Genomic DNA, 56,861 nt, shown 5'->3' with positions numbered 1-56,861 from the left:
GCTATCGCTCCAAACCCCGCCGCCGCTCCCTTAAAAATGTGTGTTAATCTGTCGTCCATGACTTCCCCCGTCCTCTCAAATAAATATGCCCCCAACCACTCTGAGGGCATAAAAATAGCGCATCCCATTGGATACGCTGCTTAGACATTTTGCGATGTTGCTAATATCGCTTTTTGCTCATCTTCACTAATAAATTTTGGAGTGTATGAAATTAGCCGTTGTTCATCGACCTTTTTCATAGTCCACATGTTCAATAAGAACCCATACATAAGGCTTCACCCCCTCCCGTTAGGATTTATTTGTAACATCCATAAGAGCAAGCATAGCGGCTTCTGTGCTGTCCTGGCGCGTCCTTAACTCGCTTACTTGATCTGACAGTGGCGCTTGATGTTCGGGCTTTGTCTCTCCAGTATCCACATAAACAAACTCCATCTTGCCAGTGTCCGGGTTAACGATATAGGACTTTGCACGTTGGAAGTCTTCGAGGTATTGCTGGTATGTGAGTTGCAGCACTTCAACCTGTGCAGGGTCGAATCCCTTGAGTTGCGGATAAAAACCCATATCATCCTCTTTGGTTGTTTCACGCGCAAAGTCGCTTTCGATTTCAGGTGTGATGAAAACCACCTCGCCGCTTGTTTTTCTCCAATAAACCTTAGAACCGATTTTCATGATGATCTTCCTTTCGTTTTTTATTCGTATGCAAACCACTCGAAAGCTTCGATCACAGCTATAGAGCCGCCGCCTGCATAGTCACGTATCTCAGTGCTGTTAATCGTAGCGGAAAACCCGCCGGGAGATTGAGAGATGCTATATATACTAATACGATTTTGAAACCTACCGTAAAGAGTCACATCATTATCGTATGGTATTCCAGCCATCGCAATACCTTCAATGTACAAATTCCCGTACGTATCTTTTAACCTTAACCGAATGAACACCCTTGTCGGCAAGAAGTTCATGGTATTAACGCCTACATTCATACTCGCGCCTGTAGTTGTGCTTGGAGATGTTGCCGACTGACCGTTGAATGTCCCTTTAGCCCATCTTTTGACAGGGAGGTTCGTTATCGCCGCCGCTAACTGTGCCCCGGTCATACCTGAGTTGGCGGTACCGCCTTTACCAGTGATCGCGTTAGCGACATTTGTTTTTACGTCACTGGCAGATTGCTTTAAACTGTTTAGGTCTCCACCTTGCCACCCAACATTGCCCTCTTCAATCCACAAACCATTACCGAAGTTCCAGTCAGTTGCATCCGGTGTATTAGATGGGGATATATACACTCGTCCATTGTCTGACATATGCATAACCCACGACTTTATTCCCGGTCTTTTCAGAATCAATGGAACCGGGGTTGTAAATACTATAGAGTCGTCTGTAAAAGCGTTTTGTCCCGTTCGTACAATCTGCGTCCACGCTCTCCAATCAGTGTCATTAAACCCTACGCGCCAGAACGTTCGACTTGGATTGTCGTGTGTGTAGTACACTTGTACCCTCGCTCCTGCTCCTGCGAAAACCGAAAGTTTGCCATAGGAGTATGAATTAGCTGGGTAATTACTGTACCCAGTCCATGAAGCGAGGCTGACGGTGTAACTGCCTGACGATGTGGCAGTATTCCAGTCGGCTGGCACATTACCCCTTTCTTTGTATATGCCTGTAGTTGCGGCATTGAAAGCAGTGGTTAAGGCGCGTGAAGTTGGCGCTGTGGTGACGGAATTACTTGTGTAGGTGTTGTCTAGCTGTACAATACCTTTTTGGGTCGTACTGGCATCCGGCACTTTCACCCCCAAGATTGCTGCGTCCGTGTACTCCTTTGATTCTTTCAAGGCGTCCGCTACATCTTGCGGAGTAGCATAGATAATTGAATCGTCCACAACCACCGTCACCTGAGCTGTATTGCTTACAGTCAGTTCAAAGTTAAAGAGCTTTTTTAGAACGGCGGAAGTGTTCTGAGCATCTATATATTCCGCCCCTTCGCCTGAGTTGGCATAGGCGTACAGGATCTCTCCCAAGTCTGGATCTGTTGCCCACAATCCTACCTCGCGAAAGAAAAAGCCGGAGGCAACGCCCTGGTTGCTAAACTCGAATCCAGGCACCACAACGTTTTCAGATTGGATTTTTAAGCGACTTACCGGGAAGGAAATTTTTTCGGAGATAAGCGCCTTTAATGCAACAGGCATTTGCCCAGCTAACTTCCCGTCTCCCGCTGAAAATTTCGTATACGTAATCTTGGTCAACCCAGCTTCTGCCTTTGCCAGCAGATTCCGACCGCGATTAGTTATTTGGATACCATCAAACGCCAATTTAATTCACCTGCCTTAAATTGATGAGGTCCACTTGTTGTGTACCTACACCGTAGTAATGAGTCCCCCTTGCCGAATCCAAGACAACAACGCGGCGCAGGTGGGCGCTTTTCCTTTTAACAGACTCGACCACCTCAATAAACTGCTGCGCCTGTTCTTCGGTAGCCTTTGGATTGGACACAACCACCTGAAAATATCCAGGATCGTCACCGTACTCCCACCACTCCTCTACCTTTCCATAGCCGAATATAGTGGTCACCAAGTCTTCCACAGCGCTCGGCGTCCCTTTTCGTCGATGGAGGGGGATAGACTGACGTACAAGCTCCCTGCGCTGCTCAAGAGGTAATGTAGGGTCATAGTAGTCTACATGGAACTGCCAAGCCAATTCGTCGGTTTCTTCGTCTGTCCAGTCAGTACGACCGAACAAATCAACACGCTGAATCTTCGCTGTTAGCTCGTCCATCTTTACATCAAGAGCCATCGCCGCATCCTGTACTTGCTTATCAGTCCGTAAGTTATCAGGCAGCAGGTCCAACAAGCTTAATTCCGACAGTTTAATCATCAACCAGCCCCCCGAAAGTCATTGTAACCGTGCCTTCCTTGGCAACCTGATTCGACCCAAGATTCAGGAATATAGGCGATTTAATATCTACCCGTGAAGCTCCAGCCGCAACAAGCATATGTGTTAGCTGAGATGGGTTTATGTCTCGGCCTAATCGCGACTTTTGCCATAGCTTGTACTCGGATAAAGCGGCCTCTACTGCCTTTTGAATACTTGTTACGTCTGTTGCCCTTGATTTACGAATATAGTAGGTCAAATCAATATCGTAACTGACTTCTGTAGGAGCTTGAACGGTAACCTTATCTGTTAGAGGTCGCCGCTTTCTGTCATCTAGCACTGCAAATACCTCGTCCAATACGGTTTGTGACGGAATAACTCCGCCAGCAAGCAATACGGTAACAACTACCTGCATAGGACCTGGAGAATCCACATGTACATCTGCTATTGATGCACTTGCGGTTTTGGCCCAATATTCATACGCACCATCTGGACCAGCTACACTAAAAGACTCTGGAGCAATGTGAATTCGCTCGCGGTATGGGTCATTGTCCTCCACGGCAGCTCCACCCGATGTTTCGGTTAAGTTCGTAACGGACGCTACATATGGCAGTGGGTCAATTAACGTTGTGAGTTGACCTGCAATATAACCATTCCCTTCCGGACCGGACACATTGCATTCTGCTGGCACTGTTACCACAACATCACCAATCGGGACAGATACCGCTTCTTTCGTCGAAAAGTAAATAGTACCGTCACCCTCAGTCGGACCTATTCGGATCCCCGCAGGGATAATCTGAACGTTTGTAAGGGGAGTCGATAACGTAAACTGGATCATAGTCACCGCAAAATCAGCGTCCAGACGTGAAGTTTCATAAAAGGCCCCTAAATGATCTAGTACGGCACCACGTGCGTACCTCAGTAATTGCCCCTTAGAGACCTGATTCAGCTTAACTTCTTGCTGAACCATTTTGTATGCTATTGCATTTATGAAAGTGCGAAGCGGATCGGCTGGAGCAAGCTGTCGTTTTGCAATTGATTCGTACAGCATAATAAGCGAATCCTGCATTGCCTTAACATCCGCTTGGACAAAATCAATATCCGGTAGTTCAGCCAGCGTAGTCATCTGCATTCACCTCCTGTTCATCGAAGTAAATGACTGGGATTAAGCGCCCATTGTCAGGGTCGTCCTGAGGATTAACAAACTGTACTTCCTGTATTAATATTCTCGGCTCATATTCCCCTACGAGCTCATAAATTTGCGATGTAATAAGAGCTTTTGCGACCTCTGTGGGTTCGTCCAATGCTCCCGGATCAAATCCAAACTGTCGATTTAAAACAACTGATCCTCTCCATGTTGTGAGCAGCATGAATAGATTCTGTCGCAATTCTTCCTCTTTGGTAGCTGGTGCAAAATCAATTGGGCGAGTCCCGGATAACGTAAGGTTGTACTGGCTCATTTAACATACTCCTTTAGCGTAATGTTAATGGTCCCAGCTAATAGGTTCCCCCGGTTGTCCACGTAACTCCAAGCCTGCTCAAGCCCTGTTATAACCCACAGACCGACACCCAACTTTTTACCGCCAATTGTCAGCGCTCCGGCCTTACCCTTCCGGTCCCATTCCACAAGTTTTTCCATTTCTTTGCGGGGATTGGTGCCGTGCCAAGCGGCAAAGTACATCGTAAATGTCACGGTGTCCAGTCCAGGACCAAGAAACTGCGATTTAGGTTTCCTGAGCATTATTTCATGGTCCGCCCATCGGCTGGCACTAGATCGGGTAAGCTCGCGGAACGTGCGTATAACCTTTGGTGTGACTACAAAAGGGATATCTCCATAACTGCCTATCTTAGCTGCCACAATCAGCCCCCTCCAATCTCCTGATTAAGTACGTCAAGCTTGCCTACAATCGTGACATTGCTGTTCATGCGGACCTTTGGTGAATCGACAGTGAATGATTTACCGCTTATTTGCACGGTATCGGCATTGACATTCACGCTCTTGGCCTGAATAGTTACGGATTCCCCATTTATCTGTACAGATTCGGCTTTGATACTCACAGTCTTGGCCTGTACGTTCACAGCTCCTACCGCATTGATCTCAATAGAGCCAGTGTTCTTATCAAAGTACGCATAGCTGCCATCCTCAAAATAGATGCCACGCTGGGACTGATCGGCAGGCATATCATAACTACCGTCATAAATAGCCCCAAGACAAAATCCATCCGTCCGCCCGTTTCCACGGAAAACGCACAGAACATTATCGCCCGGTTCAGGCATCGCGTTTGATAGCCCCCAGCCTGTCCCGGTTGTTAAAAGAGGAAGCTCTGGTGAAACCATATTATCCATGTCGGGGAAGACTACCCGGACCATTCCAGTGTCAGTGTCAACGCTGGAGACAACCCCGATCCTTACTAATTCATCTGCCGCCATGTCACCACCCCAGCACTTTCCTGATTTCTAAATTTGTTGTGTATCCAGAACTACCGACTGCGTGAGTGGCAGAAACGATAATGTACTTACCGTCAAACCTGCCAAACCCTTTTATAGTAATCGTCATCCCAGCTGCAAGGCCGACATTACCCATAAGAGACAAAGTAGCTTTACCAGCCTCTTTATTCTTTTCACGCAGGTTCTTACGGGCCGCGTTTAGAGCTTCCGCCTGTGAACCAACGCTCTGAGACACCTTTAAGATTGGCCCATCTTTAGGAGCGCCAGGAGGACGATAAAACACCTTAATCGGCTTGGGCTGCTCCGGTTTCTCTTTCTTCTTTTTCGAATCCTTAGAAGTAGATCCATCTGTAGTTGCGGCAGCCTTGGTTTTGTCCGTATCGTCCTTTGTTTCATCCTTCTTATCGTCTTTTTTCTTAGACGACTTCTTTTTGGCTACTGCTGGCTGATAGCAGACCTCGCATCCTGCATATGCTACGTCTTGAGTGGAGAATGAAAAGCCGTAACTGATAATGTCCGACACGTCGCGTTCTATGATCAGCGCTGGCGGTTTTTGCTCATAAACGTATTCATCAAACAGGACAAGCCTTTTGCCTGTTACCTTTAGCGCTATGCCTTCCTGTTTACACAGATCATTTAAAAAAGCCAAGTCAGACACATCGGTCTGGTCTTGGCGGTCATATTTCGGATTGTTATGAGCCTCGTACATTAGTGTAAAGCCCGCACGCTTGGCGATTTCAGCAGCAATAGACTTGAGTGTCACCGACTCCCAAGCCTTCGTTTTCTTTTCCTGCCGTACATTCGTTGTGACAGGAAGCGATACCGCCTTAATACTGACGGTATCGAGTGGCCCAGCAAAGTCAATCGAATCTACCTCGAACGTGCCACAATTAAGCCGCTTAATCTCCCCGGGTTTATCCCACCCGATCGTCTTTATATAGGCAGTTATCCTGTCTCCAGCGCTCGGTGACCAAGGGCCTGACCATTTACGGTCCTTATCCTCCAGGTTAATCTGCAAATCATCCAACGTACCCGGCTCCGCATCGGTATAAGTAAAATCCAACAAATAACCGGACAACTCTTTTGTTATGTCCTTACCGTTGTAATTAACAACTACCTGGGCACGCCTTGCATTAATGATATTGTTCATTGTCACACCTTCCAGGGCGGCAAATCAGATGCAGTTTCCTCAACCACAGAAACGTCTGGCAATTGAAGGATTGTCCCTGCTGAAAAAACAGAAACGTCGATGTAGTCCAAATTAAGGTTCATAATCTGGATCATCAACGTTTCATCACCGAACACTTTATAGGCAATCATGTCCCAGGTATCGCCCTGGATTGTTGTATAAGTCATCATAAGCTCGTCCTCGCATCCTGCCGTTTCATGGCCTGATACTGCTGCCGGAAGGTCGGCTGTGTCGCCTGAATGGCCTGCTGTACCACTTCTTTATCCGCGTTTCCTTGAATCGTAATGTCAAACTGCAATACGATGGAATCCCCGCCGTTATTATTAGTGGTATACCCCATCATCCGGTTTGTTTTCTCCAACAGGTTCATGCTCCGCTGCTTGTTATTCAACGGAATTACGGCTTCGGTCCCTGCCTCACCTGCGATGGACGGTCCTGTAGTAAATCCACCTTTAGCGAGCATAGGCAGGTGTGGTATGTCCATGCCCCCAATAGTTTTGCCACCTAGAGCATCCGGCATTGTGAAACTAAAACCATTGATTTTATCGATAGCCGAATTTATTACACCGATAATACTGTTGAATGCGGCCTTTATTGCTCCTGTTATCCCTTCCCATATACCTACTACGATTTGCTTGATGCCATCCCAAGCCAATGACCAATTACCTGTAAATACTCCTGTCAAAAAGTCAATTACACCGCCCAATACATCAATAATCCCTCCGATAATCGGTTTGAGAATATTAATCGCACTTGTGACAACTGTAGTGATAACGGGCCACGCCCATTTGAATATAGTCACCAAACTGTTTATGACTGGAGCAATGCCAGTATTGTATATCGCCATTAACAAGCCACCTATTTTCCCGAACAAAGCCCCGATTTTAGGCAACCATGCAGCTAATACCGAGCTGACTTGCGGTAACAAAGTCTTTGTTAAATACCCAAAGACTGACGAAAATACGGGTCCTAGTTTTGAAGAAATGGAGGAGGCCAATTTAACAACTAAAGGAATTATTGCACTAAATGCCTGCTTTCCCATCTTCATTAGTGGGGCAAGCAAAGCGGTTACGGAACGTATTGCTGGCCCAATTCCAGAAACAATAGAATCTATTACAGGTGCAATATTTTTTTGTAACTCACTCACATTATCAACCATAGCTCCAAAATCAAAAGACTCCTCGAAGGTAAAAGCTTCTTTAAAATAGTTTGTAATGTCACTCAAAGCTGGTCGTACACTCTTAACAAAATCATCAATCTTCCCTTTAATTTTATCGAATGCATCCACGAAACCGTTTGATATCTTGATGGCCTGATCGGGACTGAATCCAATGGACTGCAACCCTTTATTAATATCCTGCACACCGCTGATATCCCCGTTAGCCATTAGGGCATTTGTCAGTAGGCTTCCAGCGCCTTTGACGATATTTTTAACAGCAGCTAATTTATCAAATACGTCAGACAAGGCTCCCGAAAACTTATATGCCTTGTCTTCCCCGACTCCCAAGCTGATTAAGAATTTACTTATGCCAGTTGCAGCAGACATATCCCCTGTGCCAGCCATCGAATTAGCAAACAAACCTCCTACATTCTGCAAGGCTTTAATAAAAGGCTGCATAGCTTGCATCCCTTGCTTGAAATAACCCTTTATTTTAGGAATAGCCATTTCCAACCCTTTACCAAACTTAGTAACCGCGGGTAATGCAAGATCACTGAGCGGATATACAAATTCGGTTAGCAATTGCCGCCCTATGGATCGGAAAGCATAGCTTAGGGAGGAATATTTTATTTTCTGAATTTCTTGCATTGTATCTTTTGTTTTATCAAAAGCATTTTTCGTTCGCAAAATAGCCTGTATCGTTGATTTTTCTAAATCCTCACCCTGCGTACCAAACAAATTCAGCAAGGCTGTATTCTGCTTTATGGGGTCCTTAACTTTGTTTAGTGCATCTCGGACCTGAAAATAAGCTTGCCGTGCCACATCTCCGCCAGAAGCAAACTTCTTCTGCATTTTATCTGCATTTAATCCAAGTATCTTATAAGCTTCGATAGTTGTTTTGGAACCATCTTTTGACCTAATGCCAAACTCCTTAATCGCGTCCAAAAAAATGTTCGCGTAGGTTCGCTACTACCCACACCGCCGTTATCGACTGCTGCATGTTTCCATGCAGTTCAGACTATATCTTCATTCAGGCAACAAAAAAAGGAGCCTGAATGCTCCCCGTTTCGAGCGCCAAACGCTTGCGCCCTACGCCTTTCGGCTAGTCGTTGAAGGTCCTGAATCATTATAAAATCTGTTGAGGATAGCCGTAAAAGTCACATTGTCGGTTATATCCTCCCTATAGAGTCTAAAACCAGCTGTGCTTTTGTATCTACCATCGGTTGCCTTGATCATATTGGAATATGTTATCTTCTTTTTCCTCATATGCTCTATATGATCTTTTAGGTCTAACCAAGAATTAAACTTGGAGATTTCCCCCGTTATTAAATCCTCGGCGAAACAATCAACATTTTTAGCCATCGGATGGTTTTTCCCAACTCTATGATCTTCTATAATGACAGGTTCACGTACGCCTGACTCATATTTACGTTGTATGTCGTCAAATACATCTTTTGGGGTTACATCATGTCTGAAAAATTTGAACCCTTTGTAGGTAACATGGCCATAGTCTTGGCGCATGACGCCAAGAGTCACACTTCTGTTTAATTCCAAACCAAGTCCAGAAAAATACTTCCGCATCTCATAAAAAGATTTAAATGCATTAATTTCGCCAGTTTCGCATTCTAAAGAGAAACATCGCTCAATGACAGCTGATTTATTTTTCAGCCCTTGAAACCTTCCTTTATTAGAAGTTCCTATTTTGCACTTGGTTTCGGCGGTATGCATTTTACCGAACATTGGATGATTTTCTCCAGAAATGAGATGTCCCTTATGATATTTAGGATTAGCCTTGCCTACCCAATGTCCGGCTTTTTTCTTAGACTTACTTATCTTTAAACGCGTTGACTCAGGGAAAACAACTCCGTTCATGCCGTCACCGCCCAGTGTAGCATTGTACCCATGATTTCCTTTAGCGTGAGCAAAAGTTTTAAGTTCGAGGATGTATTTTTTCTCTTTTTCCTTCGCCTCTTCATGACTGTCTGCAACATCTAGCAGTTTGACTGAAAAATTAGATTCCCCATACTTTCGAATTGCCCTGCAAAGATATCTATTACTCCCTGAATTAGCTTCCTTTACATGGATAGCAAAACGCTTTTCATATCCCTTTGATGTATATCCAACATACTGTTTACCGTTTAACGAATTCTCGATAACGTAAATGTCAAACAACACGATCGCCTCTTTTCAGTTTCCCTGCTGATTGCCTTTTTCCTATTATATCATGTCAACTTTATTAAAATCTTTAATAGGAAAGTCAGGTTTTCCAGCAAAAAGAGGAGTTTATAGTGAGCAACTCGCAGGAAACCCACTTTATCCAGGTTGAATGCCCCTGCGTCCAAGCCATTTTTAAAGCTGTTGAACATATCCTCCGCGCCCAAACCTATCGTTTTGTAATAAACCGAATATTCATTTGCCGAGTCCAGCAATTCTCCCGATTTATCCAGCCCCTTTTGCTTACCTTGGGCGAGTAGATTGAAGGCTTCGGTATTGCTCAAACTTTTAAATTGCTTCGTCATGGTCTGCACAGCTTTATTCGTTTCCGGGATATCATCCTTAAACACATCCCGAAAAACAATTGCATTCTTCGTTGCTTTTTCAAGCGCAGGTCCTGTAAGTTGCAAAACCTGTCGCGTGTTCTCCATGGCACTTCCTAGGTCGTTCCAATCTTCCCCGAGATTCTGATTATATAAATTTCGGGCCTCTTTTTTGATAGCTTGCATATCCTTAACACTTGTTCCTGTAGCGGCTTGGTACTGGTTAAATGATTCTTGTTGGTCTGCAATTGCACTACCAATGTTGTTGATAGTTCCAGTGACCGAATCCAAAATAGCCATAGCACCGGAAACCTCTGCTACTTTGCGAAAAGTGCGCCCAAAAGAAGAAGCGGCGCTGCTCAGTTTCCCGAACGCGCCGCCTGCCTTTTTGGTTTGATCTGCAAGATCTTCAACTTCACGCCGTGCCCGATCTGGGCCACGTGAGTTTTGTAGTTCTCGTAATTGACGTTGTAAATCTTCGACCTGAGAATTGGCCTGATCAAAAGCACGCCTATACCTTTGATCGACCTGAGCAATGAGGTTCATTGCTACATCATATTCACGGGACATTAAATCACCGCCCTACGCGCCCTCTACGTCCGTTAGGAGCTTTGTTTTTGCGTTTCTTCTCTGCTTCTTCCATCTGCTTTTGCATTGCCTCGTTTTTAAGATTTACATAGGCTTCAAAAGCTTCATGCCATCGATACAGTTCATAAAGACTTTGATCTAACCAAAATTCCAGGGAATTCCTTGTTTCAATGGATAGGGTCATAATGATTTGTCTTATCTCTGCTCCGGCATTACCGTTTATTCCAAACCGAGCAAAAAATTTTGAGCCATTGAAGTTGCACGCCCAAATACTCCGCCTGGTAATTCCTCAATCAGTTGAAACGGGACGCCTGCGGCTTCAGCGCATACGGCGGCCTGAAACTTCATGTTTACAGCTTTAACGGGTGAATCCATATCCCTCAATGCCAAACGTTCACTTAGAGCAATGAGTTTACGGCCATTAATTTTGTCCCAATCAAAAACCAGTTCCGTGATTGGTTCTTGGTCCTCAAATTTAAAAGGCTTTGAAAATTTAAGAACATTTTTTCCCTCGTTATTTTCTTCTGCTGGGGTTGTAGTTTTCTTTTCAGTCATGGTCTCATCCTCCATTATTTTCCGAGCGCAGCCCGGATTTTAGCGCCGAAATCTACTTCATTGACGACAAATACATCGTTGAATTTATCAATTTCAATCTTCACGACACCGTTAATTGTGATCTTGATATAAGTGACTTCATGTTCCACCGAGTTATCTGACCCGGCAGCTGTTTCCAAACTGCCCATCGACAGAGTTTTCGGGGCACCTTTGATGGTTATTTTTATCGGGATAACGTCAATTGTGCCTGTGACCCGGTTTTGGCTTTGAATACCTGCACGCAGGTCAACTGTATGTGTCTCCTGAGCAAATAGGTCAAAATAACCTTCTTCCCAAGTTGCAAAGTTGTATGTCACCTGCATGGAGTCAGTTTGTCCAAGCGTAGCAACGTTCACGGTACCGTTAATTCCAGCACCGGTGACATCATCAGCAAGCATAGCAATGTCCGGTAAATCAACCGTAGTTGTCCCAAGGTATTGGCTACCGTTACGTATAGCTTCGTATTTAATTGTCCGTAAATTAATTTTTTCTTGGCTCAATGTTCAGCCCTCCCTTTACGCCGCTGTAGTGAATAGCGCAGCAAAGTAAGATGCATCGTATTCCAGCACAAAATCAATATCCTGTGCCGGAGACGGCGGTGTAACATGGACGTGAAACTTCATTTTCCCATCCATCAGTGCGGAGACAGGGTTTTCAGACGTATTAAATTCTACGCGTCCGCCCAAAATGTACCCGGCAGCAGCCAGGCCATTAAGCCAGAAATTCACTGCATCCGTAATCGACTCAATCAGACGCTTGTCGGTGGAACCGTCAAGGTATTTCCAATATGTCAGTGTGAGTGTATTACTGATCCAATCGAACATCCTTCGAACCGGTATGAATGATGACTGTGGGTCTTTTTGATCCGGGTAGACACCTGTGCGATTACCCCAAAGCACAAATCCGCCGACAAAATTTAATGCCGTGACAATACCATTTGCATTCAGATACTGTGCTTGCTGAGGTCCAAGAGCAATTGTCCTGGTATCCGTTTTTGTTCCATCAATCTTGGCCGTTTTATTTGATGGCGAAACCGATGGAACCCCGCCGTTATTAACGTCTGTTTGTACAATTACCGCAGCAGCCACAGTGGAAGAATGATATGTGCGGTCAGCGTAAGTAAAAAGCGGATAGGTGTTTATCTGGCGCGGATTAGTATACGCATTCGTTTTTTTCCATGCAGGCGTATCTGTGTATACAAGCTCGCTCGATAGATCAGTAATTGCCTGTGCTTTGAAGTGTCCACCGTTGAGGCTAGCTGCCTTTTCAGTCATTACTGCTGCAACGGTTGGATTTTGCGAAAATCCCGGTGCAGCGATCAAAGCGGGAACGATTCGAAACAGCGGGAATACCTGGTCAAGAAGTTCAAGCCCGGTAGCCTCACCAGTAGCCTCCACAACGCCGCCGATAAGGTCCGCTGCTGTCACTTTGCTGCGATCCAGCTTAGAGTATGCTATTTTAACGGCGCTATTGGCTGTCAGAGCGCCAGAAGCAATGCGGGATACCACGAGGTTGCCGGAAGTATTAAAGCTCACGCTGTAGTCCTTCCCTGCTGTGTAGGTGGTCGCTCCATCATCTGAGGTGAGCACCACCGTTGACTTAATAATTCCTTGGCCCGGTACAGTAACAACACCGTCAGATAATGTGTAACTGGTTGTGGCCACTACAGCTGCGTGCTTCGCTGGGTCCAATACATTAATGAACACGACTGGAGAAAGCTTCGCCACTTTGAAAAAGTAGTACGCGAATTCAGACAACGTGAAATTGCTCCAGTCCTCCGAGTATCCAAAAGCAGAAACAACATCGTCCCAGCTTTCGCATAGGATCGGCTTATTTACTGGCACGCTCTCCAGAGTCGTCATATTGACAGGAGCCGTGCCGAACACGACTGGCAAAGTAATGTTGAGTGGCACAGGCGTAATGACTTCTGCTGGCTGCTCAGTGGTAAAAATACCGTGACGTTCTGCCAATTTAAATTCCTCCTTTTACTGCCGCAATGACAGCAGCATAGGCAATTTGTAGTGCGCTTCCCGGAACGGATAAAGCTGCTTTTGACGTAGCCAGCTCGGCTACAGGAACAAAAAGCTGTCGTATTTCTGGTGCTTTTTCCGCCACATCTTCCAAATATGCTGGGAAGCCATCGCGAACAATAAGAGACTTCGCCAGCCTCCCTCCGGGCAAGTTTGGTCCGATATATATAAGTTGCTCCGGTTCAGTAGCGTCCTTAGCTGCTTGAGCGACTTTTTCAGTCGAAGCAATAGCACGCCGCGTTTTCTGCTCCACAGCTTCCTGTTTTTCTTGCTCTTTATCCAAAATAAACATCCTCTCTGCTTACGCCTGGGATTTTCCACTTCATGTTGACGTAGCCAAAAAAATATGGGGATAGGTCTTCATCGTCAAAAAGAGAACAGGTCAAGGGAAAATCTAATTCAAACATCCGGTCTAAAATCGGATGCGTCATGAATGCATGCCGGATACGCTGTGTGATGTTTTGAATTGTTCTTTCACCTTGCATATCCAACGATTCATCAAAAATGCCCACACTAAGCAAAACAGAACAAGATGACTGGACTTCATGCCCTTGGTCCACTGTCTCGCCAAAGCGCACAGTGATAAAAGGAAAATGAGCGCGGTCATCTTGTTCTTCTTTTGCAGGAAGGTTTTGGGCATAGATATTAAGAGGCACCATTTCATATTGAGCATTCATGTATACCGAATCATGAAAAAGACGCTTTAGTTTAGCTACCAAAGCGTCTTGCAGTACAAACGGTGTCATTATCCGTCCAACTCCCTATTTAATTCATGTTCCAGTCGTTGAGCATACATAATACGCGCCTTCCGCTCTACAGACTCTTTAATTTGGACATTGTTAAACATTTCCGGCGCAGGCGGTCCATATAATCGTTTGATTGGAAGCCTGCTCCTGCCTTCACGAATGAAGATTTTAACACCATTCTTTTCAGCAACAAAAGCGCCTGGAACCTTCTTCATTCCACCCTTTTTCACAGCGACCTTTAGCACTTTTGGACGCTTACCTGTCGTCCGCCGGGGTGAAAATTTGTATTTATCCAGACCTGTTCCTCGGCTACGGGAACGTATAGTAGCAGACAAGCTGCCTTTGTCAGCTTTTTTTATTGAAAAGGTGCTACCTAAGTCCCCGGCCTTGATAACATATTGCTCTCGAATCTCTTTGCTAGCGTTTGTCTTTGCGTTCTGAGCGACCCGATTAAGTGCCCGATACATAGCCACTTTCGTTTTCTTTTTGACTTCTTGGAGGTGCCGTTGCGCTTCTCTCAAAGCAGTGGTGTCAATCTGGATCATGAGCCTTTACGTCCTAGCGTAACAGTTATCATATCTCCATCGTCTTGAAGATCCACAACGGTATAGATACGACCATCAAACTTGATCTTGCTCTGCAGAACCGGAAGCCTACCAAAGTATAGGAAGAAGTCTGCACGCTGTGCATAAAACAAAAGATCGGCATCGTATACGCCATCTGTTGGATTCGAGGCGCTACTTTTCCGATCTCTCAGTTCGTCATCATCTATAATAACCAACATTTTGACAGGCTGTTCAGGTGTGGCAGGCAGTCCGTTTTTCGGCGGACTCATAAAGGCGATTTCATGCCAGTCGGCAAACTCACGTTCATTCAAGAAAACGGACTTCACATCCCGCTCGATCTGATCCTTAAAACTGAACGGTTTTATCAATTCAGTTTGAATATCGCTCATGACGCGCCTCTAACCCCTTATTCCGTAGGCTTGGCGGTATTCTTCTTGTCATCTTCCACCATGCCAAGATCTACGAGTCGTTGAATTGCTTCTTTGCCAATACTCGCAGGGACCTCTTCACCAATTTTGTAATTCTTATCGTTGTGACGGATATTCCACTTTGCAATGTATGCCATCTCTGTTTTCCTCCTTTTTAGTTAAGAACCTTAGCAACATACCATCCGTCCACATTTTGTGGGACAACGATAGGACGGGCCAACATTTGCAAGTAGCGTGCTGCAGGTTCTTTAGTTGTCCATGATTGCGGCGTTACCTTTGCCTTGACATACTGGAACTGACCGTCATCCCCCATGATTAAGTTAGCTCCATAGTTAAACTCAAACGGTTTTCCGTCTGGCAGTAACGCAAGTGTTCCAGCAGGAATGTAATCCTGCTCTTTACCTTCTTCGTCGGTGTACGAATTGGTGTAGGACCAGATATGAATAGCAGCCTGACGCAAATAACCATGATATACAACGCCCTCTGGCAGAATGTCTTGGTTCAAATTACCGACATCAAGGGTTTCTTTTTCTGCTTTGATCATTGCAAGCAAAGTAGGATGAGTCGTAATTGCAGATCCAACTTCAAAAGTGGTTAACACCCTGCGCATGGTCAAGCCACTTTTGCGCATGACCTCCATTTTCTTCTCTGTAAAATAAGCAACAACGTCAAAAGTTGGGTCCGAGAAATCTTTACCAGAAAGAACTTCCTTGTTGGTAAAATCCCAATCCAATTCCTGATTCACACCTTCACCGATTTGCGTAGTCTTGCCCGTAAACATGGTTTCGGACAACTGTTGAATCTTTCGGCGGTCGATTGTGCTTAACAATTCAGCTGTGTCTTCAATCAGGAGCTTCTGCGCCCGAACATCTGGAGAATCTGGATTATACAAAGTCTCTCCAGCACGTCTTACCTTAAGATCGTTCCGAGTGATGACACGCATAGGTTTAACTAGCGCAGGCTTGTACTGTTTGGCTGTAAATCCAGTGCGCAGTACAACCTTACCTGGCATCAATTCATTGACATAAGGAGCCAGCGGACGGTGACCTTTTTTAGTCTGAATCTCAATTTCATCGGAGTCGAACGTTTCCCCTTCGGATGCATATGTGTCCAGTAGGTAATAAGAATCCTGTGGAAATGATTCGACTACACGGAATAACTGCGGAAATGCGTAAATATCTTTTGCCATAATGTATTAATCCTCCCTATTTAACTACTCGTTTTGTGATAAGACCGATGTTGCGCATTGCTACTTCGTGCTTTTCAACCTTGTCATTGCCTCCGAACTTGAGCGCATCACGGTTAAACTCACCGGATGTGTAAGCCACGGCCCGAGCATCCTTGGTTGTAGCGTCGACCTCTTCGTCTGCCAAGATGCAGTATGGATTCTCAATACCGCCCGTCTTACTCGAATCTACTGGTGCAGTGATGGGTGTTCCTGCGTACGGATCTGTTTCAGCGAGTTGGCTTTCTCTGCCCAAGACAGTGCCACGTTTAACCACTCCAGACCCTGATTTGACGATAATGGCAATGACCGTTTTCGGCTCGACTCCACCTGCGTACAGATTGTCATACGGCTGGCTTTCATAAGATGGCATTATTTACGACCTCCCTTTTTGTTTTGGAGCTGCTTTGCATACTCAATCATGTTATTTACGGCTTGTTCGTTTTCAGCGTCATCATTTGATACACCAACAGTGATTACAGGCGCTTCCGGGGATACATTTTTCACACCGCTGTCGTCTGAATCTTGTTGACGTTGGGTCCCCTCTTGGTTCACACGAGTAATTGATGCTTGAACAATTTTCATAGCTACATCACCAGCGGTTTCGCCATTTGCGATGGCATCTTTAATAAACGGCTTGGCTCCTGGGGCTCCTTCCATATTTGTCAGTGAGGTAATACGGCTGCGTTCGGCTGTAGTAGCTAGATTGACCACCTCGTTGTACAAGTCTGGGTGTTCGTTTTTCAGTTGGTTTAAATCCATTGGTTTGTTTTCCCCCTTCATAGAGTTAATCTCATTTTTTAATTCTTCAAATGTGACTCCAGCCTGCGGAGTTCCTCCTTTATTTGCGTTAACGACAGCGACTGCTTGCTTTCCATGCGAAAGAACCTCAAAATACGAACTGTTCTGCAGGGGAATTATAGCTTCTGATCCGCCGTCGCCAAGCGCTGGAGACTGCGCTGTAAAGCCGCCACTTTTAAGAAGTTCGTTTCGCACCTTGTTTATTACAGCCTCTGGTAGCAAGCCACCGTTAAACATGTCATAGGCGCTGTTGGTGACTTCTACGGAATTTTCACTGAACATTATTTCGTCCGCAAATCCAAGTTCGACAGCCTTCTGAGCATTCATCCAAGTTGTATTATCCATGAGGGTCAGAAGCTCGTCTCTTGTCTTACCTGTTCGGAGTGAATAAGCATTGGTGATTGCCTCGTCCGTACTTTTCAGCAGGGCAGAAGAGCGGTCATGGGCATTCTTGTCGCCATCCGTACCCGTTGCAGCGTTGTGAATCATAATCTGTCCCGGCGGTGATATCTTGATAACGTCAGCACCCATGAGCATTACCGAGGCAGCAGAGGCCGCTACACCCGTTACTTTCGCTGTGATCTTCCCGGGGTAATCTTTGAGTAAAGTGTAAATCTCAGCACCATCAAAGGCGGAACCGCCGAGAGAATTTACGTACAATTCAATCTCGTCTCCGTTTGCTGCATCAAGCTCCTTGGAGATCATCCCCGGACACACAGCCGGAATACCAAACCATTGATAAACCCATGCGTTTGCATCCCCGATTATCGGCCCGTTAGCCTTGATCTTCTTCGGCATTTGTGTTTTCACCCCCTTCCTCATCGTCGTTGTCTTCGTCGCCCTCATCAGACGGTTCAGATGGCATGACCGGAACTGGTGCAGCTCCTTCGGTCAGGCCCAGTTCCTTGAGTCGTGCTTTCTCATACGCACGCTGTTGAATGTTTTGTTCCCATGATCCGCCGTTTAGCTCGACCGTTTCCTTTGTGGCTGTACTTAAATTGTTCTCAATTCGGGTAACAGCAGCACCTACTTCCTTGGTTGGATCGAGCAAACCTTGGCTTGGACCATGCCATTCAGCCCGTGTGTAGGCAGCAAAAATAGCCGGGTCATCAAAGATGCCAGGCGCGTTTATTCTACCTTTGGTTACAGCCTCAACGAACCACTCTTCATAAATAGGCTGGCAAAACGTTTTAGCCAACCAAGATCGGCGCATGCGATACATTTTCCAAGCTTCCAGCAGTGCTCCGCGGCTCGCTGAGTATGAAGATGTGAATTGCTTGGTCAGTATTTCATAGGGCAGTTCAAGAGCTGCTGCAATCTGTTTCAGCAGTGCCCGAACGAAAGCCTCGTAGTTCGGATTCGGCCTTGATGGGTCAGCAAATTGAACATCCTCTCCAGGGTCCAGATAAACAATAGCCCCCCGCCCCATCTTTATGTTGTCGCCACCCGTCCCCGGTATAGGTTCTTGATACTGATTGTCAGTTTCCGGTTCATCCATACCATACGGATCTTGCCCGTCATCTCCTGGTGTCTTTACAAACACGGTGTACATTGATGTGATGACTGCAGCCATCAATTCCGCTTCTGTATACTGATTGAGCAGCTTTAAAGATTCGATAATAGGCGCAATAATCGGGATGCCCCGGCGTTGTCCTGGTCGCTCCGCTTCAAAAAGATGGATAACGTTCAATCGCCCCGTCTTCTTGCCGTACTTCTCAACCCTAGCCCACTCCCTTTCCCCGGTCAGGTCAAATCTACTACTGCCCGGATGGCGGTTGCTGAAATGGTAGGCAACCACCATACCGTCTGCATCAACCTCAACACCAGATTGGACCCGATCCATATTGTCCAGCTGTACATTAAAAGGCGTATCGCAACGATCAGCTTCAACAAGATTGATGCGTAAGTTATAAACCGCATGGTCTCTCGGAAGCATTGGCAACAAAGCGAATACGTCCCCGCTCATGAGGGTTGATAAGAAAGCCAGGGCTTGCAACTCGTAAAAATCATTGAGCCCAGCCGCATCACACTTACTTGTTTCAGCCCATAATGCCCATTCCCTGTGTATGGTCGCCCTTAAGTCTTCACTTTCCTGATCGCTGAGGTTCAGGAACTTGGAATCAAAGGCTGGGTTGAGGCGTAAGCCAGTACCCACTATGTTCGTTCGCAAACCCTTGTGAGCTGCTGCAACGACGTCAGATCCCATGTGTAAGTCTCTGGCCCGAGCTCTAAGCTCATTAATGTTCTCGTGAATATCTGCATCAGCGTCACCAACTGGCGTTTGCCACATGACCATAGACGACTTTGTACGGCTGGCTCCATGCCTGCCGTATCCTTTACCGCCAAATGACTCTTTGTAGCTATTAATAACTGCCTGAGCTGCTTCATGCCTCGCAATATCCAGACGGGACGCTTCTCTTTTGGCTGCAATTCCTGGAGCCACAAAGTTTAGAGTCTTATCCAGCCAGTTCATCGGTCAAACGGGGTAATTCCTCTCACTTTGCTTCTCCGTTTCATTCCCGGATTCTCCAAATCGTCAACGATGCGACCATAGTATCTCTTGCGTTCCAGTACCACATTCATGTCTGTCCGTGTCATAGACCGACCAGCAATGGTGTATGATTTCCCTGTAGCGAGTGCCGCCTCAGCGTCACACCAAAGCTTGTACATCATTTGAGCCTCAGCTAAAGTCATTTTTGGCATATCCCCTGTTCACCTCCTTCACATAATTTACAAACTACTAGAAACATTCCTTTTCTTCTTCCGCTGTTGCGGCCTTGCTGGACCCGTAACCACGTTTCCCGGCTCGGGTAGTGGCAGGTCAAAGTTCGGATTCATCATTTCGATCGCGGCGCGGTTATAAACTGCAAGGTCAAGGGCTTCATTCCGCGCCCTGGTCTGAACCCAAACAGTATAAGGAATCCCGTTCTTATAACGGGTTACCAATTGTTCCGCCGTCAGTTGCTTAAAATATTCCTCGTCGTATACGAATGGGTCAGGGTTATCTGGATTCGGTAGTGGAAACCGACATGACCCAGGCTTTCCAGGTTCGATTGTAAGCGACGAAAACACCTTAGCCTTACCTTCGGCTACCCCAAGCCGAATAACCGTAGCACGATGGACATTGTTGTCTGTGGTGCCATTCAGAAGTGGCGTATGTGTACCGTCACCGCTGTCTTCACCTTTAATCGCATATATTCCGCGTGAGGCACGAGGCTTGCACCACTTATAAACCTCGCGTGTGAAGTGTCCGCCTGAGTCCATCAATGTTCGACGTATGCGAAACTTCCTACCCGCTGCATCCTGCCATGTTCGGGACAGAAATTCGTCCAGATCATCCCAAACATCCTGCAATTTCAGATCACCATATACCCGGTGATACTGTATTCTCCAGCTAGAATAATCTTTTCCCCAGCCAATGACGTCAATTTCGAAACGGTTGTCCTGCGTATCCACCGCCGCAGTGAGGAATTTCACGCCCTCTGGAACTCGATGCATGTACATTTCACGGCGATTCAAGAGCACCTCATGTTCTACCTTCTCGCCTTCTTCCTCCCAAGACTCAGCCATAACAGTGTTAAAGAAGGTTTTGAGCAGTGCCGGGCCGCCCCGTTTAGCAGCCTTAAAGTCATTGACTGCATCTTTCCAAGTGTAATTAATCGTCGCTGCAAGACTACTCAACTTGAACCCACGAGTTTTTGAGTGTTCCTTGCCCGCAATCCAAACTGCACGCTTGCTATAATCCTTTTTCCACTCATGCTCGGCGTGCATCGCACCACAATGCTTACACACATGATCGACCCGTGTACAAGCCCGCGTTTCTTCGTCATAATCAAAGTCTATTTGCCGCCAGGCCAAGGGTTGCAACTCGTCACAGGACGGACAAGGGAAGTGTAATTCTTCCTGTGTGCTGTCCTCGTAAAGAGCCTCAATACGTGACGCTCCCTTAATGGTCGGAGTGGATACCCATACCATCTTTTTGTTGTAAAACGTCTTTGTACGGGCCGTGACAAGCGATACAGGGTCACCCTCTTTACCGGCTGACACTGGGAAACGGTCGATTTCATCCCCAATAACCACCCTGATCGGCTTGGAAGCCAAAGAAGCAGGCGAATTCGCGCCTGCAATGTTGATCCGTCCACCTGGAAATGTCTTATACAAAATGGTATTCCGGCTATCACGGCTCTTATCCTTGACCACTAGCGGTGATAATTGTGGTGAATCTCGGTACATCGGAGTCAAACGGTCATTAGAAAAGTCACGTGCCACCATCAAATCAGGCTGAATAACCATGATTGGAGCCGGGTCATGCCCAGTAAAATACCCAATGGTGTTAAGCTGCAGGTCCGTTTTGCCAAGCTGAGAAGCCCACATGAGTACAACTGACTCGATATTCCTGTCGGATATGGCTTCCATAGGAACCTTTTGATAAGGTGCCCGCTCTGTTTTCCATGGACCAGGTTCAGCCGATGCTTCTGGAGACAATACCCTGTGTCTGTCGGCCCATTCAGATACACTAATCGGCTCAGGAGGCGCGACAAGGCTTACGGTGTCAGCAAGCAGGCGTAGCGTCCTTTTTCGTTGAGCATTCATGACTCATCATCTGCCAATGGGTCATATTTAGACAGTAGGTTTAGAGCCTCGTTAATGCGATCTTCCAGCAAAACCCTAATTTCCTTTTCGTCGCTCAGATACGCTAGTTGATTCGCTAGTTTTGGAGGCAAACCGGTTAATCTTTCCCGGAAGTTCACTAGCAGTGAGCCCCATGCATCCTGTACATCAGCAGTGGTATGAAGATTCTTTCGCTTTTCCTCCAGCTCCAGCATCGCAATTTCTTTTTTAATTTGTTCATGTGCCGCCTTTTCTTCCGCGAAACTTACCTTACCTTCCTCAGAAGTCCCCGTCACATGCCGGATGTATGCCTGCACGGAAGCAGCAAGGTCGTATTTCCCCCGACTTACCTGTGTAAGCACACCGTCACGAGTTAATTGCCCAATCCATTGCTTTGTTTTGCCCACAATAGCTGCAAATTCACTGGTTCCGACGATGACCTCCGTCCTGTTCTCTCCTTTCCCCATATCTGACCACCTACTTTCCATTTATTCATCAAAATCATGACACGCTATCAGACGCATTTTAAGCCACTTTTTAGCAATGCATTAATAGAAGGGATAAATTATACATACTCAATATAAAAAGCCCTCAGCAGAGCTTGTATGAAGCCTGCGGGGCTAAAAAAGGAAAGTGTTTTTCGAATTCAAAATCTACGCGTTTTTCGGGCTCATGCGCACCCGTGTCTATTTTTAAGCTCCAGAAGGACCCAAATTTATTTTTTCTGGAGAAAAAGAAAGCTTTTAAGATTATTTTTCATAATCATTTCACGCGCGCCTCCTTCTTTTATTCTTTAATCTTTAAATCATTTGGTATAAAGGGTGAGCTGCTATCCATGCTCTGTACCCTTAGTGACAATCCTGCTATATGGAACTATGCTGGCATACACTCCTGCTTCACGTAAACGTCTGCTTCTTTCCTCTGCTCTATCTAACTCTGCATTCTGTTCCTGACAGATCTGTTCCCATTCATCCAATGTTCGTAGTGTCTTTTGCTCGATATCAATACCACGTAATCTATCAATCAGGTTTAAACGAATGTCCACTCTATCCTGTTGATTCACTCCTGGTATATAGATATCAATAACTGCTGTGGTGTCTCCTGTTATTCTTACTCCTTTGATATGCCATCTGAATATGTTGGGTTGTTTGGTCATGATCTTCCTCCTACCTGTTTTATGTATGAACAACAAATACACCGTCCTTTTATGCATAATGCATACGAACGATGTATGTATCTATTAACTCTAAATGAGCTATATATTATATATATTATTATTTATATTTCTTTCTTTCTTTCTTGGGGGGACAATTACACCCCTCTAGCGGGGGACAATCATACCCCCCTAGAACATTTAGAGGGGTGCAATCGTCCACCAGTAGAATTATGTTAGGGGGGTACAATCGTCCACCGCTAATATGCATGATTTATTGTATATCGTGTATAAACATTCAATATTATTATGGCGCCAAGACACCTGCAGTTCGTAGCTTACCAAGCAAGGAATTAAAGTCTGCAACCAGTCCAGCCACATCCGTAGCTGCGCTATTGGCCTGTGCTGCTGCCTGCTTAACCGTACCATTTGCTGTTGTCGTTGCTGCGCTGACTGGCGTTCCTGCACCGATGGCTGTACGTGCAGCAGTGGCATTAGCCGCAACAATTAGAGCTTTACCAACATCGGTTGCATCTTGTAAATCATAAGACCTCGGGGCCCAGTTACCCGCTTTTGCATCATTTCCGGTTTCGCCAACCTTGAGGTTTGACGTACCTGCTCCTAATGCTGTTCTTGCTGCTGCTGCGTCTGTTGCTTTAAGCACGCTCTTACCTACTGTTGTTGCGTCTGTGATGTTATCTACTGTGACAGCGCCACCGCCACCACCTGAAAGTCCAGCCACAGGTAACGGGTTATTCTTACCCACAAGCGACAGCTCTCCGTTCTCTCCTTCAATGTAAATGCCCTTGCCTAAAAAGCTTTTATAATCCAATTTGCTCAACTCCGCTTCTATATTGTTTGGATTCGAGAGATACTGAAATGCTTTGTTCTTCTCAGTACCGATAATGCTCATTTCCTTCTTGGCTTCGACCAAGTTATTCACATCAACAACCAACTCCCGGATCTCTTCCACCTGCATGAGTGGTTCAAGAAACTCCGGTATGTCTCCTACAAAACTGCCAAACTGAAATAACCCGCGCGATGGGATCGGCGGGCCAATGTAAATTAAAATGCTCTCTTCTATTGTTAACACCTCCTTCCTGGTGGAATAAGGGCAAAGAAAAAGCCGCTCGTATGAGCGACTAAAGTTAACATTATCATCTTTAAAAATCATACTCTTGAGGGGGCCGTCTTTTAGAATAAGTAATATTTTTATTCTGTACGGCGCTATCATAACGTGACATGTACTTAGCGGTTTCGCTTATTGGTACTCCCCCATCACAATCATACTGTTTATAATCGTCCTTGTTTTCAGTAGCGATGTTTTCAAACAGTTTTTCTTTAAAACCATGGTTTTCATAATCCTTGATGATATTCAGCAAGTCCTCAATTCGTTTAGCCGCTGGATATCCTACATGGTAAATGATTTGCGAACCTTCTCCAGGATACTCGCTCTTGGCAGTGTCAATGATCTTCCAACCACCATCAAGGTATCTCTGAACAGATTGCTCACTGCAGGCCTCGATTCTTACATATTCCAATATTCATACGTCCTCTCTCATTACCCTATGTCGGTAAAAGTCAGCGGTTAGGGGCTTAGGATTGTCCATTCTCTTCATAAATAATTAGGGCGGAATAAATTATGGTACAGCCTGTGATAGACAAATCACTATTATCCGGGATCATTGATGTACTGAATTTTATATCAATTAGCCTAGATTTATGGAAGCCGTTAAGAAATTCGTTGATCCCTTGCTGCAATCTACCTTCTGAATACTCAGACAAAACTAAAACCTGTGTCATAGTTCCCCTCCTTTCAACACAACAATTCGACACACAGGAAGGATATTCCTTTTTATGCGCCGAAAGTATTAGTTCGAAAGGAGGTGCATGTAATGACTGATAGAGTAAAGTATATAACCTTGGTTCCATTTTTAGCAGTAGCAGTAGTTAGCTCTCTTAGTGTTTTTGGTTATAAAGCTTTGAAAGAGACACCAGCACGAGTAAAACATTTTGCCCAGTGGTACAACCAGGCATATGGTCACTAATTAATAGCGTCCTGCGGACTCGAACCGCACATTTACCTTTAGGCGCTGTAAAGTCCCCGGAGCTGATCCGGGGATAAACACTATTGCAGTTCTTTGACTACCTTGGCAATATGAGCCGGGATGGTGAAGCCTTCGCTTTCAGTCAATGATCCGTCCGTATGCAGCTTGATAGCCAGTTGGTCGTATTCACCCGTGCCTGTAGGGACCACAGGGTTGCCATATGCGTGTGGACCAGCAAAGCTTACTACTTTACCAGTAGGGCTATACTTACGAGCCTCAGCCTCGGTATTTACCACCTTAAAGATATTATCCGAACCAAGATACCCAAATCCGCCGTTACGTACTGCGCTTGCCTCTGTACTCATTACAAAACACTTCCTTTTCTATTGTTGTGAAAACAAAAAGAGCAGCGTATCTACGCCACTCTCAATAAGTCTTTTAATTAGGTGCACGGTGTGGGAATTGAACCCACGCCTTTAGGTCTGTTTTACTCGGGCCCGCCTGTGCTCTACCATTGAGCTAACCGTGCATAATAGTGATATTGAAGATACTAAAAAGGCCGGCACGTTGGCCGACCTCCTTACTGCATTTAAATAACAATAATTTGATTATTACAGTTCCCCTCGTGAAGTGCCTATACGAACTGACATCTCGCCCTCCATATATGCTTTACCCGAGGAAAGAGATACATAATACTTATTAGCACCAGGCCAAGCGCTTGAACTAATTTCACTGTAAGTGCGACCAGGTTCTACAGTTCCAGACATCATTTGTGAACCTGTTTCTGAGCCTCTGTTCACCGAAAATTTAATTGGCTGCTTACCGTCATTACGTATCCATACTTTAACATAGCCATAACCTGCGGGTATATCGAAATTTTCTGTAAGTTCTGTGTTGCGGAGAGTTCTATCAACCACCGATTTGGTAGCATAAGGAGTAATAACATGATCTCCCGCTTTTGGTGTATTCACATCGGTCGATGTGTTTGCAGATTGGGAAACTGATGTTGAATCAGTTGTAGCTGGTGCAACATCAGTTGCTGCTGCAGAAGCAGATAAAGGAATTGCAAGAGCTAGTGATAAAACAGATACTGCAGTAGCTTTTTTAAGGTTTTTCATACTCATAAGCCCACTTTCTTTGATTTTTTTATCCTGCCAACTCTATCAACCAGCACAGTATGTAAGAAACTATTAGAGCATTTATGATCGATAAAGTTTTTACAGGTATTTATGAACATTTACATTATAAGTCTTTTATTGTAATTATTCAACAAAAAAATGGGTTTTGATTCCATGTTAGCAGAAGCCTGGGTTTGAACCAGGACTGTGGGGAACAGACCCCCGCAGCGCACCTCGCATTCTGCATGAAACCCCGCCAGACCGCACGAACGCGTTTCGTACAGCCTGGGCTTACAGGTAATGATATAAGCTTTGTTGGAATCCGGTACTTGCTTACGCGTCCGGCCTGCGCTCCTGATCCACTCTTTAGCGGCTAGGATCACCGTGGGGAATGCGCTTGTCAGACGCACATTTAGCAAGAGTGGAGTAGTGAAAACAGAAAGAGCAACACGCCCGCTTGTCCTACCCTTGCGGCTGTCTGTAGGTCTTATAGCAAGGGGCTAACTGGTGCCGCTCGTCTTACGCCTACCACCGTCAAACAGGCATGTGTTTGTGTCGGGTGCTGCTCTCTCTTTGTTTTCCATGTTATAAGAATATCACGTATAAAACCTAATGATTTATAGACATTTTAAGTTTTTGTCTATATTTTTTAAATTTATTTTAAAGACAAATAAAAAAGCAAAGCGGCCCCTATATAAAAAGGAAATAAAAAAAGACCGAGTTTAATCGGTCTCTGCCATTTCCTAGGAAGGGTTGTACACATATACTCCAGGTGATTCTGGCTGCTGTCCTTTTTCGATTGCAAGGTATCTGTTTACTTCGTCTTCACCTAAACTACTATAGTTATATTTTTCGCTTTCTGTAGAGAACCAAAATGTCCAAAGCGTGCCTGTGACCTTCACATCAACAACAATTACAGGTGGGTCTGGATCTTCGTTCGGATCACATCCAAAATCCTCAATAGTTATAAGGAACCGTTCTAATCTCTTCCATTCTAGTGACTCCTCCAATTTGTCTTTAACAAAATGTGTAAATTCAGCATTTGTTAATTGGTGTATCCTGCCGTAATCAATCCCATCTTTCTCCTCAAACACATCATTGAAGTACACGCTGTTGAACCCATGACCTGGGACCTCAGCTAAATAGACGGTTGTGGAAGACTGGTGTATTTCAACTCGATCAATTGTGTAGACTTGTCCTTTAACTAAATGCTTATTAGCCCATTCGCGCTCCTTATCGTAACCCCCACGATCCATATAACGGACCCTACTACCTTTCTTAGCTTTAAAAATGTTCATTGACATACCAACCATCATCCTCCTTATTCTCATATGTTTATTTATGTAGTAACAAGCAAAAGAAGAAGCACACATTTCATTGTGTGCTTGAAAATATAACATATTGGAAATATGGTTACGCACCGTCTTCTCACTAATAAATAGTTGTCCGGCGATGTCACGCGTTGTTTTGTCCTGCACGAGCAGTTCAAATACTTCACGTTCACGGTGAGTTAACAAAAACTTGTTTTTCTGGTCGTTACCCTTCGTCAATTTCACCCCTCCTTGCTCGGGTTTTGTGTGGTGTAACAAGGTTAAGGGATACAGTCAACACATTTTATGTCATGTGCTCAGGTAAGGTTCAATGTGCGGATAAAAATGGGCATAGGCACCTTACTTACAACTTTAATGACGAGTTAAACTTTGTGTCTAAAATATGTATTGACAGGTATATAGGCCAGCCTTATGATAAGAAAAAATGCGACTGATAATCATTATCAAAAAATGATAATTCGTTATAGAGATCGCGCTACAGACTATGGTTCAGGGCCAGTTTGGCCAGAAAGGGTGTTCATTGATTATGAAACTACGTTATGCCGTGCCGGCCGGAGTGCTGGTCTCTTCTATTCTGTTTGCAGGTTGCGGACAAGCCGGAACTGCGGATCAGCAGCCCGCTGCAACATCCAAAGATACAGGGGCAACACAGACTACGACTCCTGCAGCGACTACTCCCAATTTTGATCAAGCGGTTGCGGCTTACCGTACCTATGCGACTGAGCAATGCGATATGTTTGTGAAAAAGACAGAAGAATTCACGAACGCAGTCAAAGCTGGCGAGCTGGATAAAGCCAAGGCTTTGTATGCTCCAGCACGTATGTACTATGAACGAATTGAACCGATTGCGGAAGCACTAGGCGATCTAGACCCGAATATTGACGCTCGTGACGGTGATGTGGATGCAGCAGATTGGCGCGGATTTCACCGTATTGAGAAAACATTATGGGAAGAAAACACCACCAAAGGATTGGACGAGTTTTCCGACCGCCTGCTGAGTGATGCCAAGCTGCTGCGGGCCAAAGTAGAAACAGTTAACATTGATGCCAGCTTGATGGTAACAGGTGCAGTCGAGTTGCTGAATGAAGTATCTACCTCAAAGGTAACGGGTGAAGAGGAGCGTTATTCTCATACGGACTTGTACGACTTTGCGGCCAATGTAGAAGGTGCTCAAAAGATTTATGACATTTTGAAAACAGACCTGAACCAAAAAGACGCGGCGTTGGAAAAACAAATTGGTGAGCGTTTTACAGCCTTACAGCAGGAGCTGGCTCCTTTTAAAGACGGCGAAGGCTATGTATCGTATACCAAACTGAAGCCGGAAGAAATTAAAAAACTGAGCCAGAACCTTGATGCTTTGGCAGAACCGTTGTCCCAAATGGGGAAATTGTTAGGAGTGTAATGATATGAAAGGCTTTAAGCGGCAAAAAGGTCAAGAAAAGCCGCAGTATGCGGAATCCCATAATGAACAGTCTGATCTGGTAGAAAAAGATGCGCAGTCAGCGGATGACGAGCAATCAGGAAAAGGTAAATCCGTATCACGCCGTGATCTATTGAAGCTGGCTGGGGTAGGCGGACTAGGTCTACTGCTTGGCGGCGGTGGCGTAGGCGCTGTGCTGTCAGCCGGTCAACGCCTCGAAAGCATGATGACAGCGGCCGATACCAAAGATGTGGTCCCTTTTTACGGCAAACATCAGGCGGGGATTGTGACTCCGGCACAAGATTTTATCTGTTTCGCCGCTTTCGATCTAACAACTCCCGACAAGGAACAGGTTCGGAATCTCTTCAAGGCCTGGACGGAAGCAAGTGCTACCATGACTTCTGGCGTGCTGCTTGGCACTGATAATGAAAATCTCAATCTCCCTCCTTCCGATACGGGCGAGGCAGCGGGATTGTCTCCGTCCCGGACGACGATCACTTTTGGGGTGGGCCCCTCCTTTTTTGATGGGCGGTATGGCCTGGCAGGGCTCAAGCCTGCCGGGTTCCGTGAGTTGCCTCGTTTTCAGGGAGACGCCCTGGAGGAGCAATGGTGCGGCGGTGATGTCGGAGTGCAGGTATGTGCCAATGACTTGCAGGTAGCCTTCCATGCCCTGCGTAATTTGGCGCGTATCGCCAGAGGAACGGCGGTACTTCGTTGGACGCAGGAAGGCTTTCAGCGGACAGCACAAGCTGATCCTGCAGGAAGCACTCCGCGCAATTTGCTTGGCTTCAAGGATGGCACGGGAAATCCAGATACCTCCAAGGCAGACGAAATGAATCGGCTGGTGTGGACACAGACCAATGACGGACCAACATGGATGGGCGACGGCAGCTATATGGCTGTACGCCGTATTCGTATGCGGGTAGAGGTATGGGATCGTTCAACATTAGGTGACCAGGAGGATACCTTTGGACGCCATCGCAGCAGTGGTGCCCCGCTGGGCAAAAGCAAAGAATTTGACAAGCTGGATCTGGCAGCTACAAATCCGGCAGGCAAGCCGCTCACGCCCCCTACCTCTCATGTGGCATTAGCTCATGGGGACGGGAGCATTAATATTTTGCGGAGATCTTATTCCTATTCAAGCGGATTAGACAAGCAAACAGGACAGCTCGATGCCGGGCTGCTGTTCATCAGCTACCAGCGTGATCTGTTCAAGCAGTTCGTCCACATTCAGGAGAAGCTTGCTCGCAATGACAAGCTGAACGAATACATTGTACACAAAGGCAGTGCGGTGTTCGCCTGCTTCCCAGGTGTATCGCAAGGTGGATACATTGGGGATACGTTATTTTAACAGCAGGCAAGGAAGGGGATTTCTATGAATCGGCGCAATAAAAGCTTGAGGTGGGTGTTTGTGCTGGTGGCGGCTCTGCTGCTGACAGTAACTCCCTTCATATCCGGCTATGGATCAGCCGCTTTCGCACAATCAAATGCTAAAGCTGACTCTAATGATCAGCTGATGCCTGTGGTCGGCGGAGCACTGGTGGAGGCAGGACAAGACCAATGGACGGAAGCCTCCAAGGATTTAAAGGAATTCCGCAGTTTGTGGGAAGCCGCCAAAGCAAATGGCGGGGCTTCAGCCCATATCGCGGCTGTAGATCAAGCTCTGACTGATGCGGAAGAGGCACTTGCCCATGGCGGCGGGGATTCAGCAAAAGCTGCATTATCCGTGCTGGCACGCTCGGTCAATGAGTTCGTGACGGCTGCCGAAGGAGATCAACCGGCTCCAGCCGGAGCCAAAGCAGCGGAAAAACTGCTTCCTATGGCGAAGGGCAGTCTGGCTGCCATGCAAAAAGGCGATTGGACGGCTGCGCGGGAGGATTACGACCGAATCGTTAAAGCCTGGTATCAGGTAGAAACACCGATTCGTTCAGACCATTTTTCAGTATACAGTTCACTTGAAACGAAAATCAGCCTCATTCGCATCTCCATGCAAGCAGAGCCCATACGTCAAGCACAGGCACTCAAGGAAATGCAGGAGTTAACAACGCTGCTGTCTGATTATAGTCAGGGCAAACTTGTGAACACTGATCAAGGGGCAGATGCAGGCAATGCCGCTGCCGGAGCAGCGAATGGGTCAACAGCCTCTCTGGGCGATGCAGTCACCCTGCTCGAATCCGCACGCCAAGATGTTGTAGCTAATCAGTCAGAGCAGGCGGCAGACAAGGTAGGACAGTTTATCGCTCTATGGCCTTCCGTCGAAGGACATGTACAGATTTCCGATCCGGCGTCGTACAGTGTGATTGAAAATCAAATGACCGAGGCTTCCGGGTATCTGCTGTCTTCTCCACCGAATGCGGATAAAGCCTTGCAGACTCTTGATCAGATGCTGGACAGGCTCCGTCCATTGACGGAGGAACAGTCTTATACCGCTTGGGACGCCGCACTGATTTTGCTGCGCGAGGGCCTGGAGGCCATTCTCGTGCTCGCAGCTCTGCTGGCGTATGCCAAAAAAAGCGGCGAAGCCGTGGCTGGACGATGGATATGGGCGGGCGCTGGTACAGGACTGGTGCTGAGCGGGATTCTGGCGGTGCTGTTCACCTCGCTAGTGGCGGCTGCTGCATCAGGCAGCATGCGTGAACTGCTGGAAGGTGTCACCGGACTGGTAGCAGTTGTGCTGATGCTAACCGTCGGTAACTGGCTGCATAGCAAATCCAGTGCTGCTGCGTGGAACCGCTTTGTGGAAAACAGCGTAGGCAATGCACTGGCACGGGGCAGCCTGTGGTCGCTATTTGCGGTGTCTGCACTCGCGATTTTACGTGAAGGGGCCGAGACAGCTATCTTTTATATCGGTATGGCTCCCGCCATCGAAACCTCGCAATTGCTGATCGGCATTGGCTCGGCAATGTTTACACTGGTCGTCCTTGCTTTTGCGATCATCAAGTTCAGTGTACGGTTGCCGATTCGCGCCTTTTTCCTGACCGCAACTGTACTGATTTATTATCTCGTATTCCGGTTTTTGGGCGAAAGTATCCATTCCCTTCAAGTGGCTGGCAAGCTTCCGGGGCATACCGCGTCCTCGCTTCCATCCATTAGCTGGTTGGGAATGTATCCAACTTGGGAAACGTTTGTCCCACAAGCCGCTGTGCTGATTTTTATGGTGTGGCAGCTTGTCCGTCAGGAAATACGCAGCTCCAACTCACGTTAAGCTGATACTATAATACGCAAAATATAAAAACGCCAAATCACAGGTTCGATGGATATCGACTCCCATGATTTTGGCGTTTTTACATACTTACCTTACATCCTCAGGCAACGCAATCATACGCTGATGGTGCAGCAGGTCCGTGCGATCACCTGGTTCACGAATGACATGCACCTCTCCGTGATAATCAAGCAGCTCGGTCGGAGTAGCATGTCCCAAAAAATATAAGGGGCTATAGCTCAATCCATAGGCTCCTGCATTCGGAAAAGCAATATAATCGCCTTCTTCAATCGGGGGTAGCTCCGCTTTTTTCACGATACAATCCTCGGGCGTACAAAGCGGACCGACAATGCTTACCGTCTCCAGCTCTTTAGGAGCCTCTACTGATTGTCTGCGCATAATTCGCACCGGGTAATTGTCCCTTAAGCGGCGTCCCCGAAAGGTAGCTGAGACGTAGTGATTCATGCCGCCATCAGCCACGACAAACTTTTCTCCCTTGGATTCCTTGGTATACAGCGCCCGGCAAACATACATGCCTGATTGAGCGACTAGATACCTGCCACTTTCGATGATCAGCCTAACTCCTGGCATGCGGGATCGAGTCTGCTCCGCGAGTGCATTGAGTCCGTCGATGACCTGATCCATATCGAGCGGCTGTTCATGAGCAAAATAAGGTACACCAAATCCGCCACCCAAATTGATCGTATGCATCGCCACACCATACTGAGCCTGCACCCGTTCTGCCAGCTGCAAGGTATTCGCAAATGAAGCCAAAATCTGATCCGCTTTCAGCATTTGCGTACCTGTATATACTTGAATGCCTTGAAAGTATACGTGCGGGCAATCTTCCAGCACCTTAAAAAATTGATCCAGCTGCCCTTCGTCGACTCCAAAAGGGCGTGGAACACCGCCCATTTTAATCGTTGCTCCCGACAGGTCATTATCGGGATTGATTCGAACCGCAGCCCTGACAAACACGTCCGCTTGGGCAGCAATGTCCTCCAGTAGACGTAGCTCTCTCACCGATTCGACATGAATACAGCCAATCCCACAGGCTATCGCCTCGCGCAGCTCGGCTACTGTTTTTCCCGGCCCTGCGTACAGCACGTCCTCCGCGGCATACCCGGCTTCCATAGCGACGAACATTTCTCCAGCTGAAGCAATCTCGACACCGCAACCTAACGAGCGCAGCAACCCAGCCAAAGCTACGTTACCATTAGCCTTGAGCGCGTAATGTACACGCACGGCCGGGTGCAATCGGGATAGTAACGAGCTGACGTGAGCATGCAGAGCGTCTCCATCGTAATAGTAAAATGGTGTCGGGTGCTCACCAAAGCGCTCTAGTAAAACTTTGTCCTTTTGATCCATACGCTGAATCCCCTCCTCTCTTTGCTTAGATACTCCGTTTTTGGCAGTATACAAATCTCACCGATTGATGACCACGATCATACTCATACTGCATAGATCGCCTCGCCTGAGCGCGCCGCTTCATGAATAGCTGCCAGCAGTCTAACGCGTTCCGCAGCCTCACGGAATGGAACAGGCTCCGTTTCACCCCGAATGATGCTGCAGAAGGCATCCAACTGATTGACATAATAGTTCATAGGCTCAAAAACTGTTTTAGTAGGCAAGGATGATTGTGATAACGTGGACTGCACTTCCGCATCCGTTATATTTACCGCGATATCCTTCTTTTTTTCTGTCTTGAGTGTCATTTTATAAAAACCTAAATTCGCCCGAAAGCAATCCTTTAAGGTGACTACTGCCGACTCAAAGGTCAGTACATGAGCACAGCGATAAGGGCGCTCAAAAGAGAAGAGGGCAGATGCCTCTAGTCCACTTGGGTAACGGGCTTGTGCATGAAATGTCCAGTCACAGCCATGAGGACCGTCAAAATCCGATTGACTGCGAAATTCCGCCTGCTCCAATCCAACAACGGCCTGAAGAAACTGGAGCCAGTACACGCCCAGATCCCAAAAGCATCCCCCGCCCTGCTCCGGACGGGATCGGTAATTATCCGCATGTCCTTCTTTTGCCGGAATACATAGACTTGTCTCTATCGAGCATAAGCGACCATAGCGGCCCGATTCTACAATTCCGCGCAGCTCACGCTGCCAAGGATGATGCTGCACCATGACTCCCTCCAGCAGATAAGCGTTGCTCTGATTGACGATAGCTGCCAAGGGAGCCAGATCCGCCGTATTCAGGCATAACGGTTTTTCCACCAGCACGTGTTTATGTGCTTGTAAGGCTTTGCCAATCCACTCAGCATGTAAATCGTTGCTGAGTGCAATATATACAGCGTCGATGTCCGGGTCGTTAAGCATATCCTCAGCATGACGATAAACGACATTGACTCCAAAACGCTCTGCCATTTCTTCCGCCTTGGCAACCGTACGGTTCGCAAGTGCGGTCACACGTGCTCCTGCAACATGTCGGATCGGTTCCAGCAATGCACGAAGGGCAATGGCAGAACAGCCAATGATTCCAAAGCGAATATCTTGCATCGCAGGTTCTCGTGCAGCCGCGGCCGCGTTCATGACCCTTGCTCCATTCCTGATGGCACTTGAATACTCTTCACATAGGACTCGCTATAACGCGGTGTCCGGCTGCGCAGCTCTACAATTCTCTGATGCATTTCCTCAAGAATCTGTGCACTGGCACCATGGGTTTCAATCCATGTTTCGTAGCGCATGCCTAATCCCAGACGCTCCCATAGATCGGCATTATGCTTCTCATGCACACCAAACGGCTCCAGCATAATCAGCGGAGTTGCTGTAGCGAACGAATCGGTCAGGCTGCCACCACCAGGCTTACTGACAATAGCCTGTACACGACATGCCCGGTCCAGCATACTATGATAATCCGGTCCAACCTGATACACCGTTTCCTCCCCCATTTTCACTTCTCCGAAAGGTGGAAACGTATGCTCCCCGGCTTCATTTCGCTGCCATGTTCTCCACTGCGGGTCCATCCGAAAATAGCGGATGTTGTCCCGCTGTTCATCTGGTTGATCCTGATCATACAGCAGCAGATCAAGCTCCCAGCCGGCTTCTTCCAAACGTCCGACCTTCTCACGATAGGTCCCCATCCCCCAACCGCCACCATGTACGAATAAGCGGGATTGCCGTTGTTCAAAAGGGATATGCTCTACTGCCGGGATGTCAATATAATAGCTGACTCTATTTTTATCATTTTCGAAAAGAGTCGTTTCTCCACAGCCATCAGCAAAACGCGGGTTATGCTTGGCTAGATTTTTCCAGGAAGGAGAAGGCGTCGAATCCATATACAAGATGTCCACATGCACTGACTCTGGCTCTCTGCGCTTACGATACTCCTGCAGTACATACATCCAATGACCGGATAAGCATATAAAATACCGCCGATCCTCCTCTATCCATTGGTTCAGCAGTACCTCCATCGCTGCGGGGTCTAGTGAATTACGCATATCCTGCGGAACCTTCTGCGACATTAAGGCCACTGCAAAGTTGTCATGATAAGCTTTCCGGCTTTTGTCGACCTTGAGACGATCCGATTCAGGCAGTACATTTTCAAATACATGGATCGCCGTATCCATGCCCAGCCTGCGAAGACCCGCTTGCAGCAGCAAGCCGGGGGTATAAAAGCCCAATCCGAAACCGGAACACAAAATCGTTACCTTCATAAGCTTCTCCGTACTCTTACGCATGCCTATACGCCTCCCGTTCAATTCAGCACTGTAAAATGCCGCTCTGCCAAAAAACGCTCCAGCTTTGTAGTCAATTGCCTTTTTTCCTCATCACTCGCAGCAACCAGTTCCAGATAAAGCCGGCCTTTGCCTCGTGCCCGTTCATTTCCGTCAGCTTCTTTTGTACCATCCAAGTCAGGCTGCCTCATACCCTTCTCTTCTGATTCGCCACCACTGGCCCCAATTCCACTCACGCGAACCTGCTTGGCAGATGACCTGCCCCCACGTCCGGTTGTGTTTTTGCTTGGCGTGGTTGTATGACCTACAATTCTGTTTTCACCGTCTCGTCCACCTGTGTTTACATATAACGTATTGGCTCCCAGAGGCATGACACCTTCCTCTCGCTCACCTGTGAATAGCAATCCTTCGTCTTTCAGCCCTTCCAGTAATTCTTCATAGGATAGACTGCCATCATGGGACAGTGAATAATTCGTTAGCGTGCCACGCATATTTTTGCCGGCCAGATAGGTATCGAGCTGATGCTTAATCAAACTCATTGACTTTCTGGCATTAATTTCGATAATAGGCTCCAATTTTCCGCCGCGAAGTGTCATGGAGTCTATGCATACATCGCCATAATATCCATCTTGGTACAATTGCTGTCCCACATCCTGCATCAAGCTAAAATAGCCGTCGCGCTCCAAACGTTCCATAAAAGCCTGGTCTGGCGATAAGGATTCCCGATAGGCGAACTGAGTGTTAGCCAGCCATTGCACAGATATAATGTCGACACGTCCATCATCGCTAATCGTGAATTGGCATGAAAAATCCTGCTCTTTCTCCAGGAAAGGCTCCAGCAGGAACAGTACCCGTTTGCCTTTACGCTCCTGTCCACGCAAATACGATACGACCCGGTCCAGCATTTGTGTTGAGGTAATGTGTAGATTTCCTTTGCCCGATACGCCAAAATCATCCTTGATTAAAAAGCTTCCATCCCGTAGCAGCTTACGTCCTGCTTCAGCGACATCTGCAAACGAAGTTACAATATGGCCTGGATTGCGCAGACCTAGACTGCGTTTTAGCTCAGAGGAATAGGTTTTGGCATTTACCTTGCGTATGGTTTCCAGCGGTGGCTGATGCAATGTAATTCCCCAAGCACGTGCGGCCTCCTCCACATGCGGCAACCCCGCAAATGGACTAAGCACACAGCCCTCCAGCTGAGGGAAACCTTCTTCGGCATCGGTCTTGCGACTGCTCAGCAGCTCAAAAACGGAAGCAGCCGACACATTGCCCGCCCGTTCCATTCCGTCGGTCAAATCCCGTTCGTTTACAGCCGGATGAAAGCCCAGTTGCGCGATATACTGACGATGCACAGGTGAAATAGCATAACGTGTCAATAAGGTGTCTCCCGGCTGGCAAAAGCTAAACAGCAATTCATCCATAGCCGCTACTATGGCCGAAGAAGCCCGGTCAGGCAGGGCGGGCAGGGAAGCTAGCTCGGTATCTCGCCAGTAAGCCTCCGCTTCGAATGTTCCCATATATAAATGACGCTGGTTCGGTATCGCATTCATATGATTCGCTTCCTTTCCTGCTTCATTATGAACCTACTACACGGTAGCGCTACTGGCTCGCGCTCGTATAATCTCGTAGAGCAAACTGCCATATCAAGCGGATAACCGCCAGCAGCCAGAGAGGTGCGAGAAATGCCCATAGCATCAAACCGGGTTGCATTTTGCCGAGAATGAACATGGGCGGAAAATTACAGATGACAAACACCGGAAGCACAAACAAGCCAATACGCTGAATCAGGTTACTGTATACGGCCATCGGCACGTAGTTTGTCTCGAAAATGCTGTTGGACAGTTCTGTAACCCCATTCGTGCGGATAATCCAGAAGGCCAGCAATTGGGGCAGCAAAAACACGGAGTATGCCGTAAGCACTCCGCATCCGAGCAGCACAGCGAATCCTCCCACGGTTTCCACATCAAATGGCAACCCCAGATGATACCAGCCAATGCCTGTCATGATTCCACCACCCACGACATTCGGCACAGTATAGCCCAGTTCAAATTGACGCAGGGTCACCATAAATTGCAGCGATACTGGTTTGGTCATGAGCACGTCCAGTGAACCAGTCCGAATTTTGTCAGGCAAGCTTGTAAAATTACTGTAAAATAATCCACTATAAAATCCGCTCATCATCGTAAACACGCCGATATATAAGAGCATGGCATCGGGAGACCAGCCGTTAATGTCCGTCCCAGCGCGATATGGAAGCGATGCGTATAGCAGCTTGATAAACAAATAAGCGGTTTCAACCAAGCATGCACTTATAAAATTAGTGCGGTATTCCATTTGCGACATGACGGAAAACTGGACAAATTTCCAGTACAGTCTGAGGTAACGTCCAACGTTTCGAAAAACATTTTTCATGTTAACCTCCCACCGAGACAAAGCGTTTGACTCCGGCTTGCCACACCCAGCGCGATACGGCCGCCAGCACTGCAATCCAGATCCATTGCACGCCAATGCCTTCAGCGGCTTCCAGCACAGTCAGCTTGCCCGTCAACGCATTCACCGGAAAAAATACGGTATAGCTGAACGGCAGCAGACTGAACAAACGGGCCAACGTATCTCCAAAAATCGTCAGCGGAAACACGGTACCGCTAGCTACATAAATGACAAGCGACACCGTATAAAAAAGTCCCGCCGATTCTGTCATCCAAAAAGCTATGCCACTCAGCGCATAATAGACCACAAAATTAAGCACAAGTGCTCCCGGCAACGCCAATATGTAAAGCAGGATGTACGATAGCTCGAAGCTAATTTGTCCTTCCAGGCTAAGGCATAACAGCAAAATAGCAGCCGCCAGCAGCACAACTGCGGACTGTATGACTTTGCCTCCAATAAACCGGCAAAAACGGTAGGCAAAATAATGTACAGGCTGTACCATGAATTTTGCCAGTCCACCTTCCTTGATATCTGTAGCAATTTCGTATTCAAAGCCTGTAGCAATCAGTTTTCCAGTTACTCCCGCCATAACCACATACACCAGCATTTCCGGCAGAGAATAGTCCACCACTCTTGCTTGTCCTGAAGAACCGAATACCGCAAGCCAGAGAAAAATTTGTGTCATGATCGGCAGCATAAATCCCGCCATTTGTAGCCAATAATTGGCTCGATACTCCATTTCGTTTTGCATACCAAGCTGGAGCACCTTCACATATTTGTTATTTCGCATCGGCCAGCCTGCCCCCATCATACAAATTGGCTATCCCCTCTTCCAGCGGGACGTCCTCAATCGTAAAATCAACGACAGGCAGTGCATCCAAAATCTTTTTGGACCAAGTCAACGTATCTTCTGCGTCCAGCTCAAATACCGCCTCCAGCTCCGAGTTGGAGCGAAGCTTGCCGAGCCCCGCCAACGTCAGGTTGGATACAGGAGTCTCCAGTCGAACCTTGAGCAGTTTACGAGCACCCATGACCTCATTCACCTTGTGCAAGTCTCCGTCATACACCAATCTGCCCCCACTGATAATGATGGACCTAGTGCATAAATCCTCAATGTCCTTCATGTAGTGGCTTGTCAGCAAAATAGTCGTCCGGTGGGTGCGGTTATAGGCTTTGAAAAACTCTCGAATCCGCCGCTGAGAAACAAGGTCCAGTCCAATGGTCGGCTCATCCAGTAAAATGACCCGTGGGCGATGCAGCAACGCGGCGATCAGCTCCATTTTCATACGCTCGCCGAGCGATAGCCGCCGAACCTGCACATGAAGCTGCTCCTCCACCCCGAGCAAAGTGACCAGCTCATCCAGCGCCTCTTTATAACGGTTATCATCGATTTCGTAGATAAGCTTGTTCAGCTCGAACGACTCACTTGCGGGCAAATCCCACCAGAGCTGGTTTTTCTGTCCCATCACGATGGAAAACTGACGTTTAAACTCTTTTTGACGCTTCCACGGAGTAAAGCCGAGTACCGATGCCTCCCCGTCCGTGGGATGGAGAATGCCAGACAGCATTTTGAGCGTCGTTGTTTTGCCCGCCCCGTTTGGGCCAAGAAAACCGACAATCTCACCTTCCTCAATGCTAAAGCTAACATCCTGTACAGCCTTCTTCGTCAGTTGTTCACGCTTAAACAAATTTTGTAGCGATTTGCGCACGCCCGGCTCCTTTTTATAGTACGTAAACGTTTTCGACAATTGGTTTAATGTAATGGACGGCAATGAATTCCCCTCCTCTTTCCTCTGTGCGTGATACCTGGATGAACATGCCTGATATAGCCGATATTTTGACTACTCGGCTGCTTGCTCTGCTAACATCATCAGTTCCTCCAGCATATGGCGCTGCCTTTCAATTAAATGCAGAGCCCGCTCTGTAATCTCAGGCATCCGATGCTTGCGCAATTGAAGTCCTGTTTTGTAAATATGCAGATTAAGCTTGTGCCAATCCGCGTACAACGCCTGTGCCAATTCAATGACATGCTGTGTCTGCGGCCCCAGCGTAGCTTGATGCAGCTGGCAATAATCAGCTGTATAATCCGCCAAATGAAGAGCACTACCCAAGCGCAGATTGTAATAGATTTCATGACAGTACGTCCGAAACTCCTGATCTTCCATGTCTTCTAACAGATGGAAGTCACCGACAAATGCCCGGTAACCTGCATCTCCCCGCTTAACCTGCTGGTCCGTTGCAAGCTTCTCACCCGTCACATACTGACGAATATGGTAAGCACACGCAGCATGCATCTCCCTTGCCGAAAGCAGGACAGGCTGCTCCACCAGCCATGCATACTCAATAATGCCCTGCATGAGGTCGTCGAGCCGGGCTGGGCCCACATAAGTCATCGCATGTCCCGAGGAATCGAGCAGAAAGCTATCGTTCACCTGTGCCGTCCGTTCTTGCAAGTCCAGTCCGTACAACTCAATCACATGGCCCCTTGGGTAATTTTTCACATACACATCGTGATAGGTTAAAGCGGTGCTCGACGTATGCAGCATCGTACCATAGCCGGATGTGAGTACCTGCAACAGGTCGGTTTCATTGCTGACTCCCTCGATCCACGGTTCTACCCGAATAACCGGTCCGCCACTGGCGGCCATTTCTTGAAGCTGCTCCGGATATTTCTCCGGTCCGAAGCGCTTCAAATCTCCACCATACTCCGCGCACATACTCCCACACAGCATGAACAGCTCGGCTTCCGCCATGTTCACCCCATACCTCTGCAATGAAGTACGCAGGGAAGAATATACACAATGTTTCCCAGGAAGAGCGTTTGCGTTTTCTTCTGCACTATAGTCAACTACGGAATCATGACGAGTCCCCATATCGGATTGCGGCCTAGTTCTTGTCTGTTCAGCGCCCTTATGCATATTTGCCCAGCAGACGCTCAATGCCTTGCAATGTAGACAGATGCTCCAGCACCAAATCGTCATCCTCCATCGTAATATCAAGCTCATTTTCCAATTCTACAATTAATTCAACAGCAGATAAGGAATTCAGCCCCAAGGTTCGCAGGTCCTGATCCGGAGTGAGCTGTTCCAGCTCGCCAGGAGCCAGTTTCAAAACCTTTTCCAGCAAAGGTACTACATGGTATACATCTGTTTTCATTCTTGATTCCCTCCCATTTATGAGCATCCTAATCCAGCAATGATACCTTCCAATTTGTGCGCATAAACATCCGCTTCCTGCCAACTATCTGCCAAAATAAGCGTGAAAATCCGGTTCACATAGCCCCGCTTTACAGGAATGCCAGACAATGTACCTGCCGTATAAACAAACACCCCTTCAGGCCGCTCGGGTGTATAGAGCAAGCCTTCCTCTGCCAGCAACCCACACAAACGACTGTAAGTGAGCGGTGTAGTGGTCACGTTACGGTAATAACGGGACAAGGTTTTATGCTGCTCCCCCAGCACAGAGGATAAAAACGAGATATAAGTAGACAGAGTAAATCTGCCGTTAATCTCGATTACCGGAACGAGCAAACCATCTTCGTCAACAAAACCGTCAATGGAGGCCATTCCCGTATACCCGATGGAATAGAGATACGTTCCCAACTGATAGGCACATCGTCTCACTTCTTCCTCCAGCGTCTCGCCAATATCAGCAGGACCCTGGGAGCCGATATATACTGTGCCGTCTACATTTTGCCTTTTTAGCGAAAACATCGTCACACCACCGCCCTCGTCAATGCAGAGCTGGTAGTTCAGATCCATTTGCTTGTTGTGCCAGCGCTCCACCAGCCAGCCGCCAGAAGATGATGATGAGCCGCCGAATCGTCTCATTACACTCAGCAGCGTGTCCAGCTTGGACAGCTCATCCAGCATATACATGCCTTGTCCCGAGGCCCCGTGTGGCTGCTTAATAATCAGCTTCACAGGCTCGTCCGATAAGCCTGCCAATCTCTCACATTCTCTGCGAATTGCCGCTTCATCTGCACACACAGCGCCTTCACTGACAGCAAAACCAAGCTTTTGTGCGGTCAGACGGCTAAATATTTTATCATTCACCTGCGCGCAGACCGCAGATGGAGCGCCAATTAGCTCCAGCCCACAGCGCTCCGCAATCGCTTCCTCCTGCGGTGTGACCGCATAGGGAACGAGCCATGCTTTGGCTCCGCCGCTACTATGGCCTGCATCAGCAATCGCGCGCAGTCGTGCCAAAAGCGCGTCATCCGCCAGCACCAGCTCTGAAATCGGCGTTAGCGGATCAGAAGGCTCTGGCACCTCAATACGCGGCAGGCTGAAGCCTAACCGCTGAAGCATGTCCAGAAATGCCTCATCCGGCTGTTCACGGAGTACGATGACATCCTGACTTCGGCATAGCAGGAGATTCATTTCCTCCATCCGGTTTACGACCTGCTGTTCATCCCGGTCTACCATGCCCCCCTTCCGGGGGGATGGATGCCACACCTGCTCTGCACCGATATTAAACAGCCAAATCAGGACACCATGATCTCGTTCATGAGCAAGTGCTTCCACAAGGTTAATCGTTTTAGTCGTCACGTCTTGTCATCATCCCTCTCTCTTCCATCCAGTAGCAAACAACATCCATAGGAAATCCGCAGGAAACTAAATGTATTTCAGAGAGCCTGCCCCGTGCAGATACAGTACACTGCATTTAGAGCACACTGGCGTCAATCCTTCATGATTAATCTTTTGACGGGTTTTCTCATACGCATCCGAATTCCATATCTCCTTCAGACTGTGCTCACGCAAACTTCCAATCGTGAACTCACTGAAAAATTTGCAAGGCATGACCTTTCCGTCTGGTAAAATATCTGTTCTAGAAGTGAGCGCCAAGCAATGATTGGAGCAACGGCTGACCATCTCCTCGCCATGTATAAATTTATCAATTTCTTCATAATCCAGACCGGGCTGATAACGCACGCGAATGTTCCACACGCGCTCATTGATCCGCTGTAATTCCTGCATCAGAGGGTCAATGTTAGCCGGGTTGATTTTATATTTGAAAGCATGCCAGCTACTAATATTATTTTCTTCAAGTTGTCGGAGCCAAGAGAAATTACGTGTAAAATATTCATCCATTTTAAAGGAGGTTTCTTTGGAAATGTACCAGGGGAACGTCAGCAGCACCAGATCCAGCCTCTTATCCTCCAGCATTTGCAGAAATTCGTACATCCGTCCGATCATGTTATCGTTAATGACCGCATGGACAGTTACCCGTCCCTTGTACAATCCCTGATCGCGAAGTTCAATTAGCTTATCCATCTGCCGCATTGTTTTTTGAAAGGTGCCTTTACCGCGTATTAAATCATGTTCTCTTTCAAAACCTTCAATCGCTATTAACAATTCCAGATTTTCAGACAAGTCCAAAATCCGGTCCAAATATTTATCAATGAGTAGTCCATTTGTACAAAAGGTCATTTCACGCCGGTCTTCCGCCAGCACGTCCAAAATTTCATCAAAGCGCCGGTGAAACATCGGTTCACCACCCCACATGTACAGTCGGGACTTAACTTCCTTCGTTTCGCTCAAAATCTGCCGGAGCATGTCCGGGGCAAGATCCATATTCTGTTCTTCTTTATCCATCTGGTGATGATAGCCTTCCTCGTTCCATTCAAAGCAGTGCGTACATCTTAAGTTGCAACGGTTGGTCAGCTTAATACCGATCGTCTGGGGCATGTCCGTTTTGAAAGCAGGGTCCTGTGTTGCGTTACGATAAGACACGGAAGCATTTTTCAGGTTACGCTTGATGAGCTTGAAAGCCTTCTCATCAATCAGCACATTGCTTTTGGGCTGCATGCTAACACCTCGTTTAATGGATTTTCAGGCAAAGTCTATCCTACGTTCAGACTGTCTCCATACCTTCCGGGTGCGGCACTTGCTCCGCATCGCTCATTTCTTGAATGTAACTGCAAAATGCATCTACTGAACGGAGATGTTCCAACTCAAAGGAATCAAAATCAATCTCCACATCAAATGCATCCTCCACTTGCAGCATGAAATGAACCAATTGCAACGAATCTAGTCCTGCATCATGAATAATGTCCGAATGTCCATCCAGCTTAGCGACCAATTCAGGATCTTCCTTGACCGCGCTGATCATTTCAATCACTTGGCTTTGCATAGCAAACTCCTCCTTGTGAATGAGATACTACTCTTCCGTCCAACGATGCCGTCTAAAAAGCTCCTAGAAAATTTCCTTGCTTGGAACTATATTCAATTATACTCCTCCATTGAAGAGACAAGTCAATAGGTTGTTTTGTAAGTAAAAGTCGCAATATGTAAATTAATGTATGATTATTTCAACAAATTTTTCTTCACTTATTATTCATTTTATAGAAGCTACATTTGAAAGTTATACCGCTTCTCCCCTCTTGTATCAGGAGCATAAATATTTTACAATATACACGAAAATAATTTTCTTTATTTCATTTAATTTAACGATATTTTTTTTCATATAAGCATTATATAGCTAAAGGAGCACAGCTCATGTCCCCTATTCTTCATACAATATCCCATAGACTGGAGGAGTTGCCCGTACAAGAGCGTAAGCTGGCGGAATCTATCCTGCAAGCCCCGGAGAATGTACTGCATCTGGGGATTCGGGAGCTGTCAGAGCGTTGTGGTGTGAGTGCCGCAACCGTAACGCGGTTTTGCAAATCCCTCCATTTTAAAGGGTATCCTGATTTCAAAATGAAGCTGGCCACCGAGCTATCCCATTCCAACCTTACAGGTGAACAATCCTATCAGGACATTGTGGCTGGAAATTCACTCTCCCGTATCGTGCAGGCTATTCAGGCCAATCATACGGCTTCCATTGCAGACACGACCCGGCTGCTGGATTTCGACAAGCTGGAGCAGGCCATTGCATGGCTGTCAGCCACAAGTCGTATTGATCTCTATGGGATGGCAACATCCTCAATTGTGGCGCAGGATTTTTACCAGAAGCTGATCCGTATTGGCAAGAATAGCACCGCCTTCGCCGATTCTCACATGCAGATCACCTCCGCCTCCTCACTCGGAGCGGAAGATGTAGCCTTTGCCGTCTCTTACTCAGGAGAAACCCAGGAGACCATTGCGGCACTACGCTGTGCAAAGGAACAGGGTGCCAAAACATTATCCCTGACCTCCTTCGGAAACAATACACTGGCAAGCCTTGCGGATATTGCGCTATTTTCCTCTTCCTTGGAGGAAGGAATGCGGCGTGGAGACATGGCCTCCCGCATCGCCCAGCTTCACATTATAGATATCCTGTTTACAGGTATGGTGAGCGCGAATTTTGACAAATATATTCCGAGATTGGAAGGTTCATATCAACAAGTGAGTAAGCTCAAAAAACAACCAGGGGGGCACTAAAGTTGAACATTCGCATTTTGAACAGCCGTGAAGACCTGAACGCTACTGCTGCCACTGTGATCGCCAGCTTGCTGTTGTCCAAACCACAAGCTATGCTGGGCTTGGCCACCGGTAGTACGCCGATTGGCATTTACCAACATCTTGCAGATATGTACCGCAAGGGACAGGTGAGCTTTGCACACGCCTATTCCGTCAATCTTGATGAATATGTTGGTCTCTCCCCAGAACATCCGCAGAGTTATCGAAGCTTTATGAATGAGCATCTGTTTCGGCATATCGACATTCCCATTTCTCATACACGTGTTCCCAATGGGAATGCACTAGATCTTACAGCAGAATGTGCAGCCCACGAGCAGGCCATTCTGGATCATGGGCCTGTGGATCTCCAATTGCTTGGCATTGGTCATAATGGTCATATCGGCTTTAACGAACCTAGTCACAGCTTGACTGGTGCCACACATGTTGTAGATTTAAAAGAAAGAACGCGCTCGGCCAACGCCCGATTTTTTGGCGATATAGGTGCAGTCCCCAGACAAGCAGTCACGATGGGAGTGGGTACCATTCTTAAGGCGAAGCAAATTATACTGGTGGCCTTTGGTGCAGAGAAGGCAGACATTACAAGGCAGGCTTTAACTGGACCCGTCACAACGGAGTGTCCGGCCTCCCTGCTGCAATGCCACCCCAACGTGCTTATTTTATTGGATCAGGAAGCAGGAGGATGGTTCAAATGAAGTCAGACGAAATGAACGGTAACCTACCGCAGCTATTGTATGGGCAGGTCGTCGTTGGGCAGGACATCATTGACAACGGAGTTGTCATCATTGAAGGGCAATCCATTGTGTATGTTGGTTCAGAGAAAGATTTACCCGTGGATTGGACCTCTGTGGTCTTGGACAATCCCGAAAAAGGTAAAACAACAGCGGCGAATATTGTGCGTCTGGAGGGGGGTTACCTACTACCAGGTTTTATCGATATTCATGTTCATGGCGGTAACGGTGAGGACTTCATGGACTCTAATTCGAAGGTGCTGGATACAATTACCTCTTTTCACAGTTCGCAAGGAACAACCGCTATGCTGGCTACCACTATGACTGCGCCCAAGGAACAAATTGACCGGGTATTAAGAGAAGTTCACACATACATGACACTTCCCATGCCTCATGCGCAGTTGGAGGGGGTGCATCTGGAAGGACCGTTCATTAGCCCGAACTGGGCAGGAGCACAAAACCCGGAACATATCGTGCCTCCGAACCTCGCTTGGGTGGCAGAATGGGAGCAGCACTACCCGGGCCTCGTTCGCCAGGTCACACTTGCGCCTGAACGAACAGGCGCCCTTGAACTCATCGCGTGGCTACGCAGTCACGGCATTACTGCGGCGCTCGGTCATACGGATGCTACGTATGAAGAGGTTGAACAGGCAGCGACGGCGGGCCTGAACCATGCCGTGCACACTTTTAATGCTATGACTCCGCTGCATCATCGAAAGCCGGGAGCTGCGGGAGCGGTTCTCGCTGATCCGCGCATTGAAGCAGAAATCATTGCAGATGGCATCCATGTGCATCCTGCTGCTATTGCCTTGCTTGCTAAGCTAAAACAGGATCATAATCTCATCCTCATTACCGATGCCATGTCTGCTACCGGGCTGGAAGACGGTCATTATACACTCGGCGATTTGCCAGTGATTGTACAGGACAGTGTCGCACGACTGGAGGATGGCGTCACATTGGCAGGAAGCACCCTAACCATGATTGAGGGCTTCCGCTATTTAGTTCAGCATGTAGGCTTGAGTATTCCTGAGGCATCGCAGATTGCCAGCCTAAATCCGGCTCGATCCCTGAATATAGCTAATCGAACAGGATCACTCGAAGCAGGCAAACAAGCAGACGTCTTATTGCTGGATGCCGATTTAAATCTGCAAGGTGTATGGATTAAAGGAATGCGTAGATAATTCAGTTAGGTGATATCATTCCCCCAAATCAAAGAGCTATCCACCAGCGTATGCTGAGATGGATAGCTCTTTTTTGGCATTGCACACAATTTATAGAGTTTGAATTAGCGATGATTCATCGGTGCAGGCGTATGATTTTGTGGACTTGTTGGTGTATTTAGCATTGGACGGTTCGTACCAGCCGCAGGGGTTGGGAATACGCGTTCAATGACATCCACCAATTCGTTACTCAATCCTCTAACTGGATGACCACTTCCCACACTGCGTGACAAGTCGGTGGTATGCTTGATCAGGTCAGGGTTCGCTGACACATATACCTGTTCAATCGACGGTGCAAATTGCTTAACCTTGTTGGCAATTTTACTTTTGACATCTTCGGTCAATGTGCTAGGCTCATATGCAGTTCTTGCACCTTCGACTGTGGTGCCGTTCGTGCCGGTACCATCTGTCAAACCACGAATCATACCATAAGAACCCGTACCCATTGTACCGTATAGTCCATCACCACGACGCGGAGTTGTTCCATGACTATTAACTCCATTGTGCGTAATTCCTGGTGCTGTACCATCGGTAGTATAGTTGCCTCTAGTACCATCGACTCCTGGTGTGGTCATGCCACGTGTATTCATGGAATTCCCAGTACCTCTGACACTTGGAGTACCGACACCTGTTCCGTTGGCCTGATCCTTTAAGGAGACGGCTACATAGGCATGACGCTCACCGACCAGTACGGTCGCAGACTTTACATCCGGCATCTCGGATATACGTTTGGACAAGTTGCGATCGACTTGAAGATTACGGGTTGGATGTCCGGTTCTGTTGGCATTTTCATTCAACGGCACTCCATCCATGCCATTGGATTTCACCCCGTAACGATTCACACCATCCATCCGGTTTACGCCATCTAAACGGTTCACACCGTCTAAACCATAACGATTTACACCATCCATATGGTGTGTGCTTTGCGCGTTATAGCGGGTAGCATTCGTGCGGACGTTATGATTTGCAGTCCCACATCCTGTCAATGTAGCCATGCTGGCAAGTAAAGCAGCAGAAATCGTCAAGCTGATGACCTTCTTAGTTCCTGGCATGAACTCATCCTCCATACATATAAAATGTGTGACGGGATTAGCATGCGCCATCAATCCTAGGGATATCCTGACTAAAAAATGACTAAAAAAATAAAATTTTAATGTAAATATGAAATAGAATTGATGATTTACCACAAGATGGCATGTATAATAAGTTCGAAATACTTAATTTTACAAAAAGGAGGATTTACCGTTTGAAGAAGCTTACCGTTTTGATGCTCATTTTTTTGTTATCCGTCACTCTTGTTCCCGTCGGTGCTTTTGCAGGCTCCACTACACCTGAAACCCCGAAAGATCCCGCTGGAAGCTGGTTCGAAGGCCCGCCCCCTAATCACGTTGATCCTGCCAAGCCCGCACTATTGTTTGTACATGGTTTGAACAGCAGTGCTGAAGTGTGGACCAAGAATAATAACGACATGCTTCAAAAAGCCCGTGACGCCGGATACCAGACGGCCACCATTAATCTGTACGACGCAAATGGCACATCCCAGGATATGTGGGAGAATGGCAAGCTTCTAGCCGACAAAATCAAAATTATTAGTAATCACTTTGGAAAAAAACTCATCATCATCGCCCACAGCAAAGGTGGAGTGGATACTCAAACCGCTCTCGTATATAACGGAGCAGCTCCTTACGTACAACGCGTCATCACCCTCAGCAGTCCTCATCATGGCTCACAACTCGCAGATCTCGCCTACAGCAGCTGGGCCGGATGGCTGGCAGATATCGTCGGCTCACAGAATCCCGGCACCTCTACGTTACAAACATCTTATATGAAATATTTCCGAACCAAAACTGATGCGCTCAGCAATGCGACTACGATTCCGTTCTTCACATTTGCTGGTGATAACTGGTCTGGCGGCACCGCTTCCTACATACTGGGTGGACTTTACCTCTCATCCTTCGGCAAAAATGATGGAGTGGTCACAGTCGACAATGCTAAGCTTCCCGGCGGACGTGTAGTTAAAGTCGGTTCCTGGGATCATGCCAAGGTTCGTACCGGTTCTTACGTGTTCTCCCTGATCCAACCTTACCTCCAAGCGAACACTCCAGCATTGAATCAAGAAACGGAGGCGTTTTCAGCAGCGCCTTCCCTGACGGCTTCTGCTGTACAAGCCACCTATAATGAGATCGATAATTCATATTTTATCCGTGGCGGCGATTATGATGGAAAAGCCTCCGAAACCCTCACGGTTGAAAACGGTGTCCAATCCATTGATCTGGACTGGATCAGCGATAAGCGTGTGAGTCAACTTGAGTTGACCAAGCCTGACGGTACTACCGTATTGCTTAATGTAAAAGCAGGTCGTGATGAAGAAATCTTTGCTGGCGCCTGGCATCATAGTGCAGTAATTACCATTCCCCAACCTGGCACCTATACGTTGAACGCCCTAATTCCTGATCGTGGTGCGTATCTTCTGATTGCACGCTATCATGCCGTTCAGGTACCTGAGCTCAAATACAATCTAAATGCAGCGGGCCCGAAACTAAATCTGAAATCTCAGGACTCGTCGGCTAGCGTCACACAAGTCACTTACCAAGTTCAATACTATGGTGATCCGCAACAAGGAATCAGTACAGCGTCCAAGGGTCTGACGTTGCAACAAAAAACCGTTAACCCTACTGGACAAATTGAGCTTTCCAAAGCGGACAAGCCTGGTATTTATTCTGTAACCTATGAAATTAACGGTACCACAGCAGCTGGTTATCCTTATCGCCGTACAGCAGTTCAATCCATTTATATTGACGCTGACGGCAACAAGTATGTCGACTAAATAAATCTACAACTTAAAAAGCCTGCAAACACCTATCATAGTATGGGCGTTTGCAGGTTTATTTACTATTATAAACAACATTGATAGATAAATAGGGTGTAGTTCATGCACTATCTTCAATCCTTTGTCTGATTTCTCAGCTTATTAAGCCAATAAGGATAAACAAGCCTATTTCCATAATGCTCAATTTTTCTAGATTTCTGTCTTCAGCTCTTGCCGTAATTCTTCAATAAAATCAACCACGATACTTTGAACAGCATCTTCACGGGACATACGTATATATCGGCTCGTCTTCTGAATATCTTCCTCGAACAGATAAAGTATCCTGCTTATGGCCTCCTGATCCCCACTTTGTGCTAATTTGAGCCATCGGACGAACTCAGCATCCGAAATAACTCTTTGAGCATTTTCTTTTTCCATTTATTCACCGCCTGTTGGGATAGCTTTAACTCTTTTGCAATCTGTGCTTCGGTTTTGTCTAGTATGTAAAGGTCAAAGATGATCATTTTTCCGATCTCAGAAGATAGAGAGTTGATAAGCTGTAGTGTGTACATTTTTGAGTTTGCAGATTCTGTAAAAGATGGGGCGCTGACTGCTTCGTTCTTTTCCATTACAAATTCATGATTGGTTTGTACCCGAGCACGATACTGGATTCTCCAGGCAATGCGGTACAACTTCTTACGGTATTGTTCTACCAATGTTAGCTGAGATTTATCCAATATAAATCACCCTTTCTCTTTGGATTTGACTTTTTCTAAATCCTCATACTATAGGGTAATTTGTAGTTCAATTTCACAACCAAAACAGAACATTTGTTCTTATTTATTATACTATTTTTACAATCAGTTGTATATGGTTCTTTTAATTTACCTTCCTTTATATATGGCTAAAAAGGAGGGAAATGCATTGCAAATGGATGATGCTCTTTCTCTGGTTACCAACGTAGGCTTTCCGGCTGGACTTTGTTTTATTTTATTGCGGCACATCCTGCATACGATGGAGGAAAAATTGGATAAGCTGGATCTCTCACTTCATGAGCTGATACAGGTTATTCAAGATTTAAACGACAATAACAGCCATTCTTCCAAAAGCAGCAAGCCTGATGAATAACGAACACAAAGAAGCTCCATGCGACGATTATTCGCCGTTGGAGCCTCTTTGTTCAGCTATTATAAAAGTAATACTATTGGCTAGCCTTAGCCTGGTCAGGGCCACTCTGTTCAGCATGATTCACGTCAGATACTGACAAACCATAAGCCCAGTTGCTTTGTGGTGGCACAACCCATACAGTATCTGGATCATCGTTAAGTGTCCAGCCCTGATAGACCTGCTGAGACTCATCTTTATCCAGCGATATGCTCAGCGTAAAGCGGTGAACAGGCTTGCTCAGCTCGGAGGCTTTGCGCAAGGCCTGGTTGCTGGCCAGGTTTTTGATTTGCTGCGAGAGGGAGGTCGCCGTGTCACTGGCTACTGACTTGCCGTTTAGCGTCCAAGATGCGGAAGCACTGTCCCCAGTTCCATTGTTATCAGAGGATCGGAGCATCCATGAGGCATTCTGGCCTTCCCACTCTATTCCGCTCAGCTTGGTATCATCCCAATCAAACGGCGTTGTATCTGTAAAATCATCAGCACCCAGCAGTAACCCCGAAAGTGTATCTATGGGTACGGAAGCTATCTCCTTTTGGTCTGATAATACATAGACAGCATCTCCGGAAGGCAGCGTTTCACCGAAGGCAAAGGTGCGGACATCACCCTGCTTGGTCTTAATTTCAATCCGGTCATTGGTAGCGCTAATTCCATATTTGGCTACGTCTGTGGGAGATGATTCCACGACATCACCCAACTTTACATTTTGAATCGCGGCTAGCCAATTGTCTATTGTATATTGATTTAACGGGTAAGTTCGTGGCTTACTCATGCTCCATTTGCCATTGCTTTGATTAAGTTCCACCGACTTGCCGTCCTTTCCAGTGATCGCAAAAGACGTAATATCTCCTTGTGTAAGCTGAACGAGCTGGCGAGCCGCCGGAGCTTGTTCACGAAAGAAGTTTTGGCTCTTGGCATAGATTATACCCGCTCCCAACACAACTAGCAGCAGCACTGTGGGTATCCATTTTCTCATGCACTTCTTCGCCTCCACCATAATAAGATTCCGATCACCGCAAACAGCAGCGGCAATCCGACGACAGATATGGCCAATACCGTTTTTGCTTGTGCAGCAGTCAAATAAGCTACCTTAAAATCCTGCTCTTGGCGTGGACGAATAGTGAGTCCATCCGAGTGCTCCTGTACATAGTTCAGACTATTCAGCACAAAGTCTCGATTCCCTCCTGTGCTGATCTCCGTGTCGCTTAGAAGGGCGGACGTTCCGAGAATAACCGCTTTGGGCTTGCCATCTTTCCCTTCTACGGCATAGCCGAGATCAAGCGGTCCTTGCGGGTCCTTGTCATCCTTCTGCGTTTCATTGTTCAGCAGTCCCTGAATATTCGTTTCACCATAGCTGGCTGCAGCAGATTTCAGCAATAGCGTCGTCTTCCAATCCTTCTGCTCTCCTGTCTGCAAAGCAATAGACAGCGAAAGAACAGGATACAGATTGGAGGCTGCCAATTTATCGGTAATCGCATGACTGCCAAAGGTAGGAACCGTCCATAGAGGCCCCAGCGTATTCGTCTGTTCCTGATCCACCACGATAGCATGAGTATCTTTTACCCCATAATCAGCCGCTAGGGCGTCAAGATTTTTCCAGCTGGACCCCATGTTCGGGTGAAATCCTAAAGCCATAAAAAGCTTTCCACCATCATTCAGGTACGTACGAATACTCTTTAGTTCCGTTGTACTAATATCTCGCTCTGGTCCAACTATAGCCAGTACAGACGCATCTTTGGGCACACTCCCCGCTTGATTGAGCTGAACTTCCTCTGTTTTCACATTATCTTGCGCCAGTGAGCTGCTTAATTCGGTCATTTGGGACAAAGGAATTTCCTCGTGCCCTGTCAGAAAAACCACTTTTCCTTGCCGGGTAGATGATAATCCCAGCAGGCCACTTGTCAGCTTTTCTTCCCCGGTAAATTGGTATGCTCCTTCACCACTCCCCTGAGCTTGCGTAAATAGGCTTCCAATATCTATAACCCGCTTCTTCTCTCCCTGCACCAGCACAATGGAGGCTGCAGTAACACCATACTGCTTAGCCAATATCGGTTCCTGGTTTAAATCGTATTGCTCGACTTTGAGCTTGCTGTTGCGCTTGGCATATTCATTCAGCATATCCGTAACATCCCGGTTCAGCTTCTGATTCTGCGAAGTGGATACGGTAAAGGCAATCAATCGTACGTTTTCCTTTACACCCTGAATAGTCGTCAATGTCTGATCAGACAGCGTATACTGCTTACCTGCCGTCAGATCCAGTTGAAAGCCTCCCAGTGAACGCAGAAATAACGTCAATAAAATAAAAATACCTACAGCAGCAATCGATAGTACCACACTATTGGTGTGACCCAGCCATTTTTTCATCTTCATTACCTCCACCGTTTCCGTTCAACCACTTGGATGCTAAATAACAAAAAGAGCGCCGCCACCGTCACGTAATACAACACATCGGCGCCATTTAGCAATCCTTTGGTAAAACTGTCAAACCGTGCGGTTAGTGAGAAAGGCTCCAGCCACTGCTGCAGCGTCGCAGATGCACCCGTTTGTCCACCCAACGAATCCAGCATCCAGAACACGAGTAAAAGAATAAAACTGACAACCGCTGACATCATCTGATGCTGTGAAAGCGTCGATGCGAATAAGCCGATCGCCATCATGGCTGCGCCAAGCATAAACAGGCCGATCACGGATGTAAATACCAGCGTCCAATCCAGCGACCCATAAAAGGACATCACAACCGGATACGCCAGGCTACACAACACCAATATGAGCAACATACCTAACGATGCCAAAAATTTACCAATCATGATTTCCATCACACTCACAGGTGAGGTCAGCAGTAGCTCATCCGTACCCTGCCTGAATTCCTCTGCAACCAGCCGCATCGTGAGTAATGGGACGACAAACACCAGCATGGACAATGTGTCACCGAGTACCAGCCGATAGTCCAGAATACTAGGCTGATACATCACAAAGTTCGTGTAAAATAGTAACCCCGTCAGCAGCATGTACACCGCAAGCGCAAAATACGTCGTTGGGGTCCATAGATAGGCCTGCAGCTCCTTTTGACAGACTGCGAACAAACGCCTCATGACCGATTACCTCCTGTATTCTTGTCTTTCTCGACCTCATTATTGCTGGCCAAGGCTTCTCCATGATCCACCGTGATGACCGTTGCTTCATTCTTAGAGGTATGTAGATCATGAACTACTGGATCGTCACCATGACCTTCTTCCGTCTCACGAGTCGTTAACTGCTGGAAGATATTTTCCAAGCTTAGGTTTTCTTTTTTCATTTCCAAAATCGGAAGCTTCGCATCTGACAGCACAAAAAACAGCTCTTCGCGAAAATCCTCTTCGGAAGCTCCTGTAAGCAACAATCCGGTCAAATCCTGCGCTGTGACAGTTAGCTTCGTATTCGCTGAAGGCAGAGTAGGCGCCAAAGATTCAATTTCTACTTTTCCCCAAGCTCGTAGAACATCCATTACCTGCTCAGGCTTGCCTTTGACCTCCACCTTCACTTTGAATCCGTCTTCCATCGAACCCCCGAGCGCGTCAGGACGCCCGTCCATGACCAGTCTCCCTTCATGGATGATCAGAACCCGATTGCACAAGGCATCCACCTCAGGCAAAATATGCGTGCTGAGCAATACCGTATGATTTTCACCAATCTCCTGAATGAGCTGACGAATCTCCAAAATCTGGTTGGGGTCCAAACCCGAGGTCGGTTCATCCAGCACCAGTAAATCCGGGTTGTGAATAATCGCACCTGCCAGTCCCAAACGCTGTTTGTATCCTTTGGACAAGCTGCGCACCAATTGTTTTTCACGTCCATTCAGGCCCAACCGGGAAATCATCTCCGAAATACGCAGCTTCTGCTCTCTTGCAGGCACGTCTCGAATACTAGCGACAAACTTTAAATATGATCTCACAGACATATCCCCATACAAAGGGGGCGTCTCCGGCAGATAACCGATTTTGGAACGGGCCTGTCTGCCTTTATCCTGAATCGGGATACCGTCAATCGTAATTACTCCCTCGTTTGGCTGAAGGTACCCGGTAATCATGCGCATCGTCGTCGTTTTACCCGCACCATTCGGCCCCAAGAAACCGACAATTTCACCGCGCTGCATCTCAAAATCCAACTTATGTACGCCCCGGTTGCCTTCATACCACTTGCTCACCTGCTGCACTTTGAGCACATGTTTCACCCTTTCGTTTATCGTGATCTCCTCCCTGTTGCTCCCCTCCCCAAATGTTGCATGAGAAGCAGGGAGCAGCGAAGCGGAGGATTTGAAGCTGAAGAAGCGCCAGCGTCCGAAAGCTCAAAGCCTTCGCGAAGCGGTCTCCTCCGTTACTTCCCTCCCACCTAAAATGTTGCATGAGTAGCGGAGCGGTCTCCTTGCACTCACGCTACACTTTTAAATTCTAATGATAATCCCTCACATATAGCTTCAGCTTAACATCACTTAAATAGAAGCTTAAAATATTGTGTCTAAAATGTGAACTAAAAAAATACGCATCTGCCCTCGTAAACTTGTACGGTTCGCCATGGTATGGATTCGCATCTACTATCATTACAACGTGTGAAGGGAGTGTATAAAAAGCGATGAGTGTATTATTTACCAATCTAGTTTCTAACGGCGACTTCGAAATTGGATCAACTCTTTTTTGGAACGCTGTTAATGTAACCGTCACTAACTTATCCGTAAAAAAGACAAACTTCTATAGTGCAATCCTGGCAGGAGGCTCAGTAGATGCATCTCTTTCCCAAGTCGTTTTTGCTACTCCAGGCGAAAGCTATACATTAAGCCTGTCAGTTGCAAAAATAGGAAGCCTGTTCAATCCTCAAATCAACATTTTATTGTATTACTATGACGAAGCCTTTAACTTCCTTGGCACGGGATTGACTACCTATTTGAGCGCAGGCACATTACCCGATGCTGTAAATGGAACATGGCAAAGCCTGTATGAAGTAACAGCTCCTGTTCCAGATAATGCTGCCTATGCCTTTCTGGTTATTAGCAAAAATGCCGTGGCTAACACTGCTGATGTAGCCATTGATTCTATTGCTCTTGTAAAAGCAAGCGCAGCTGGAGCCGTGGGGCCTACCGGTCCTGCTGGACCTACAGGTGCCACGGGCGACACGGGCTCTACCGGTCCTGCTGGACCTACAGGTGCGACAGGCGACGTGGGCTCCACTGGTCCTGCTGGACCGACGGGTGCTACAGGCGACATTGGCGCTACGGGGCCTGCCGGACCGACGGGGGCTACAGGCGTCGTGGGCTCTACCGGTCCTGCTGGACCGACAGGTGCTACGGGCGACACGGGCGACACGGGCTCTACGGGGCCTGCTGGACCGAC

The 56,861-nt window shown here is 47.1% G+C and carries 64 protein-coding genes, 1 tRNA gene and 1 pseudogene (1 of these 66 running past the window's edge); 10 read left to right on the top strand and 56 right to left on the bottom strand.

The window, feature by feature from the left end; translation table 11 throughout:
* The 32 genes from ABEW32_RS11415 to ABEW32_RS11260 all read right to left on the bottom strand — a co-directional run.
* Positions 1 to 59, bottom strand: partial view of a phage holin family protein gene (locus ABEW32_RS11415; RefSeq protein ID WP_430187765.1) — the 5' portion only. 409 nt of this gene lie to the left of the window's left edge; 59 of the gene's 468 nt are visible here — the first part of the coding sequence; the start codon lies at positions 57 to 59; its stop codon lies beyond the left edge, outside the window.
* 229 nt (positions 60 to 288) lie between these two features.
* Positions 289 to 669, bottom strand: coding sequence for a hypothetical protein (locus tag ABEW32_RS11410; protein WP_081275963.1), 381 nt, complete (start codon positions 667 to 669; stop codon positions 289 to 291).
* A 20-nt stretch (positions 670 to 689) separates the two neighbouring features.
* Positions 690 to 2,300: a phage tail-collar fiber domain-containing protein gene (locus ABEW32_RS11405; RefSeq protein ID WP_430187762.1), complete on the bottom strand. Its 1,611-nt coding sequence runs from the start codon at positions 2,298 to 2,300 to the stop codon at positions 690 to 692.
* A 1-nt stretch (position 2,301) separates the two neighbouring features.
* Entirely contained in the window at positions 2,302 to 2,862 is a 561-nt protein-coding gene (locus ABEW32_RS11400; RefSeq protein WP_430187760.1) for a phage tail protein I, read from the bottom strand.
* Positions 2,855 to 3,985 (bottom strand): baseplate assembly protein, encoded by a 1,131-nt coding sequence (locus tag ABEW32_RS11395; RefSeq protein ID WP_430187757.1) that lies wholly within the window; start codon positions 3,983 to 3,985, stop codon positions 2,855 to 2,857. The genes ABEW32_RS11400 and ABEW32_RS11395 overlap by 8 nt, the downstream gene beginning before the upstream one ends.
* A complete protein-coding gene (locus tag ABEW32_RS11390; protein ID WP_430187754.1) occupies positions 3,969 to 4,319 on the bottom strand; it encodes a GPW/gp25 family protein in 351 nt (116 codons plus the stop codon). The genes ABEW32_RS11395 and ABEW32_RS11390 overlap by 17 nt, the downstream gene beginning before the upstream one ends.
* Entirely contained in the window at positions 4,316 to 4,717 is a 402-nt protein-coding gene (locus tag ABEW32_RS11385) for a phage tail protein (RefSeq protein ID WP_064963709.1), read from the bottom strand. The genes ABEW32_RS11390 and ABEW32_RS11385 overlap by 4 nt, the downstream gene beginning before the upstream one ends.
* Positions 4,718 to 4,719: 2 nt before the next feature.
* Positions 4,720 to 5,289 carry a phage baseplate assembly protein V gene (locus ABEW32_RS11380; protein WP_430187751.1) on the bottom strand — a complete coding sequence of 190 codons (570 nt, stop codon included), beginning with the start codon at positions 5,287 to 5,289 and terminating at the stop codon, positions 4,720 to 4,722.
* 1 nt (position 5,290) lies between these two features.
* Positions 5,291 to 6,457 (bottom strand): phage late control D family protein, encoded by a 1,167-nt coding sequence (locus ABEW32_RS11375; protein WP_430187749.1) that lies wholly within the window; start codon positions 6,455 to 6,457, stop codon positions 5,291 to 5,293.
* Between the two features lie 2 nt (positions 6,458 to 6,459).
* On the bottom strand, positions 6,460 to 6,666 hold the full coding sequence (locus ABEW32_RS11370) for a tail protein X (protein WP_430187746.1): 207 nt from the start codon (positions 6,664 to 6,666) through the stop codon (positions 6,460 to 6,462).
* Complete coding sequence (locus ABEW32_RS11365; protein WP_430187743.1) at positions 6,663 to 8,600, bottom strand: phage tail protein; 1,938 nt, start codon at positions 8,598 to 8,600, stop codon at positions 6,663 to 6,665. Before ABEW32_RS11365 ends, ABEW32_RS11370 begins: the two co-directional genes overlap by 4 nt.
* A gap of 144 nt (positions 8,601 to 8,744) precedes the next feature.
* Positions 8,745 to 9,827, bottom strand: coding sequence for a GIY-YIG nuclease family protein (locus ABEW32_RS11360; RefSeq protein ID WP_430187741.1), 1,083 nt, complete (start codon positions 9,825 to 9,827; stop codon positions 8,745 to 8,747).
* Positions 9,828 to 9,877: 50 nt separating this feature from the next.
* Complete coding sequence (locus tag ABEW32_RS11355; protein ID WP_430187738.1) at positions 9,878 to 10,762, bottom strand: phage tail tape measure protein; 885 nt, start codon at positions 10,760 to 10,762, stop codon at positions 9,878 to 9,880.
* A gap of 237 nt (positions 10,763 to 10,999) precedes the next feature.
* Positions 11,000 to 11,335 carry a hypothetical protein gene (locus tag ABEW32_RS11350; RefSeq protein WP_430187735.1) on the bottom strand — a complete coding sequence of 112 codons (336 nt, stop codon included), beginning with the start codon at positions 11,333 to 11,335 and terminating at the stop codon, positions 11,000 to 11,002.
* A gap of 14 nt (positions 11,336 to 11,349) precedes the next feature.
* Positions 11,350 to 11,874: a phage major tail tube protein gene (locus ABEW32_RS11345; RefSeq protein ID WP_430187733.1), complete on the bottom strand. Its 525-nt coding sequence runs from the start codon at positions 11,872 to 11,874 to the stop codon at positions 11,350 to 11,352.
* Between the two features lie 15 nt (positions 11,875 to 11,889).
* Positions 11,890 to 13,344 carry a phage tail sheath family protein gene (locus tag ABEW32_RS11340; RefSeq protein WP_430187730.1) on the bottom strand — a complete coding sequence of 485 codons (1,455 nt, stop codon included), beginning with the start codon at positions 13,342 to 13,344 and terminating at the stop codon, positions 11,890 to 11,892.
* 1 nt (position 13,345) lies between these two features.
* Positions 13,346 to 13,687 carry a hypothetical protein gene (locus ABEW32_RS11335; RefSeq protein ID WP_430187727.1) on the bottom strand — a complete coding sequence of 114 codons (342 nt, stop codon included), beginning with the start codon at positions 13,685 to 13,687 and terminating at the stop codon, positions 13,346 to 13,348.
* Positions 13,680 to 14,150, bottom strand: a complete 471-nt coding sequence (locus ABEW32_RS11330) for a hypothetical protein (protein ID WP_326109714.1) — start codon at positions 14,148 to 14,150, stop codon at positions 13,680 to 13,682. Before ABEW32_RS11330 ends, ABEW32_RS11335 begins: the two co-directional genes overlap by 8 nt.
* Positions 14,150 to 14,695 carry a phage tail protein gene (locus tag ABEW32_RS11325; RefSeq protein WP_326109713.1) on the bottom strand — a complete coding sequence of 182 codons (546 nt, stop codon included), beginning with the start codon at positions 14,693 to 14,695 and terminating at the stop codon, positions 14,150 to 14,152. Before ABEW32_RS11325 ends, ABEW32_RS11330 begins: the two co-directional genes overlap by 1 nt.
* Positions 14,692 to 15,105: a hypothetical protein gene (locus ABEW32_RS11320; RefSeq protein WP_430187724.1), complete on the bottom strand. Its 414-nt coding sequence runs from the start codon at positions 15,103 to 15,105 to the stop codon at positions 14,692 to 14,694. The genes ABEW32_RS11325 and ABEW32_RS11320 overlap by 4 nt, the downstream gene beginning before the upstream one ends.
* Positions 15,106 to 15,122: 17 nt before the next feature.
* The gene (locus ABEW32_RS11315; RefSeq protein WP_430187721.1) at positions 15,123 to 15,281 is read right to left on the bottom strand and encodes a hypothetical protein; all 159 of its coding nucleotides are present in this window, start codon (positions 15,279 to 15,281) and stop codon (positions 15,123 to 15,125) included.
* Positions 15,282 to 15,298: 17 nt separating this feature from the next.
* The gene (locus tag ABEW32_RS11310) at positions 15,299 to 16,333 is read right to left on the bottom strand and encodes a major capsid protein (RefSeq protein WP_430187719.1); all 1,035 of its coding nucleotides are present in this window, start codon (positions 16,331 to 16,333) and stop codon (positions 15,299 to 15,301) included.
* Positions 16,334 to 16,349: 16 nt separating this feature from the next.
* Complete coding sequence (locus ABEW32_RS11305; protein WP_430187716.1) at positions 16,350 to 16,742, bottom strand: head decoration protein; 393 nt, start codon at positions 16,740 to 16,742, stop codon at positions 16,350 to 16,352.
* A complete protein-coding gene (locus tag ABEW32_RS11300; protein WP_430187713.1) occupies positions 16,742 to 17,968 on the bottom strand; it encodes a head maturation protease, ClpP-related in 1,227 nt (408 codons plus the stop codon). The genes ABEW32_RS11305 and ABEW32_RS11300 overlap by 1 nt, the downstream gene beginning before the upstream one ends.
* Complete coding sequence (locus ABEW32_RS11295; protein WP_430187710.1) at positions 17,946 to 19,643, bottom strand: phage portal protein; 1,698 nt, start codon at positions 19,641 to 19,643, stop codon at positions 17,946 to 17,948. The genes ABEW32_RS11300 and ABEW32_RS11295 overlap by 23 nt, the downstream gene beginning before the upstream one ends.
* Positions 19,640 to 19,873, bottom strand: coding sequence for a DUF6148 family protein (locus ABEW32_RS11290; protein WP_430187708.1), 234 nt, complete (start codon positions 19,871 to 19,873; stop codon positions 19,640 to 19,642). Before ABEW32_RS11290 ends, ABEW32_RS11295 begins: the two co-directional genes overlap by 4 nt.
* Positions 19,874 to 19,900: 27 nt before the next feature.
* Positions 19,901 to 21,763: a phage terminase large subunit family protein gene (locus ABEW32_RS11285; RefSeq protein ID WP_430187705.1), complete on the bottom strand. Its 1,863-nt coding sequence runs from the start codon at positions 21,761 to 21,763 to the stop codon at positions 19,901 to 19,903.
* Positions 21,760 to 22,248 (bottom strand): hypothetical protein, encoded by a 489-nt coding sequence (locus tag ABEW32_RS11280; RefSeq protein ID WP_430187702.1) that lies wholly within the window; start codon positions 22,246 to 22,248, stop codon positions 21,760 to 21,762. The genes ABEW32_RS11285 and ABEW32_RS11280 overlap by 4 nt, the downstream gene beginning before the upstream one ends.
* A 362-nt stretch (positions 22,249 to 22,610) precedes the next feature.
* Positions 22,611 to 22,937 (bottom strand): hypothetical protein, encoded by a 327-nt coding sequence (locus tag ABEW32_RS11275; protein WP_430187700.1) that lies wholly within the window; start codon positions 22,935 to 22,937, stop codon positions 22,611 to 22,613.
* A 304-nt stretch (positions 22,938 to 23,241) separates the two neighbouring features.
* Positions 23,242 to 24,027, bottom strand: coding sequence for a head fiber protein (locus ABEW32_RS11270; RefSeq protein WP_430187697.1), 786 nt, complete (start codon positions 24,025 to 24,027; stop codon positions 23,242 to 23,244).
* A 70-nt stretch (positions 24,028 to 24,097) separates the two neighbouring features.
* A complete protein-coding gene (locus ABEW32_RS11265) occupies positions 24,098 to 24,475 on the bottom strand; it encodes a hypothetical protein (RefSeq protein WP_430187694.1) in 378 nt (125 codons plus the stop codon).
* Positions 24,476 to 24,530: 55 nt separating this feature from the next.
* The gene (locus ABEW32_RS11260) at positions 24,531 to 24,737 is read right to left on the bottom strand and encodes a sporulation protein Cse60 (protein WP_430187692.1); all 207 of its coding nucleotides are present in this window, start codon (positions 24,735 to 24,737) and stop codon (positions 24,531 to 24,533) included.
* Between the two features lie 92 nt (positions 24,738 to 24,829).
* Here ABEW32_RS11260 and ABEW32_RS11255 point away from each other — a divergent pair, with 92 nt between their 5' ends.
* A complete protein-coding gene (locus ABEW32_RS11255) occupies positions 24,830 to 24,982 on the top strand; it encodes a hypothetical protein (RefSeq protein WP_430187690.1) in 153 nt (50 codons plus the stop codon).
* 80 nt (positions 24,983 to 25,062) lie between these two features.
* Here the strand turns inward: ABEW32_RS11255 and ABEW32_RS11250 are convergent, their stop codons facing one another.
* The 5 genes and pseudogenes from ABEW32_RS11250 to ABEW32_RS11235 all read right to left on the bottom strand — a co-directional run.
* Positions 25,063 to 25,347, bottom strand: coding sequence for a hypothetical protein (locus ABEW32_RS11250; protein WP_430187687.1), 285 nt, complete (start codon positions 25,345 to 25,347; stop codon positions 25,063 to 25,065).
* Positions 25,348 to 25,429: 82 nt separating this feature from the next.
* Positions 25,430 to 25,511: transfer RNA gene (locus ABEW32_RS11245), tRNA-OTHER, on the bottom strand.
* Positions 25,512 to 25,593: 82 nt separating this feature from the next.
* Positions 25,594 to 26,106, bottom strand: a complete 513-nt coding sequence (locus ABEW32_RS11240) for a hypothetical protein (protein ID WP_430187685.1) — start codon at positions 26,104 to 26,106, stop codon at positions 25,594 to 25,596.
* 737 nt (positions 26,107 to 26,843) lie between these two features.
* Positions 26,844 to 27,473 carry a hypothetical protein gene (locus tag ABEW32_RS26475; RefSeq protein ID WP_488168819.1) on the bottom strand — a complete coding sequence of 210 codons (630 nt, stop codon included), beginning with the start codon at positions 27,471 to 27,473 and terminating at the stop codon, positions 26,844 to 26,846.
* Positions 27,474 to 27,494: 21 nt separating this feature from the next.
* Positions 27,495 to 27,650 (bottom strand): annotated as a pseudogene (locus tag ABEW32_RS11235) (LuxR C-terminal-related transcriptional regulator); the annotation flags it as partial.
* Between the two features lie 307 nt (positions 27,651 to 27,957).
* Here ABEW32_RS11235 and efeO point away from each other — a divergent pair.
* Genes efeO through ABEW32_RS11220 form a run of 3 tightly spaced genes read left to right on the top strand, consistent with a single transcriptional unit; the run spans position 27,958 to position 32,056 of the window.
* The gene (efeO, locus tag ABEW32_RS11230; protein ID WP_430187683.1) at positions 27,958 to 28,833 is read left to right on the top strand and encodes an iron uptake system protein EfeO; all 876 of its coding nucleotides are present in this window, start codon (positions 27,958 to 27,960) and stop codon (positions 28,831 to 28,833) included.
* 4 nt (positions 28,834 to 28,837) lie between these two features.
* The gene (gene efeB / locus ABEW32_RS11225; RefSeq protein WP_430187681.1) at positions 28,838 to 30,202 is read left to right on the top strand and encodes an iron uptake transporter deferrochelatase/peroxidase subunit; all 1,365 of its coding nucleotides are present in this window, start codon (positions 28,838 to 28,840) and stop codon (positions 30,200 to 30,202) included.
* A 24-nt stretch (positions 30,203 to 30,226) separates the two neighbouring features.
* Positions 30,227 to 32,056: an FTR1 family iron permease gene (locus tag ABEW32_RS11220; protein WP_430187678.1), complete on the top strand. Its 1,830-nt coding sequence runs from the start codon at positions 30,227 to 30,229 to the stop codon at positions 32,054 to 32,056.
* 87 nt (positions 32,057 to 32,143) lie between these two features.
* Here the strand turns inward: ABEW32_RS11220 and ABEW32_RS11215 are convergent, their stop codons facing one another.
* From ABEW32_RS11215 to ABEW32_RS11160, 12 genes are all read right to left on the bottom strand, one after another.
* On the bottom strand, positions 32,144 to 33,421 hold the full coding sequence (locus ABEW32_RS11215; protein WP_430187676.1) for a type III PLP-dependent enzyme: 1,278 nt from the start codon (positions 33,419 to 33,421) through the stop codon (positions 32,144 to 32,146).
* Between the two features lie 83 nt (positions 33,422 to 33,504).
* Entirely contained in the window at positions 33,505 to 34,593 is a 1,089-nt protein-coding gene (locus ABEW32_RS11210) for a Gfo/Idh/MocA family protein (RefSeq protein ID WP_430187674.1), read from the bottom strand.
* Positions 34,590 to 35,741, bottom strand: coding sequence for a glycosyltransferase family protein (locus ABEW32_RS11205; RefSeq protein WP_430187672.1), 1,152 nt, complete (start codon positions 35,739 to 35,741; stop codon positions 34,590 to 34,592). The genes ABEW32_RS11210 and ABEW32_RS11205 overlap by 4 nt, the downstream gene beginning before the upstream one ends.
* A gap of 17 nt (positions 35,742 to 35,758) precedes the next feature.
* Entirely contained in the window at positions 35,759 to 37,291 is a 1,533-nt protein-coding gene (locus ABEW32_RS11200; protein ID WP_430187670.1) for an ATP-grasp domain-containing protein, read from the bottom strand.
* Between the two features lie 49 nt (positions 37,292 to 37,340).
* A complete protein-coding gene (locus ABEW32_RS11195) occupies positions 37,341 to 38,153 on the bottom strand; it encodes an ABC transporter permease (RefSeq protein ID WP_430187667.1) in 813 nt (270 codons plus the stop codon).
* 1 nt (position 38,154) lies between these two features.
* Positions 38,155 to 38,961, bottom strand: a complete 807-nt coding sequence (locus ABEW32_RS11190; protein WP_430187664.1) for an ABC transporter permease — start codon at positions 38,959 to 38,961, stop codon at positions 38,155 to 38,157.
* The gene (locus ABEW32_RS11185) at positions 38,951 to 39,943 is read right to left on the bottom strand and encodes an ABC transporter ATP-binding protein (RefSeq protein ID WP_016818500.1); all 993 of its coding nucleotides are present in this window, start codon (positions 39,941 to 39,943) and stop codon (positions 38,951 to 38,953) included. Before ABEW32_RS11185 ends, ABEW32_RS11190 begins: the two co-directional genes overlap by 11 nt.
* 69 nt (positions 39,944 to 40,012) lie before the next feature.
* Positions 40,013 to 41,044, bottom strand: a complete 1,032-nt coding sequence (locus ABEW32_RS11180) for a hypothetical protein (RefSeq protein WP_430187662.1) — start codon at positions 41,042 to 41,044, stop codon at positions 40,013 to 40,015.
* A gap of 37 nt (positions 41,045 to 41,081) precedes the next feature.
* Positions 41,082 to 41,327 carry an acyl carrier protein gene (locus tag ABEW32_RS11175; RefSeq protein ID WP_016818498.1) on the bottom strand — a complete coding sequence of 82 codons (246 nt, stop codon included), beginning with the start codon at positions 41,325 to 41,327 and terminating at the stop codon, positions 41,082 to 41,084.
* 17 nt (positions 41,328 to 41,344) lie between these two features.
* A complete protein-coding gene (locus ABEW32_RS11170; protein ID WP_430187659.1) occupies positions 41,345 to 42,721 on the bottom strand; it encodes a preATP grasp domain-containing protein in 1,377 nt (458 codons plus the stop codon).
* 66 nt (positions 42,722 to 42,787) lie between these two features.
* Positions 42,788 to 43,981 (bottom strand): radical SAM protein, encoded by a 1,194-nt coding sequence (locus tag ABEW32_RS11165; RefSeq protein WP_430187656.1) that lies wholly within the window; start codon positions 43,979 to 43,981, stop codon positions 42,788 to 42,790.
* Between the two features lie 46 nt (positions 43,982 to 44,027).
* Complete coding sequence (locus tag ABEW32_RS11160; protein WP_016818495.1) at positions 44,028 to 44,306, bottom strand: acyl carrier protein; 279 nt, start codon at positions 44,304 to 44,306, stop codon at positions 44,028 to 44,030.
* Between the two features lie 365 nt (positions 44,307 to 44,671).
* Here ABEW32_RS11160 and ABEW32_RS11155 point away from each other — a divergent pair, with 365 nt between their 5' ends.
* From ABEW32_RS11155 to nagA, 3 genes are read left to right on the top strand one after another with little or no spacing between them, the layout of a single operon-like run.
* Positions 44,672 to 45,538 carry a MurR/RpiR family transcriptional regulator gene (locus ABEW32_RS11155; RefSeq protein ID WP_430187654.1) on the top strand — a complete coding sequence of 289 codons (867 nt, stop codon included), beginning with the start codon at positions 44,672 to 44,674 and terminating at the stop codon, positions 45,536 to 45,538.
* A gap of 2 nt (positions 45,539 to 45,540) precedes the next feature.
* The gene (gene nagB / locus ABEW32_RS11150; protein WP_430187651.1) at positions 45,541 to 46,269 is read left to right on the top strand and encodes a glucosamine-6-phosphate deaminase; all 729 of its coding nucleotides are present in this window, start codon (positions 45,541 to 45,543) and stop codon (positions 46,267 to 46,269) included.
* The gene (gene nagA / locus ABEW32_RS11145; protein ID WP_430187649.1) at positions 46,266 to 47,486 is read left to right on the top strand and encodes an N-acetylglucosamine-6-phosphate deacetylase; all 1,221 of its coding nucleotides are present in this window, start codon (positions 46,266 to 46,268) and stop codon (positions 47,484 to 47,486) included. Before nagB ends, nagA begins: the two co-directional genes overlap by 4 nt.
* Positions 47,487 to 47,590: 104 nt before the next feature.
* Here nagA and ABEW32_RS11140 read toward each other — a convergent pair whose 3' ends face one another.
* Positions 47,591 to 48,577 (bottom strand): YhcN/YlaJ family sporulation lipoprotein, encoded by a 987-nt coding sequence (locus tag ABEW32_RS11140; protein ID WP_430187647.1) that lies wholly within the window; start codon positions 48,575 to 48,577, stop codon positions 47,591 to 47,593.
* A gap of 194 nt (positions 48,578 to 48,771) precedes the next feature.
* On the opposite strand from ABEW32_RS11140, the gene ABEW32_RS11135 reads away from it, so the two are divergent.
* Positions 48,772 to 50,352, top strand: coding sequence for an esterase/lipase family protein (locus ABEW32_RS11135; RefSeq protein WP_430187644.1), 1,581 nt, complete (start codon positions 48,772 to 48,774; stop codon positions 50,350 to 50,352).
* Between the two features lie 192 nt (positions 50,353 to 50,544).
* Here the strand turns inward: ABEW32_RS11135 and ABEW32_RS11130 are convergent, their stop codons facing one another.
* A complete protein-coding gene (locus tag ABEW32_RS11130) occupies positions 50,545 to 50,772 on the bottom strand; it encodes a helix-turn-helix domain-containing protein (RefSeq protein WP_430187641.1) in 228 nt (75 codons plus the stop codon).
* Entirely contained in the window at positions 50,709 to 51,071 is a 363-nt protein-coding gene (locus tag ABEW32_RS11125; RefSeq protein WP_430187638.1) for a sigma-70 family RNA polymerase sigma factor, read from the bottom strand. The genes ABEW32_RS11130 and ABEW32_RS11125 overlap by 64 nt, the downstream gene beginning before the upstream one ends.
* A gap of 193 nt (positions 51,072 to 51,264) precedes the next feature.
* Here ABEW32_RS11125 and ABEW32_RS11120 point away from each other — a divergent pair, with 193 nt between their 5' ends.
* Entirely contained in the window at positions 51,265 to 51,462 is a 198-nt protein-coding gene (locus ABEW32_RS11120) for a hypothetical protein (RefSeq protein WP_430188024.1), read from the top strand.
* A 73-nt stretch (positions 51,463 to 51,535) separates the two neighbouring features.
* Here the strand turns inward: ABEW32_RS11120 and ABEW32_RS11115 are convergent, their stop codons facing one another.
* From ABEW32_RS11115 to ABEW32_RS11100, 4 genes are read right to left on the bottom strand one after another with little or no spacing between them, the layout of a single operon-like run.
* Entirely contained in the window at positions 51,536 to 52,474 is a 939-nt protein-coding gene (locus ABEW32_RS11115; RefSeq protein WP_430187635.1) for a DUF4340 domain-containing protein, read from the bottom strand.
* Complete coding sequence (locus tag ABEW32_RS11110; RefSeq protein WP_430187632.1) at positions 52,471 to 53,862, bottom strand: GldG family protein; 1,392 nt, start codon at positions 53,860 to 53,862, stop codon at positions 52,471 to 52,473. The genes ABEW32_RS11115 and ABEW32_RS11110 overlap by 4 nt, the downstream gene beginning before the upstream one ends.
* A gap of 5 nt (positions 53,863 to 53,867) precedes the next feature.
* Positions 53,868 to 54,590 (bottom strand): ABC transporter permease, encoded by a 723-nt coding sequence (locus ABEW32_RS11105; protein WP_430187630.1) that lies wholly within the window; start codon positions 54,588 to 54,590, stop codon positions 53,868 to 53,870.
* Positions 54,587 to 55,699 (bottom strand): ABC transporter ATP-binding protein, encoded by a 1,113-nt coding sequence (locus ABEW32_RS11100; RefSeq protein WP_430188022.1) that lies wholly within the window; start codon positions 55,697 to 55,699, stop codon positions 54,587 to 54,589. The genes ABEW32_RS11105 and ABEW32_RS11100 overlap by 4 nt, the downstream gene beginning before the upstream one ends.
* 407 nt (positions 55,700 to 56,106) lie before the next feature.
* Here ABEW32_RS11100 and ABEW32_RS11095 point away from each other — a divergent pair.
* On the top strand, positions 56,107 to 56,861 hold a 755-nt coding region (locus ABEW32_RS11095; RefSeq protein WP_430187628.1), incomplete at its 3' end, for an NTTRR-F1 domain.

It is taken from the genome of Paenibacillus jamilae, from assembly GCF_050482105.1.
GTDB lineage: Bacteria > Bacillota > Bacilli > Paenibacillales > Paenibacillaceae > Paenibacillus > Paenibacillus jamilae_B.
This window is presented reverse-complemented; position numbering and strand designations above follow the sequence as displayed.

Bases quoted from the DNA above. Each gene is read 5' to 3' on its own strand.
- ABEW32_RS11410 (WP_081275963.1), bottom strand. From the start codon at position 669: ATGAAAATCGGTTCTAAGGTTTATTGGAGAAAAACAAGCGGCGAGGTG.
- ABEW32_RS11400 (WP_430187760.1), bottom strand. From the start codon at position 2,862: ATGATTAAACTGTCGGAATTAAGCTTGTTGGACCTGCTGCCTGATAAC.
- ABEW32_RS11395 (WP_430187757.1), bottom strand. From the start codon at position 3,985: ATGACTACGCTGGCTGAACTACCGGATATTGATTTTGTCCAAGCGGAT.
- ABEW32_RS11390 (WP_430187754.1), bottom strand. From the start codon at position 4,319: ATGAGCCAGTACAACCTTACGTTATCCGGGACTCGCCCAATTGATTTT.
- ABEW32_RS11380 (WP_430187751.1), bottom strand. From the start codon at position 5,289: ATGGCGGCAGATGAATTAGTAAGGATCGGGGTTGTCTCCAGCGTTGAC.
- ABEW32_RS11375 (WP_430187749.1), bottom strand. From the start codon at position 6,457: ATGAACAATATCATTAATGCAAGGCGTGCCCAGGTAGTTGTTAATTAC.
- ABEW32_RS11370 (WP_430187746.1), bottom strand. From the start codon at position 6,666: ATGATGACTTATACAACAATCCAGGGCGATACCTGGGACATGATTGCC.
- ABEW32_RS11355 (WP_430187738.1), bottom strand. From the start codon at position 10,762: ATGTCCCGTGAATATGATGTAGCAATGAACCTCATTGCTCAGGTCGAT.
- ABEW32_RS11350 (WP_430187735.1), bottom strand. From the start codon at position 11,335: ATGACTGAAAAGAAAACTACAACCCCAGCAGAAGAAAATAACGAGGGA.
- ABEW32_RS11330 (WP_326109714.1), bottom strand. From the start codon at position 14,150: ATGACACCGTTTGTACTGCAAGACGCTTTGGTAGCTAAACTAAAGCGT.
- ABEW32_RS11325 (WP_326109713.1), bottom strand. From the start codon at position 14,695: ATGATCCAGATTGACACCACTGCTTTGAGAGAAGCGCAACGGCACCTC.
- ABEW32_RS11320 (WP_430187724.1), bottom strand. From the start codon at position 15,105: ATGAGCGATATTCAAACTGAATTGATAAAACCGTTCAGTTTTAAGGAT.
- ABEW32_RS11315 (WP_430187721.1), bottom strand. From the start codon at position 15,281: ATGGCATACATTGCAAAGTGGAATATCCGTCACAACGATAAGAATTAC.
- ABEW32_RS11310 (WP_430187719.1), bottom strand. From the start codon at position 16,333: ATGGCAAAAGATATTTACGCATTTCCGCAGTTATTCCGTGTAGTCGAA.
- ABEW32_RS11305 (WP_430187716.1), bottom strand. From the start codon at position 16,742: ATGCCATCTTATGAAAGCCAGCCGTATGACAATCTGTACGCAGGTGGA.
- ABEW32_RS11300 (WP_430187713.1), bottom strand. From the start codon at position 17,968: ATGCCGAAGAAGATCAAGGCTAACGGGCCGATAATCGGGGATGCAAAC.
- ABEW32_RS11295 (WP_430187710.1), bottom strand. From the start codon at position 19,643: ATGAACTGGCTGGATAAGACTCTAAACTTTGTGGCTCCAGGAATTGCA.
- ABEW32_RS11290 (WP_430187708.1), bottom strand. From the start codon at position 19,873: ATGCCAAAAATGACTTTAGCTGAGGCTCAAATGATGTACAAGCTTTGG.
- ABEW32_RS11285 (WP_430187705.1), bottom strand. From the start codon at position 21,763: ATGAATGCTCAACGAAAAAGGACGCTACGCCTGCTTGCTGACACCGTA.
- ABEW32_RS11280 (WP_430187702.1), bottom strand. From the start codon at position 22,248: ATGGGGAAAGGAGAGAACAGGACGGAGGTCATCGTCGGAACCAGTGAA.
- ABEW32_RS11275 (WP_430187700.1), bottom strand. From the start codon at position 22,937: ATGACCAAACAACCCAACATATTCAGATGGCATATCAAAGGAGTAAGA.
- ABEW32_RS11260 (WP_430187692.1), bottom strand. From the start codon at position 24,737: ATGACACAGGTTTTAGTTTTGTCTGAGTATTCAGAAGGTAGATTGCAG.
- ABEW32_RS11255 (WP_430187690.1), top strand. From the start codon at position 24,830: ATGACTGATAGAGTAAAGTATATAACCTTGGTTCCATTTTTAGCAGTA.
- ABEW32_RS11250 (WP_430187687.1), bottom strand. From the start codon at position 25,347: ATGAGTACAGAGGCAAGCGCAGTACGTAACGGCGGATTTGGGTATCTT.
- ABEW32_RS11240 (WP_430187685.1), bottom strand. From the start codon at position 26,106: ATGAGTATGAAAAACCTTAAAAAAGCTACTGCAGTATCTGTTTTATCA.
- ABEW32_RS26475 (WP_488168819.1), bottom strand. From the start codon at position 27,473: ATGTGTGCTTCTTCTTTTGCTTGTTACTACATAAATAAACATATGAGA.
- efeO (WP_430187683.1), top strand. From the start codon at position 27,958: ATGAAACTACGTTATGCCGTGCCGGCCGGAGTGCTGGTCTCTTCTATT.
- efeB (WP_430187681.1), top strand. From the start codon at position 28,838: ATGAAAGGCTTTAAGCGGCAAAAAGGTCAAGAAAAGCCGCAGTATGCG.
- ABEW32_RS11220 (WP_430187678.1), top strand. From the start codon at position 30,227: ATGAATCGGCGCAATAAAAGCTTGAGGTGGGTGTTTGTGCTGGTGGCG.
- ABEW32_RS11215 (WP_430187676.1), bottom strand. From the start codon at position 33,421: ATGGATCAAAAGGACAAAGTTTTACTAGAGCGCTTTGGTGAGCACCCG.
- ABEW32_RS11210 (WP_430187674.1), bottom strand. From the start codon at position 34,593: ATGAACGCGGCCGCGGCTGCACGAGAACCTGCGATGCAAGATATTCGC.
- ABEW32_RS11205 (WP_430187672.1), bottom strand. From the start codon at position 35,741: ATGCGTAAGAGTACGGAGAAGCTTATGAAGGTAACGATTTTGTGTTCC.
- ABEW32_RS11200 (WP_430187670.1), bottom strand. From the start codon at position 37,291: ATGAATGCGATACCGAACCAGCGTCATTTATATATGGGAACATTCGAA.
- ABEW32_RS11195 (WP_430187667.1), bottom strand. From the start codon at position 38,153: ATGAAAAATGTTTTTCGAAACGTTGGACGTTACCTCAGACTGTACTGG.
- ABEW32_RS11190 (WP_430187664.1), bottom strand. From the start codon at position 38,961: ATGCGAAATAACAAATATGTGAAGGTGCTCCAGCTTGGTATGCAAAAC.
- ABEW32_RS11180 (WP_430187662.1), bottom strand. From the start codon at position 41,044: ATGGGGACTCGTCATGATTCCGTAGTTGACTATAGTGCAGAAGAAAAC.
- ABEW32_RS11175 (WP_016818498.1), bottom strand. From the start codon at position 41,327: ATGAAAACAGATGTATACCATGTAGTACCTTTGCTGGAAAAGGTTTTG.
- ABEW32_RS11165 (WP_430187656.1), bottom strand. From the start codon at position 43,981: ATGCAGCCCAAAAGCAATGTGCTGATTGATGAGAAGGCTTTCAAGCTC.
- ABEW32_RS11160 (WP_016818495.1), bottom strand. From the start codon at position 44,306: ATGCAAAGCCAAGTGATTGAAATGATCAGCGCGGTCAAGGAAGATCCT.
- ABEW32_RS11155 (WP_430187654.1), top strand. From the start codon at position 44,672: ATGTCCCCTATTCTTCATACAATATCCCATAGACTGGAGGAGTTGCCC.
- nagA (WP_430187649.1), top strand. From the start codon at position 46,266: ATGAAGTCAGACGAAATGAACGGTAACCTACCGCAGCTATTGTATGGG.
- ABEW32_RS11140 (WP_430187647.1), bottom strand. From the start codon at position 48,577: ATGCCAGGAACTAAGAAGGTCATCAGCTTGACGATTTCTGCTGCTTTA.
- ABEW32_RS11130 (WP_430187641.1), bottom strand. From the start codon at position 50,772: ATGGAAAAAGAAAATGCTCAAAGAGTTATTTCGGATGCTGAGTTCGTC.
- ABEW32_RS11120 (WP_430188024.1), top strand. From the start codon at position 51,265: ATGGATGATGCTCTTTCTCTGGTTACCAACGTAGGCTTTCCGGCTGGA.
- ABEW32_RS11115 (WP_430187635.1), bottom strand. From the start codon at position 52,474: ATGAGAAAATGGATACCCACAGTGCTGCTGCTAGTTGTGTTGGGAGCG.
- ABEW32_RS11110 (WP_430187632.1), bottom strand. From the start codon at position 53,862: ATGAAAAAATGGCTGGGTCACACCAATAGTGTGGTACTATCGATTGCT.
- ABEW32_RS11105 (WP_430187630.1), bottom strand. From the start codon at position 54,590: ATGAGGCGTTTGTTCGCAGTCTGTCAAAAGGAGCTGCAGGCCTATCTA.